Below are 57671 nucleotides of genomic sequence, written 5' to 3'. Positions count from 1 at the left end.
CCCGACGACGCGCCTCCGACAACCGCTCCACCACCACCACACCCACACCCTCCGACCAGGCGGTGCCGGCGGCCGAGTCGGAGTACGAGTGGCAACGGCCGTCGGGGGACAGGCCGCCCTGCCGGGAGAACTCGATGAAGGTCGTCGGCGTGGCCATGACGGTGACGCCGCCGGCGAGGGCCAGCGAGCACTCCCCGGCCTGCAGCGCCTGCCCGGCCAGGTGCAGAGCGACCAGCGACGACGAACACGCGGTGTCCACGGTGATGGCGGGCCCCTGCAGGCCCAGCGCGTAGGAGACCCGTCCGGACACCACGCTGGAGGCGCGTCCGGCGAGGGTGTAGCCCTCGACGCCGGCGGTGGTCTGTTGCAGCATTCCGTAGTCCTGGCCGTTGGTGCCGGCGAAGACCCCGGTGTCGCTGTCGCGCAGGGTGGCCGGGTCGATGCCGGCGTGTTCCAGGGCCTCCCAGGAGACCTCCAGCAGGAGCCGCTGCTGCGGGTCCATCGCGAGGGCCTCGCGGGGCGAGATGCCGAAGAACTCGGCATCGAAGTCACCGGCGTCGGGGAGGAAACCGCCGCCCCGGGCGTGGGTGTGGCCGGGGGCGCCCTGCCGGGGGTCGTAGAGGTCCACCGGCCAGCCGCGGTCGGTCGGGAAGCCGGTGATCGCGTCGCGTTCCTCGATCACGAACCGCCACAGGTCGTCGGCCGACCGGATGCCACCGGGGTAGCGGCAGGCCATCCCCACGATCACCACCGGGTCGTCGGCGACGGCCACGACGGTCGGGGTGGGCTCCGTGCGGTGGCCGCCGGTCAGCATTTCCCGGAGGTGTTCGACGAGGCGTACGGGGGTCGGGTGGTCGAAGGCGACGGTGCTCGGCAACCGCAGGCCGGTCGCCTGGTTGAGCCGGTTGCGCAGCTGCACCGACATCAGGGAGTCGAAGCCGAGGTCGCGGAACGCGTGGTCCGCCGGGACGCGGGACGCGTCGCCGTGGCCGAGGACGAACGCCGCTTCCGCGCCGACCAGGTCCCGCAGGTAGCCGGTCTGTTCGGGGACGGACATGCCGTCGAGCCGGGCGGTGGGCGCGGTGGGTTCCGCCGGCTGCTGCGGGGCCCGCCGGTGCTCGTCGATGTCGGCGATGACCAGGAAGGTCTCGTCCCGGTCGAGGGTTTCCTGGAGGGCGTCGAGGGCGGTTTCGGCCCGCATCGCGACGAGGCCCTGGCTGGCCAGCCTGCGGTTGCGTCGGTCGGCGTCCGGGGTGTCCCAGGCGCCCCAGGCGATGGAGGTGGCCGTGCGGCCCTGTCGGCGTCTGCGGTAGGCGAGGCTGTCGAGGAACGTGTTCGCCGCGGCATAGGCGCCCTGCCCGGCGTTGCCGAGGACACCGGCGACGGAGGAGAACAGGACGAACGCCGAAAGGTCGAGGTCCCGGGTCAGCTCGTGCAGGTTGGTCGCCGCGTCGATCTTCGGCCGCAGGACGGCGTCGAGGCCGGCCGGGGTGATGTCGGCCAGCACGGCGTCGTCGAGCACCATGGCGCAGTGGAACACCGCGGTGAGCGGGAACTGCCCGGGTACCTCGGCGAGCACCCGGGTCAGGGCCGCGCGGTCGGCGGCGTCGCAGGACACGATGGTGACGCGGGTGCCCAGTCCGGTCAGTTCCGCGGTGAGTTCGGCGGCGTTCTCGGCGTCGGGGCCGCGCCGGCTCAGGAGCAGCAGGTGTTCGACGCCGTTGCGGGCCAGCCACCGCGCGACGTGTCGGCCGACGGCTCCGGTTCCCCCGGTCACCAGCGCCGTTCCGGAGGCTCTCCACCGTCGGCGGGCCGGGGCGGTGGTGTGCCGGGCCGCCGGGCTGATCCGCCGGGCGTACGTTCCGCCGGCCCGGACGGCATACCGGTCGGCGCGGCCGTGGCGGGTCAGGATCCGGCACAGGCGGGCGGTGACCTGGTCGTCGCCGGGTGATCCGGGTAGGTCGACGAGGCCGCCCCAGCGGTCCGGCAGTTCGAGGGCGGCCACGGCACCCAGGCCCCAGACCAGGGCGTCGGTGGTGCCCGTCACGGGGTCGGTGGGTTCTGCCGGTACCGCCCCGTCGGTCAGCAGCCACAACGGCGCTGCGCTCCCGGTGTCCTCGATCGCTTGGACGAGGGCCACCGTGGCGGCCAGCCCGGCGGGCACGCCGGGGTGGCCGGGCAGCGGTTCGTCGGCGGCGGCAAGGAAGGACAGCACGCCGCGCAGATCGCTCCCGGTGGAGGTGATCACATCGGCCAGCTCGGTCCGGCCGGTGGCGCCGGCCGGCACGTCGGCGTGGACGACGTCGATGCCGTGGGCGGTGAGCGCCTCGGCCCAGGCGGTCCCCCACGGGTCTCCGGCCGTCAGCACCAGCCATGTTCCGGGCAGTGCGGTGCCGTCGCCGGGGGACGGTGGTGCGGTGTCGACGTCCGTGGGTTGCCAGACGACGTGGTGACGCCAGGCGGCGGAGGTCGGCCGCGCACGGTCCACCGTGGTCAGCCAGAAGTGTTCGTGTTGGAAGGGATACGTCGGCAACACCACCCGACCACCACCCACCAACGCCGCACCCCAATCAACCCCCACACCCCCCACGAACACCTCACCCAACGACAACAAAAACCGCCCCCAACCACCCTCACCACGACGCAACGTCCCCACCACCACACCACCCCCACCCCCCGCCTCCACCACCTCCTCCACCGCACCCGTCAACACCGGATGCGGACTCACCTCAACAAAAACCCGAAACCCCTCACCCACCAACCCCTCCACCGCACCCCCAAAACCCACCACCTCCCGCAAATTACGACACCAATACCCCGCCCCCAACTCACCCCCATCAACCACCCCACCCACCACCGTCGAACAAAACGGAACCCCACCCGACACCGGCACCACCGACCCCAACTCCACACCCAACCGACCCACCACCCCATCCACCTGCGACGAATGCGCCGCATAATCCACATCAACCACCCGCACCCACACCCCCAACTCCCCACACCGCACCACCAACTCCCCCAACGCCCCCACCTCACCCGACACCACCACCGACGACGGACCATTCACCGCCGCCACCACCACCCGACCCCCCAACCCCACCAACAAACCCTCCACCACACCCACCGAAACCCCCAACACCGCCATACCACCCCCACCCGACAACCCCCGCAACAACCGACTCCGCACCGCCACCACCCGCGCCGCATCCCCCAAACTCAACACCCCCGCCACACACGCCGCCGCAATCTCACCCTGCGAATGCCCCACCACCACATCCGGCACCACCCCAAACACCCGCCACACCTCAGCCAACGACACCATCACCGCAAACAACACCGGCTGCACCACATCAACCCGATCCAAACCCACCCCACCCGACACCACCTCCAACAAATCCCACTCCACAAAAGGAGCCAACGCCACCGCACACTCACCCATACGCGCCGCAAAAACCGGCGACGACACCAACAACTCCGCCGCCATACCCACCCACTGCGCACCCTGACCCGGAAACACAAAAACCACACCCCGCCCACCACCACCCACAACACCAGCCACCACATTCGCCGACGCACCGCCGTCCGCCAGGGTCTGCAGGGCCGTGCGGAACCCGGCACGGTCACCAGCGACGACGGCCGCACGATGTTCGAACACCGTCCGGGTCGTCGCCAACGAATACCCGACATCAACCAGATCCAGATCCACACACGACACCAACTGCTCCGCCCGCGCCCGCAGACCACCCGGACTCTTCGCCGAGATCACCCACGGCACGACCGGCAGGGCGGGCGACGCCGACGCGACAGGCGACGCCGACCCGGCCGGTGGCCCCGACTCGGCTGGCCGCTCCGGCTCCCGCGCCTCCTCCAGGATCACATGCGCGTTCGTCCCACTGATCCCAAACGACGACACCCCCGCACGACGAACCCGACCCACCTCCGGCCACACCCGCGCCTCACCCAACACCGCAACCCCACCACCCGACCAATCCACCTGCGACGACGGCACCCCCACATGCAACGACGCCGGCAACACCCCAAACCGCAACGCCTGCACCATCTTGATCACACCCGCCACACCAGCAGCCGCCTGCGTATGACCAACATTCGACTTCACCGACCCCAACCACAACGGCCGCCCCACCACCCGACCCCGCCCATACGTCCCCACCAACGCCCCCACCTCAATCGGATCACCCAACCGCGTCCCCGTCCCATGCCCCTCCACCACATCCACATCACCCACACCCAAACCCGCCACACCCAACGCCCGACGAATCACCCGCTGCTGAGCCAACCCACTCGGCGCCGTCAACCCATTCGACGCACCATCCTGATTAACCGCACTCCCCCGCACCACCGCCAACACCCGATGACCCCGACGACGCGCCTCCGACAACCGCTCCACCACCACCACACCCACACCCTCGGAGAAGCCCGTGCCGTCCGCCGCGTCCGAATAGGGCCGGCACCGCCCGTCGGGGGACAACGCACGTTGGTGACCGAAGTCCACGTAGAGACCGGGGGTGGACATGATGGTGGCGCCACCGGCCAGGGCCAGCGAGCACTCCCCGGCCTGCAGCGCCTGCCCGGCCAGGTGCAGAGCGACCAGCGACGACGAACACGCGGTGTCCACGGTGACCGCCGGGCCTTCCAGACCCATGACGTAGGAGACCCGTCCGGAGGCGACGCCGCCGGTGGTGCCCGAGCTGAGGTAGCCGGCCACGGCGTCGGGCGGCACGTCCACGCGGACGCCGTAGTCGTGATACATCAGGCCGGTGAACACCGCGGTGTCGCTGCCGCGCAGGGTGACCGGGTCGATGCCGGCGTGTTCCAGGGCCTCCCAGGAGACCTCCAGCAGGTGCCGTTGCTGCGGATCCATCGCGAGGGCCTCGCGGTGGGAGATGCCGAAGAAGTCGGCGTCGAACTCGGCCGCGTCGTGCAGGAAGCCGCCGCCCCTGGCGTAGGTGTGTCCGGAGCTGCCCGGCTCCGGGTCGTACAGGTCGTCGGGCCAGCCGCGGTCGGTCGGGAAGCCGGTGATCGCGTCGCCCCCCTCGACGACGAACCGCCACAGGTCGTCGGCCGACCGGATGCCACCGGGGTAGCGGCAGGCCATCCCCACGATCACCACCGGGTCGTCGGCGGTGGCCCGGTTACCGGTGACGGCCTGGCGGCCGGGTGTTGAGGGGGTGTGTCGTCCGCCGGTCAGCTGCTGGCGCAGGTACTCCGCGAGGGTGCCCGGATCGGGATGGTCGAAGACCAGGGTGGCGGGCAGCCGCAGGCCGGTGGCCCTGCCGAGCCGGTTACGGAACTCGACCGCGAGCAGCGAGTCGAAGCCGATCTCCTTGAACGCCCGGTCGGGCCGGATCAGGTCGGGGCTGTCGTGGCCGAGGACGGTGGCGGCGTGCGTGCGGACCAGGTCGAGCACCAGCCGTTGTTGCTCCTCGGCCGGTCTGCGGGCGAGCCGGCCGTCGAGCCGGTGCGGTGGGGAGGCGGGTGTGGTGGTGCGGCCGCGCAGCAGCGGGGAGGTCTCGTCGCCCGGTGTGCGGGTGAGCCGGGCCGCGACGAGTTCGGGCACGGGGGTCCGCAGGGCCGCGTCGAACAGCCGCAGGCCGTCCCCGACGGAGAGGGGGTGTACGCCGGCGCGGGCCAGTCGGGCCCGGTCGGCGTCGGTCATCGCCCCGGTCAGGCCGGTGTTCACCTCCCACAGGCCCCAGGCGATCGACTGTGCCGGCGCCCCGTGGGCGTGCCGACGCCGGGCGAGGCTGCCGAGTGCGGCGTTGGCGGCGGCGTACGCGGCCTGCCCCGCGTTGCCGAGGACGCCGACGACCGAGGAGAACAGCACGAAGAACGCCAGGTCCTGGTCGCGGGTCAGCTCGTCGAGCAGGACGGCCGAGGTGACCTTGGCGGCCATCACGCGGGCCAGTCGCTCCGGGGTGAGTGACGTGAGGGGGGCGTCGTCGAGGATGCCCGCCGCGTGCACGATGCCACCCACGCGTACGCCGCGCAGCGCTTCGCGCAGTGCGGCCCGGTCCGCCACGTCGACGGCCACGATGTCGGCGTCCAACTCCGCTGCCAGGTCGGCTGCCCCGGGGGCGGCCGGTCCGCTGCGGCTGAGCAGCAGCAGGCGGCGTACCCCGTGGTCGGTCTTCAGCCGGCGGGCGATCAGGGCGCCCAGGGTGCCCGTGCCGCCGGTGACGACGACGGTGGCCTGCGGGTCGACGGTGAGCGGGGTGTCGCCGGGGTGCGCGGGGACGAGCCGTGGCACGTGGGCGACGCCGTCGCGGAAGGCGAGTTGTGGTTCGTCCCAGCCGGCGACGTCGGGCGGCAGGGGGCCGCCGTCGGAGTCCACCAGCACGAAGCGGCCCGGGTGTTCGGCCTGCGCCGACCGGACGAGGCCCCACACGGCGGCACCGTCGAGGCCGGGTGGTTCGTCGTCCGCCGTGACGGCGCACGCCTGTCGGGTGGTGAGCACCAGTGGTTCGGGTGGGCCGGTCAGCCGCCGCTGCAGGATGTCCAGTACGGCTGCGGCGTCCTGGCCGGTGACGTCGACGACGTCGCCGGTGCCGGTGCCGGTGTCGGTGTCGGTGTCGGTGGCGGTGGCGGTCGGCGGGTCGAACCGCTGCCACGCGACGGCGAACAGGGCCCCGCCGGGCACACCGTCGCCGGCCGGGGCGCGCAGGGTCAACGCGTCGACGGTCAGCACGGGTGCGCCGGTCTGGTCGACGGCGTCGATCGCCACGGCGTCGGGTGCGACGCGGCGTAGTCGGGCGCGCAGCGCCGATCCGGCTGGTGCGTGCACGCTGACGCCGGTCCAGACGAACGGCAGGCCGTCTGCGGTCCCCCCGTCGAGCAGCGTCGCGGCGTGCAGCACGGCGTCGAGCAGCGCCGGGTGGACGGTGTGCCCGCCGGTGGCCAGGTCGGTGCTCGTCTCGACGGTCACGTCGCCGTCGTGCGACCAGGCCGCGTCCAGGCCCCGGAACGCCGGCCCGTACTGGAATCCGCGTTCGTCGAGTTCCTCGTAGAGGCCGGTCAGGGGGATCTCGGTGCCCTCGGTGGCGGGGCGGTCGTCCGGTGGCCGCCGTGGTTCGCGGCTCAGGGTGCCGGTGGCGTGGCGGGTCCACGCGGGTGAGCCGGTGGCGTCCGTCCGGGCGTTGATCCGCACCGAGCGTTGGTCCGGTTGGTCGGCGGGGTCGATGACGACCTGCACCTCGACGGTTCCAAACGGGGGGAGCACCAGTGGGGTGGACAGGGTCAGCTCGGCGATGCGGGGGTATCCGGCGAGTTCACCGGCGGTCGCCGCGAGGTCGAGGAAACCGGTGCCGGGAAAGAGGACGTCTCCCCGTACCCTGTGGTCGGCCAGCCAGGGGTGGGTCCGGTGCGACATCGCGCCGAGCAGCACCAGACGTTCCGGGTCGGGGGTGCTCACCAGGGCCCGGAGGATGTCGTGCTCGATCCGGTCCAGACCGGTGCCGGTGCCGATGGCCGGCGGGCCGGCGGTGTCGGTGTGCCAGAAGTGTTCGTGTTGGAAGGGATACGTCGGCAACACCACCCGACCACCACCCACCAACGCCGCACCCCAATCAACCCCCACACCCCCCACAAACACCTCACCCAACGACAACAAAAACCGCCCCCAACCACCCTCACCACGACGCAACGTCCCCACCACCACACCACCCCCACCCCCCGCCTCCACCACCTCCTCCACCGCACCCGTCAACACCGGATGCGGACTCACCTCAACAAAAACCCGAAACCCCTCACCCACCAACCCCTCCACCGCACCCCCAAAACCCACCACCTCCCGCAAATTACGACACCAATACCCCGCCCCCAACTCACCCCCATCAACCACCCCACCCACCACCGTCGAACAAAACGGAACCCCACCCGACACCGGCACCACCGACCCCAACTCCACACCCAACCGACCCACCACCCCATCCACCTGCGACGAATGCGCCGCATAATCCACATCAACCACCCGCACCCACACCCCCAACTCCCCACACCGCACCACCAACTCCCCCAACGCCCCCACCTCACCCGACACCACCACCGACGACGGACCATTCACCGCCGCCACCACCACCCGACCCCCCAACCCCACCAACAAACCCTCCACCACACCCACCGAAACCCCCAACACCGCCATACCACCCCCACCCGACAACCCCCGCAACAACCGACTCCGCACCGCCACCACCCGCGCCGCATCCCCCAAACTCAACACCCCCGCCACACACGCCGCCGCAATCTCACCCTGCGAATGCCCCACCACCACATCCGGCACCACCCCAAACACCCGCCACACCTCAGCCAACGACACCATCACCGCAAACAACACCGGCTGCACCACATCAACCCGATCCAAACCCACCCCACCCGACACCACCTCCAACAAATCCCACTCCACAAAAGGAGCCAACGCCACCGCACACTCACCCATACGCGCCGCAAAAACCGGCGACGACACCAACAACTCCGCCGCCATACCCACCCACTGCGCACCCTGACCCGGAAACACAAAAACCACACCCCGCCCACCACCACCCACAACACCAGCCACCACATTCGCGCGGTTCACGTCCACCCCGTTGCCGGCCACCTCGACCAGACCCGAACGCAGCTCGTCGCCCGTGCCCACCACGACCGCCCGGACATCGAACACCGACCGCAACCCCAGCGAGAAGGCGACGTCCACGTCGGTCGAACCGCCGACCGCGTCCGCCAGCCCGCCCGCCACCGCGCGCAGCCCCGCCTCCGATCGGGCGGACAACACCCACGGAACCACCGCGGCGGTGGACACCACCGCGACGTCGGACGGCGTCGGCTCCGCCGGTTCCTCCGCCGGTGCCTCCAGGATCACGTGCGCGTTGGTCCCGCTGATCCCGAACGAGGAGACGGCGAACCGCCGTGGGCGGCCGGTGTCCGGCCAGGGGGTCGGTTCGCGCAGCAGCGCCACGCCACCCGTCGTCCAGTCGATCCGGGGTGAGGGCACGTCGGCGTGCAGGGTCCGGGGCAGTGTGCCCCGTCCCATCGCGCCGATCATCTTGATGACGCCGCCGATGCCGGCGGCGGCCTGGGTGTGGCCGATGTTGGACTTCAGCGAGCCGAGCCACAGCGGCCGGTCGGGCGGCCGGTGCCGACCGTAGGTGGCCAGGAGGGCCTCGGCCTCGATCGGGTCGCCGAGCCGGGTGCCGGTGCCGTGGGCCTCCACGGCGTCGACGTCCTGCGCCGTGAGGCCGGCGACGTTGAGCGTCCGCCGGATGAGGGCTTCCTGGGCGGCACCGTTGGGGGCGGTCAAACCGTTGCTGGCGCCGTCGGAGTTGATCGCCGAACCGCGGAGCACGGCGAGCGGCCGGTGTCCGTTGCGACGGGCGTCGGAGAGTCGCTCCAGCACCAGCATGCCGGCCCCCTCGGCCCAGGCGGTGCCGTCGGCGTCGGCGCCGAACGCCTTGCACCGGCCGTCGGGGGCGAGGCCGCGCTGCCGGCTGAACTCGACGAACATGCCCGGGCCGGCCATCACGGTCACGCCGGCGGCCAGCGCGAGGCTGCATTCCCCCTGCCGCAGGGACTGCGCGGCGAGGTGCATGGCGACCAACGACGACGAGCAGGCCGTGTCGACGGTGACGGCGGGTCCGGCGAGGCCCAGGGCGTAGGCGATCCGGCCGGAGACGACGCTCACCGTGCCGCCGGTCAGCCGGTAGCCGTCCGAGCCCTCACCGGTGGCGTCGAGGCGGGGTCCGTACTCCTGGTCGGTGGCGCCGACGAAGACACCCACGCGGCTGTCGGTGAGGCTGAGGGGGTCGATGCCGGCGCGTTCGATGCCTTCCCAGGACACCTCCAGCAGGAGGCGCTGCTGGGGGTCCATCGCCGCGGCTTCGCGGGGGCTGATGCCGAAGAACTCGGCGTCGAAGGCCGCCGCGTCGTGCAGGAAGCCGCCGTGGCGGGCGTAGGAGGTGCCGGGCCGGTCCGGGTCGGGGTCGAAGAGGCGTTCCAGGTCCCATCCCCGGTCGGTCGGCAGCGGGGTGATGGCGTCGGTGCCCTCGTCGACCAGCCGCCACAGGTCCTCCGGGGACCGGACGCCGCCGGGGTAACGGCAGGCCATACCGACCACCACGACCGGGTCGTCCGTGGTCGGTGCCGTGACCGGTGGCGGTGGTGGCGCAGCGGATTCGCCGGTGGGTTCCGCGCGCAGGAACTCCGCGAGGTCGGCCGGGGTGGGGTACCGGAACGTCAGGCCGGTGGCGAGTTGCCGGCCGGTGGCGGTGCTCAGCCGGGCGGTGAGGCTGGTGACGCCCATCGAGTCGAGCCCGAGGTCCTCGAAGGTGCGGTGCGGGTCGACCGCGTCACCTGTCGCGTGTCCGAGTTCCGCCGCCACGGCGGCACGGACCAGGTCGAGGGTGTCCGGGGCCGGGCCGCCCGGCGCGGTCGGCGCGGCGACCTCCCCCACCCAGTACCGCTCGCGGGTGAACGCGTAGGTGGGCAGGTCGACGTATCCGGCCGGGTCGGGTTGCAGGTCGGACAGCCAGGCGGTGTCGGTGTCGGTGTCGGCGCGACCGGCGGCGATCGCGGCCAGCACGTCCCGGCGTCCGGCGGCCTCCGGTGCGTCGACGACGGCGTGGTGGGCGAACCGTGTCCTGGTCAGGGCGAGGGAGCGGCCGACCGCGTCGGGGTCGGCGTCGGGATGTTCCTGGAGCCAGGTGATCAGGGCTGCGGCCTGGGCCCGGAGGGCCTGCGGCGTCGGGGCCGAGATCAGCCAGGGCACGGGCGGGCCGGGCCGGGCCGGCGGCCGGCGGGAGGTCGACGGGGGCGCGTCGGTGAGGACGAGGTGGCAGTTCACCCCGCCCATGCCGAAGGAACTCACACCGGCGAGCAGCCGTCCGTCGGCCGGCCACGGTTGCAGCGTGGTCGGTACCCGCAGTCGCAGGTCGTCGAGCGGGATCTCGGGGTTCGGCCGGGTGAAGTTGAGGCTCGGCGGTAGTTGGCGGTGCCGCAGGCTCAGCACGAGCTTGAGCAGCCCGACCACGCCGGCGGCGCCTTCGAGGTGTCCGACGTTGGTCTTGGCCGAACCCACCAGCAGCGGCCGGTCGGCCGGGTGGTGGCGGCCGACGGCCGCGCCGAGCGCCCGGGCCTCGACCGGGTCACCGACCCTGGTGCCGGTGCCGTGCAGTTCGACGTACTGCACGTCGGCGGGGTCGACGCCGGCCTGTCGGTGGGCCTGTTCGATGACCTCCCGTTGGGCGTCCGGGCTGGGCACGGTGAACTGGTGGTCGCCGCCGTCGTGGTTGACCGCGCCGCCGAGGATGACGGCGTGGATCCGGTCGCCGTCCGCGGCCGCCCGGGACAGCAGTTTGAGCACCACGACGACGCCGCCTTCGCCACGGACGTAGCCGTTGGCCCGTTCGTCGAAGGTGTAGCAGCGCCCGTCGGGCGACAGGCCGCCGAAGCGGGCCGCGCCGAGGGTGGTCTCGGCTCGGATGGCGATGTTGACGCCGCCGGCGATGGCCGTGGTGGACTCGCCCCGGCGCAGGCCCTCGCACGCCTGGTACACGGCGACGAGGGAGGACGACTGGGCGCTGTCGACCGTCGTGCTGGGGCCACGCAGGCCGAGGAAGTGCGACACGCGGTTGGCGATGATGCCGCGGCCGGTGCCGGCGAGGGCGTGCTGGTCGACGGCCTCCGGGTCGGCCTGCAGCACCAGCGTCGCGTAGTCGTCCCACATCGCTCCGACGTGGACGCTGGTGGCGGTGTCGCGGAGCCGGGCGGGCGGGATCCTGGCGTCCTCCAGGGCCTCCCAGCTCAGTTCGAGCAGCAGCCGCTGCTGCGGGTCCATGGCCGCGGCGGCGCGGGGCGGGATGCCGAAGAAGTCGGCGTCGAAGGTGTCGATCGTGTCGAGGAACGCCCCGAAGCGGTGCGGCAGCGTGGGGCCGGGCCAACGTCCGGGTGGTGCCTCGCCGACCGCGTCGAGCCCGTCGGTCAGCAGACGCCAGAAGTCCCGGGGGGTCGGGGCCTTCGGCAGGCGGCAGGCCACCCCGACGACGGCGACGGGTTCACTCGTCGTACTGCCCGTACCGGCCGTCATCACGGTGCCTGCCGGGTCGCGTCGGCGGTCGCCGGTCGCGCCGGGCGCAGCGGTGGGGGCGCCGACATGTGCACCGTCCGGTGGGCGATGCGCCAGCGTGTCCCCTCGCGGCGGAGCCGATCCACGTAGTTGCCCAGCCGGCGCAGTCCGAACTGCCCGTCGGTGTAGAGGCCGGTCACCGTGACGATCGAGTACACCTCGGCGGTGGTCGGTCCGAGTGCGGTGATCAGGAGGTTGGACGTCACGTGCCGGAACATCACGCCGACCTCGTCGCGGGCGTGGTTCCACTGGTAGCTGAAGCCCATCATGATCTGCTCCGGGGTGGTGAGCACGCTGGGGTAGCCCTCCGGGGGCGGGTCCATCTGGAAGATGGCGTCGGCGGTGTAGAGGGTCCGGAGCGTGTCGAAGTCGCCGGCGTCCAGCAGCAGTCCGGCGGCGACCACCACGTCCTGGATGGCGGCCCGGTCCCGCAGCGCCCGGCCGTCGAGGAGTTCGGTCTCGCCCGGGTCCAGCCAGTCTGATCTGCTCATGACGTCCCTCCCGTGGCGCTGACGCGCCGGATTCCGTCCAGCCATGTCCACATGGCGGCAGCGGTGCTGTCGGCGTGTTCGCCGACCATCGTGCAGTGGTCTCCCGGCACCTCACCGGCCTCGTGGTCGCCCGGCCACCGGGAGCGCCAGTCGCCGGTGACGGGCGGCTCGTCCGGCGATCCGGGTACCGGCTGGAGGGGGCGCAGGAACAGGGTGGGGGTCCGCACCGGTTCGGGTCGCCAGCCGCGGAACATGCGGCGGTAGCTGCCGAACGTGGTGAGGGAGGTGAAGTCCGGGGTGGCGAAGGTCGCCCGGCGGACGACCAGTTCGTAGTTCATGGCGCGCCGCAGGGCCGGGGACATGCCGTCGGGTGGATAGGTGTCCAGCAGGACCAGGGCCAGCGGTGGTGTCCCCGCCTGCTCCAGGGCGTGCGTCACCGCGTGGGCGAGCCATCCTCCCGAGGAGTAGCCGAGCAGGACGGGCGCCTGGTCACCGGGACGTCCGAGGACGTAGCGGGTGAGCACCCCGACCAGGGCCTCGACGGTCGTGGCCAGGGGGTCACCGGTGCGGAACCCGGGTACCGGCAGCACCGATAGGTTCGTGCGGCCCTGGAGGTAGTCGGCCAGCCGGGCGAACTGGATGGCCGCTTCGACGGGCGCGAACGGCGGTACGGCGAACACCGGCGGCCCCTGTCCGCCACGGGCCAGGTCGACGAGGGCCGCGTCGGGGCCGAAGTCGGCGGCGGAGTCGAACGTCTCGCGCAGCGCGGCCGCGCCGACGCACAGCGATTCGATCGCGTTCATGTCGCCCCGCAGGGCGAGCCGCCGGTAGATGTCGTGCAGACCGCCGTCGGCGGGTGCGGTGGCGTTCGCGGCGTCACCGCGCAGCAGTGCCAGCAGGTGGTCGGCCAGGGCCAGCGGGGTTTCGTGGTCGTAGATCAGGCCGGGGGGCAGCGGCAGGTCGGTCACCTTGGTCAGCCGGTCGCGTAGCGCGACGGCGCGTAGCGAGTCGAAGCCGAGTTCCCGCAGCGGGCGGTGCGGCTCGACGGAGTCCGGTGAGGGGTGGCCCAGTTCGGTGGCGATCTCCGCGCGGACGGTCCGCAGCAGCAGGTCGGTCTGCTGTTGACCGGACCGGGCGGCCAGGCGGGTGCGCAGGTCCGTCCGGGCGGGCCGGTCGGTGGTTCCCGACGGTGGTGACGCCAGTTCGCAGATTAGGGGGCGGGGGCGGGCGGCGGTGTAGGTGGCGGCGAAGCGGGGCCAGTCGATGTCGGCGATGACCGGGACCGGGTTCGTGGTCGCGACCGCGCGGGACATCGCGTGGAGGGCGGTGTCGGGCCGCATCGACCGTACGCCCCGGACGGCGTAGTGGTCGCCGGCCCGTTCGGCCATGCCCGGGCCGGCCCATGCTCCCCAGGCGATCGAGGTGGCGGCCTGTCCCCGTGCCCGTCGGCGCTGGGCGATGGCGTCGAGGGCGGCGTTGGCGGCGCTGTACCCGGCCTGGGAGCCGCTGCCCCAGATCCCCGCCGCGGAGGAGAACAGGACGAACGCGTCGAGGTCGTCGTCGCTGGTCAGCGCGTCCAGCACGGCGGCGCCGGCCACTTTGGCGTCGAGTGCCCCGGCGAGGTCGGTCACCGCGGTCTCGGTGACCGTCGCGGGCGGCTGGGGGGTCGCGGCGGTGTGGATGACGGCCCGCGGCGGTCGTCCGGTGGCCCGTAGTCGCGCCAGCAGGGCGGCCATCGCGGCCCGGTCCCGCACGTCGGCCGCCACCACGGTGGTCTCGACGCCGGTCGCGGCGAGGTCGTCGAGCAGGGTCGCCACGCCGGGTGCCCGGGGTCCCCGCCGGGACAGGAGGACCAGGTGTTCGGCGCCGGCGGTGGCGAGCCAGCGGGCGACCTGGCTGCCGAGGCCGCCGGTGCCGCCGGTGACCAGCACCGTTCCGTTCGGCCGCCACGGTGTCGCGGCGGCCGGGGCGGTCGCCCGGATGAGCCGGCGGACGTGACGTCCGCCGGCCCGCAGGGCGATCTGGTCCTCACCCGGGTCGAGCGCCAGCAGGCCGGGCAGCGCGGCGAGGTCGGCGTCCGACGGTGCGGCGGGCAGGTCGATCAGGCCACCCCAGCGATCCGGCTGTTCGAGGCCGATCACCCGGCCCAGGGCGGCGACCGCCGCGCCGGTGACGGTGGTGACGGGTTCACCGGCGACGGACGTCGCACCTGCCGTCACGTACCACACGGGTGCGGGGATGCCGGCGTCGGTGAGGGCCTGGGCGAGGGTCACCGACCTGGTCAGTGCGGCCAGTTCGGTGTCCGCGCCGTCCGGGAGCCACAGGATGCCCGCCGGCTCGGTGGGCAGGGCTGCCAGCCGGGCCGCCAGGGCCTGGCGTGTCGCGCCGTCGTCGGTCAGCCAGGTGACGGTCATCCCGGCCGTGCCGCAGGCGGTCGACACTCGGTCGGCCAGTTCCGGGTCGGCGGCGACGAGCAGCCAGGTGCCGGCGGGACCATGGGTCGGCTGCGGGGCGGTCAGGGGTTCCCAGCTGATCCCGTAGTGCCAGTCGTGCCCGTCGGCGGTGGGGCGCGGAGTCGGTTCGGGCCAGTAGCGGCGTCGTTGGAAGGCGTAGGTGGGCAGTTCGGCCGGGATGCCGGCCGGGTGCGGGGGGACGACGGCCGTCACCGGCCCGCCGTGGACGAACAGCTCCGCCATGGCCCGGTCGACGCTGGCGGCCTGGTCGGTGTCGCGGCGCTGGAGGGGCACGACCGCCCGGCGCGGGGACGGCAGCAGGCACTCGCGGACCAGTGTGGACAGCACCGCGTCCGGGCCGGCCTCGACGTAGGTGGTGACGCCGGCGGCGTCCAGTGATCGCAGGGCGTCGGCGAAGCGGACGGTGCGGCGTACGTTGTCCAGCCAGTACCGGGGGGTGGCGAGTTCCGTGCCGGAGGTGATCCGGCCGGTGGTGGCGGAGACGAAGGCGATGGCGGGCTGGCCGAACGTGACGCCGGACAGCACGTCGGCGTACCGGTCGAGCATGGGGTCGATCGCGGCCGAGTGGAACGCGTGGGTGACCGTCAGCCGGGTGGTCCGCCAGCCGCGGGCGGTGAACACCTGCTCGGCGGCGCTCACGTCGGCGTCGGTGCCGGACACCACCACCGACGACGGGGCGTTGACGGCGGCGACGTCGACGGGTCGGTCGAGGGTGCCCAGTGCGGCGAGCACGTCGACCTCGCCGGCGCGGACCGCGCTCATGACACCGCCGGGTGGTAGCTGCTGCATGAGGGAGCCGCGGGCGGCCACCAGGGTGGCCGCGTCCGGCAGGGAGAGCACTCCGGCGACGTGGGCGGCGGTGATCTCGCCGAGAGAGTGGCCGAGCACGTAGTCGGCGGTGTGGCCGAACGACTCGTACAGCCGGAACAGCGCGACCTCGACGGCGAACAGCGCGGGTTGGGCGTAGCTGCTCGTGTCCAGCTCAGCGGCGTGGGGGGTGGCCGGGGCCGCGAACACGACGTCACGCAGGGGGATCGGCAGCGTGGCGTCGAAGTGCCGGCACACCGCGTCGAACGCCCGGGCGAAGGCGGGGAACCGCTCGTACAGGTCGCGGCCCATGCCGGGTCGTTGCGCGCCCTGCCCGGTGAACAGCACGGCGGCGCGGACGGTGCCGCAACGTCCGACGTGGACGGCGGGTGTGGGTTCCCCTGCGGCCAGGGACCGGAGCGCGGCGAGCCGGTGCTCGCGGTCCTGGCCGGTGACGACGGCCCGGTGGTCGAACAGTGTCCGGTGGGCCGCCAGCGTGTGGGCCACGGCGGGGTCTTCCAGGTGCGGATGGGTGGTGAGGTGGGCGTGCAGCGCCGCGGCCTGGGCGCGCAGTGCGGCGGTGCTCCTGGCGGACAGGATCCACGGGTGGTGGCCTGCCGGTTCGTCGGTGTCGGCGGGCTGGTCGGTCGTCTGTTCGAGGACGACGTGGGCGTTGGTGCCGCCGATGCCGAAGGAGGACACGGCGGCGCGGCGGGGCCGGCCGGTGTCGGGCCAGTCCCGGTGGTCGTGCAGGAGTTCGACCGCGCCCTGCGTCCAGTCGACGTGTGACGACGGTGGTGTCGCGTGCAGCGTCGCCGGAAGCTGGCCGTGCCGCATGGCCTGGACCATCTTGATGACGCCGGCCACGCCGGCGGCGGCCTGGGTGTGGCCGATGTTCGACTTCACCGAGCCCAGGTAGAGCGGCCGGTCGGGGGGTCGGTGCCGGCCGTAGGTGGACAGCAGCGCCCGGACCTCGATCGGGTCGCCGAGGCCGGTTCCGGTGCCGTGCGCCTCGACGACGTCCACGTCGGCCGGGGAGATCCCGGCGTTGGCCAGTGCCTGGACGATGACCGCCCGTTGGGCGGCGCCGTTGGGTGCGGTGATGCCGTTCGACGCACCGTCCTGGTTGGTCGCGCTGCCGCGTACCAGGGCCAGCACGGGGTGACCGAGCCGGCGCGCGTCGGACAGGCGTTCCACCAGCAGCAGGCCGGCGCCTTCCCCCCAGCCGATGCCGTCGGCGTCGTCGGCGAACGCCTTGCAGCGTCCGTCGGCGGCGAGGCCGCCCTGGCGGGCGAACTCCCGCAGCGGGGCGGTGCTGCCCATCACGGTGACGCCGCCGACGAGGGCCAGGTCGCACTCGTGGGCGCGCAGCGCGCGGACGCCGAGGTGCAGTGCCACCAGGGAGGAGGAGCAGGCCGTGTCCACGGTGACCGCCGCTCCGGTCAGGCCGAGGGTGTAGGCGATCCGACCGGACAGCACGGACAACGAACTGCCGGTGACGGCGTCTCCTTCGCGGACGCCGTCGGCGCCGGTGGCGCTGGGGGCGTAGCCGGTGAAGGCGGCTCCGACGATGACGTCGGTGCGGCTGCCGCGCAGCGTGGTCGGGTCGATGCCGGCCCGTTCGACGGCCTCCCACGCCGATTCGAGCAGCAGGCGCTGCTGCGGGTCCATGGCGAGCGCCTCGTTCGGTGAGATGCCGAAGAACTCGGCGTCGAATCCGCTCGCGTCGTGCAGGAATCCGCCCAGGTTGGGTCCGACGTCCGGCGGGGCCCACCCCCGGTCGGTCGGCAGGGTGGTGACGGCGTCCGTGCCGGCGGCGACCAGGTTCCACAGCGCGTCCGGGGAGTCGACGCCGCCGGGGTAGCGGCAGGCCATGCCGACGATCGCCACCGGCTCCAGGGACCGGGCCTCGACCTCGGCGAGCCGCTGGCGGGTGTGCTGGAGCTGGGTGGCGGTCTCGCGGAGGAAGTGGCGGAGTCGCTCGGAGTTGGTCACGGACCCTCCTCGGCTGGTGACGGTCGGCCGGCTCACGAGATCCCGAAGTTCTCCTGGAGGTAGGAGAACATCTCGTCGTCGCTGGCGGTGTCGGACAGCGATCCGCCCGCCGCCGCGCCGGCCGTCCAGTTCGCTGTCAGTTCGGACAGCCGGGCGGTCACCCGGGCCCGGGCCTCGGCGGTGAAGGCGGTGGTGTGCAGGTCGGTCTCCAGCCGGTCGAGGTCGGCGAAGATCGCGTGCGACGGTGGAGGTTCGTTCTCGGGCAGCAGGGTGTGGAGTATCTGTCGTGCCAGCAGCTGCGGGGTCGGGTGGTCGAACACCACGGTGGTCGCCAGTCGCAGGCCGGTGGCGGCGTTGAGCCGGTTGCGCAGTTCGACGGCCAGCAGGGAGTCGAAGCCCAGTTCCCGGAACGGCCTGTCGATGTCGATCGCCTGCGGCCGGGTGTGGCGCAGCACCCCGGCGGCGCGTTCCCGCACCAGCTCGGCCAGCAGGTGTTCCTGGTGCGCCGGTTCGTGGGCCGCGAGCCGTTCCCGTAGTCGGGCCGCGTGGTCCACGCCGCCGTCGCGGTCGTCGTCGGCTTCGACGAAGTTCTCCACGAACGTGCTCGGGCGCAGTGAGGTGTAGGCGGAGATGAACAGCGACCAGTCCAGGTCGGCCACGACCACGGTGGTGTCGCCGCCGGCGACGGCCCGGCCCATCGCGGTGATCGCCGGCTGCGGGGCCATGGCGCGGACCCCGACGAGGTCGAACAGGTCGCGTAGCTCGTCGGGGGTCGCGGTCAGTCCGGTCTCGGTCCAGCCGCCCCAGGCGATGGCCGTCGCGGTCCGGCCGCCGGCACGACGGCGGCAGGCCAGGGCGTCGAGGTGGGCGTTGGCGGCGCTGTAGGCGGCGTGTCCGGCGCCGCCGAGCACGCCGGACAGCGACGTCATCAGCACGAACGCGTCCAGGTCCGCGTCGGCGAGCAGGGAGTCGAGGTGTTCGGCGCCGCGTACCTTGCCGGCGACCACCTCGGCGAACTGGGCCGTGGTGAGGTCGGTGGTGAGGGTGTGGCCGCCGCTGACGCCGGCCGCGTGGACGACGGCGCGCAGCGGGAGGTCGTCCGGGACGCGGCTGAGGGCAGCGGCGAGGGCCGTCCGGTCGGCGGTGTCGCACGCCTCGAAGGCCACGGTGACGCCGCAGGCGCGCAGGTCCCCGGCGAGGCTGTCGGCTCCCGGCGCGGTGGCACCCCGGCGGCTGAGCAGGACGAGGTGCCGGGCACCGTTGCGGGCGGCCCATCGGGCGATCCGGGAGCCCAGGGCGCCGGTGCCGCCGGTCACCAGGACGGTGTCCCTCGGTTGCCACCGGAGACCGTCGGGGCCGGGTGCCGGTGCCCGTACCAGACGGCGGGCCAGCACCCGGGAGTCGTCCACCGCGACCTGGTCCTCGCCGGTGCGACCGGACAGCACGGTGGGGAGGTGGGCCAGGGCGGCTGCCTGCGGCAGTGGGGGCAGGTCGGCCAGGCCGGCCAGCAGGCGCGGGTGTTCCTGGGCCACGGCGAGGCCGAGACCCCACAGTTGGGCCTGTGCGGGGTCGGGTGTGCCGGTGGTCGCCGTGGTCGCGCCCCAGGTGAGGCACCACAGTTTCGCCGCCAGCGTCACCTGGGTGAGCGCCTGGACCAGGGCCAGGGTCAGGGCGACGCCGCCGGGGACGTCGGGCTGGTCCGGGTCGGTGTGCCGGGTCAGGGCCAGCAGCGACACCACGCCGACCACGGCCGGGGCGTCGCGCACCCCGTCGCGCAGCCGTTCGGCCACCCGCCCGCCGCTCGCGTCCTGCGGCGACAGCGTGACCGTGCGCAGGTACGCGCCGCTGTCCCGGAGCCGGGCGAGGACCCCCCGCAGGCGGTCGTCCCGGTCGTGGTCCGCCGGCTGGACCACCACCCAGGTCCCGAGCAGGCCGGCCGGCGGCTGTGGTGGCAGCGGTGTCCACGAGACGTGGTAGCGCCAGGAGTCGGCGAGCGTGGTCTCGGTCGACTGCTGACGCCAGCGGGCGATCGCCGGCAGCGCCGCCCGCAGGGTGGTGTCGTCCGGTACGCCGATGAGGTGGGAGAGCCCGGCCGGGTCGGTGCGTTCCACGGCGTCCCAGAACCGTTGGTCCGCGACGCTGGTGCGGGTGGCCGGGGTGCCGGGTCGGCGGTCGTCGGCGCCGTCGGCCTCGGGGAGCCAGTAGCGGTCGCGCTGGAAGGCGTAGGTCGGCAGGTCGACGACGGTCGCGCCGGTGAACGCCGCCCGCCAGTCGACGTCGACGCCGCGGGTGTACGCGTCGGCGACGGTGGCCAGGAACTGGCGTCGGTCGCCGCGGCCGCGCCGCAGGGTGCCGATGACCGTGGCGTCGGTGCCTGACTCGTCGATCAGGTCCTGGACGCCCATGGTGAGCACGGGTTGGGGGCTGACCTCCACGAAGAGGCTGTGCCCGGCGTCGAGCAGGGCCCGTACCGTGGCGTCGAGGGCCACCGGCTCGCGCAGGTTGCGGTACCAGTAGGTGGCGTCGAGGCCGCGGGTGTCGAGGTGGGTGCCGGTGACGGTGGAGTAGAAGGGGACGTCCGACGGTCGCGGGGTGAGGCCCGTCAGTTCCGACTCGATCTCGTCGCGGATCTGCTCCACCTGGCCGGAGTGTGCCGCGAAGTCGACGCCTTCGATGCGCCAGCGCAGCATGCCACGGGCCGACAGTTCGCGTTCCAGGGCGGTGAGGGCGGCGTCGTCACCGGAGACGGTGACGGCGGCCGGTCCGTTGACGGCGGCGATCCACAGCCGGTCCTGCCAGGGTGTCAGGAGTTCCCTGACGTCGGCGACCGGGGCGAGCGTCGAGAGCATCGCGCCGGCGCCGCGTAGCCGTCGCAGGGCCCTGCTGCGCAGGGCGACGATCTTCGCGGCGTCGGCGAGGGAGAGTGCGCCGGCGACGTACGCGGCGGCGATCTCGCCCTGGGAGTGTCCGGCCACCGCGGCGGGGCGGACGCCGTAGGACGCCCACAGTTCGGCCAGCGCCACCATCGTGGCGAACAGGACCGGCTGGACGACGTCGACCCGGTCCAGGGTCGGCGCGCCGGGCACTCCCCGGACGACGTCGAGCACCAGCCAGTCGAGCCAGGTGGCGAGGGCCTGCGCGCACTCGGTCATGGTGCGGGCGAAGACGGGTTCGGTGTCCAGCAGGTCGCGTGCCATGCCGTCCCAGTGGGTGCCCTGGCCGGAGAAGAGCAGCACCGGTTGCCGGGCGGTGTCGGTGCGGCGTCCGGTGACGGTGGCCGGGTCGGGCCGGTCCGCGGCGAGTGCTTCGAGGTTGTCGAGGAGGGTGGTGCGGTCGGTTCCGGTCACGACGGCGGTGTGTTCCAGGGTGCTGCGGGTCGTGGCCAGCGAGTAGCCGACGTCGGCGGCGTCGAGGTCGTGTTCGTCGACATGGGCGCGCAGGCGTCGGGCCTGGGCGCGCAGCGCCTCCGGGGTGCGGGCGGACAGCACCCACGGCAGCAGCACGGCCGGTGCGGGTCGGGGGTCGGTGGTGGTGGCGGGTGCCTGTTCGAGGACGACGTGGGCGTTGGTGCCGCTCATGCCGAAGGACGACACGGCGGCGCGGCGGGGGCGGTCGACGGTCGGCCAGGGTCGCTGTCGGGTGGTCAGGCGTACGGTGCCGGTGGACCAGTCGACCCGGGTGCTGGGCTGTCGGGCGTGCAGGGTGGCCGGGAGGACGCCGTGCCGCAGCGCCAGTACCATTTTGATCACTCCGGCGATGCCGGCCGCGGCCTGGGCGTGGCCCAGGTTGGACTTGACGGAGCCGAGCCACAGCGGTTGTCCGGCCGGGCGGTTGCGGCCGTAGGTGGCCAGCAGCGCCTGCGCCTCGATCGTGTCACCGAGCCGGGTGCCGGAGCCGTGTCCCTCGACCGCGTCCACGTCGCCGCCGGTCAGCCCGGCGGCGGTCAGCGCGGCCTCGATCACCTGCTGCTGTGCGGTGCCGTTGGGCGCGGTCAGGCCGTTGGAGGCACCGTCGGAGTTGACGGATGAGCCGCGCAGCACGGCCAGGACGGGGTGGCCGTGCCGGTGCGCGTCGGACAGCCGTTCCACCAGCAGCACACCGATCCCCTCGCCCCAGCCGGTGCCGTCGGCGGCGTCGGCGTACGACTTGCACCGGCCGTCCGGGGCGAGTCCGCCGTGTTGGGCGAAGGCGACGAAGCTGGCCGGGGTGGCCATGACGGCCGCGCCCGCGACCAAGGCGAGGTCGCACTCGCCGCTGCGCAGGCAGTGGGCGGCCAGGTGCAGGGCGACCAGTGAGGACGAGCAGGCGGTGTCGACCGTCAGGGAGGGCCCGCGCAGGCCGTAGGTGTAGGAGAGCCGGCCGGAGCCGACGCTGCCGGACACTCCGGTGAGCAGGTGCCCTTCGAGCCCGGCCGGGGGTGGGACGGCGGTGAAGGCGTAGTCGGTGTTGCCCATGCCGACGACGACGCCGGTGCGGCTGCCGCGCAGGGACCGGGGGTCGAGGCCGGCCCGTTCGAAGGCTTCCCAGCTGGTTTCCAGCAGCAGCCGGTGCTGCGGGTCCATCGCCAGGGCTTCGCGTGGGGCGATGCCGAAGAAGCCGGCGTCGAAGTCGGCGGCGTCGGTGAGGAAGCCGCCGTTGCGTACGGGCGGGGGGCCGGCGGCTTCGGTGCCGTCGTGGGCGACGGTGGACGGTGGTGGCCAGCCACGGTCGTCGGGGAAGCCGGTGATGGCGTCCGTGCCGGCGGTCAGCAGCTCCCAGAGGTCCTCGGGTGAGCGCACGCCTCCGGGGAAGCGGCAACTCATCCCGATGATGGCGATCGGCTCCCGCTGGCGTTCCTCCTCCGCGCGGAGCCGATGGGTGGTCCTGTCCAGCTCAGCGGTAACTCGTTTGAGGTAATCCAGCAGTTCGTCGTCGCTCACCAAGATCGAGGCTCCTCAATTGTCAGAACGCCTGATCTATGTACCCGAGTCGGACCACGTGGATCTTCCGTAATCTGACTCGCGTGACGCAGGCCACAGGACACGACGCCGGCCTCCGTTCGACCACTCCCTGTTCAACCCACCTTCGCGCGGGACACGGGTCGTACAGGAGGTCGAGCGGATTCCATTTCCGGGATTTCCCGGCAATCGCGCGAGACACGATTTCCGCCACCCACTAAATGGACGGATGAGTCATCTGACCTATGTCCGGAGATTTGTCGGATGCTAGCCTCGCTCGCGGTGGAGCCGGACGACGGAAACCGGTAGGCCGGGTCCCGGAGTCCGCCACGTCGGCAGCGGACCCGCATCGGGGCTGCGCGCCGCCGGACGTCCGCTCGGGGCGAGGATCGTCGAGGGTCGGGGGCACACGCATGGGAGTCGGGTCCGACAGCCGGCCGGTCGCCGTGGTGGGCGCCGGGGTGATGGGAACGGGCATCGCCACGACCGTGCTCGGCAGTGGACGACCGGTGGTGCTGGTCGACAACGACCCGGCGGCGCTCGACCGGGCCACCCACACGATTCCCCTCCAGCTGCGCCACGCCCGGCTGATGAACGCGGCACCGGCCGACGGGCGACCCGGCCGGCTGGTGACGGCCACCTCCGTACGGGAGCTGGGTGGGGTCTCGGCCGTGATCGAGGCGGTCAGCGAACACCTCACCGTCAAGACCGCGATCCTCGTCGAGGTGGCCGGGGCCGTCGGCACGGACGTCCCGCTCGTCACCAACACCTCGGGCATCCCGATCGACGAGTTGGCCGGGGCCCTGCCCCGACCGCACCAACTGGTCGGCACGCACTTCATGAACCCCGCGTACCTGATCGACCTGGTCGAGGTGATCCGAGGGCCGCGTACCGGCGAGGCGACCGTGGCCGCGCTCATGGCCCTGCTGGCGGGCCTGCGCCGACGCGCCGTGCAGGTGCGCGACTCGCCGGGTTTCGTCACCAGCCGGCTGCTGCACCCGATGCTCAACGACGCGGCCCGCCTCGTGGGGGACGGCATCGCCACGGCCGACGAGGTCGACGCCCTCATGCAGGGCTGCCTCGGGCACCGGACCGGCCCGCTGCGCACCGCCGACCTCATCGGTCTGGACAACCTGGTGGACTCGCTGGCGGCGCTGTACGAACGCACGGGCGAGCAGCGGTACCGGCCCTGCGAACAGTTGACGGCGAAGGTGCGCGACGGCCATCTCGGCCGCAAGTCGGGCCGCGGTTTCTACGACTACACGGAGGTACTGTCGTGACGGTGGAGCAGAGCGCGGAGATCCTCGACCCCGAGGAGACGTTGCGGTCGTACCTCACCGACCGGCTCAAGACCTCCGTCGAGGTCGGCCAGGACCTGTTCGACAGCGGGCTGGTCAACTCGCTGTTCGCGATGGAGCTGGTGGTCCACCTCGAACAGACCTTCCAGATCGCCGTGCTGGGTGCGGACCTGCGGTTGGACAACTTCCGCTCGGTGCGGTCGATGGCGGCCCTGGTGCGGCGGCTGCGTGACGACCATGGCCGGTGAACGCCGTACCACCGCCACCGCCCGCGACCTGACCAGCACGCTCATCGGCGACCGGGCCGGCGGCTGGGACCTCGCCGGTGAACTGCCCGTCGCGGTGTTACGGGAGCTGGGCCGGCAGGGTGTGCTGTGCGCCCAGGTGCCGGCGGAGTTCGGCGGGCTCGGTCTGAGCAGCGCGGACAACGGTGAGCTGACCGCACACACCGGCGGCCTGTGCAGCTCGGTGCGTAGCGTGCAGACCTCCCAGGGCATGGCGGCCTGGAGCATCGGCCGGTTCGGGGACGCCGACCAGCGGCGGCACTACCTGCCCCGGCTCACCGGCGGGCAGCTCGCTGCGGTGGCGTTCAGCGAAGCCGACGCCGGCAGCGATCTGGGCGCGATGACCACCCGCATCGAGGTCGTCGACGGTGAGGCAGTGGTCACCGGGGAGAAGGTGTGGACCACGGCGGCCACCTACGCCGACCTCATCCTCGTCGTCGGCCGGTTCGGGTCGGGGGCGGCCGTCGCGGTCGTCCCCCGCGACCGTCCGGGGGTCCGGCTGACCCGGGTCCCGCATCCGTCGGGGTGCCGCGCGGCGGGTCACGCCGACGTCCGTCTCGACGCCGTCCGCCTTCCCGCCTCCGCGATCCTCGGCGGCGGTGGGCACGACCTGTCCATGCTGGTGACCGCGATGCTGCTCTACGGGCGGATGTCCGTCGCCTGGGGGTGCGTGGGCATCCTGCGCGAGTGTCTGCGGGTGTCGGCCACCCACGTGCGTGCCCGCGCCCAGTTCGGCACCGAGCTGGCCCGCCACCAGCTCGTGTCCCGGCACCTCGCCGAACTCCTCGTCGCCGAGCAGGTGGCCAGCCGTGCCTGCGAGCACGCCAGCAGGTGCTGGGACGACGGTGATCCGGGGCTGGTCGCCGCCGTGGTGCTGGCCAAGCAGGTCAGTTCGCGCAACGCGGCGCGGGGCGCGGCGACGGCCGTGCAGTTGCTGGCCTCCCGGGCCGCCCACGACGGGAGCCCGGTGGCCCGGGCCTACCGGGACGCCAAGCTGATGGAGATCATCGAGGGCACCACCGAGATCTGTCAGCTCATCCTCGCCGACCACGCGCTGGCCACGGCGGGGAGGGCCGATGCCTGACCAGCCGGTGAAGTGTCTCGTCTGGGACCTGGACAACACGCTCTGGCGGGGCACCCTGCTGGAGGGCGACGACCTCCGGCTGCCCGACGAGGTACGTGAGGTGATCACCATCCTGGACGCGCGGGGCATCCTGCAGTCGGTCGCCAGCAAGAACGACCACGCCCTCGCGTGGCGGCAACTGGAACGGTGGGACGTCGCGGAGTACTTCCTCCTGCCGGAGATCGGGTGGGGTCCCAAGTCCGAGTCGGTGCGCCGGATCGCCGACGGTCTGCGGTTCGCGTACTCCGCTGTGGCCTTCGTCGACGACCAGCCCACCGAACGCGCCGAGGTCGCGTTCCACCTGCCCGACGTGCGCTGCTACACCCACGAGGAGGTGCCCGGACTGCCGCGCCGGCCGGAGTTCACCCCGGCGGTGGTCACCGAGGACGCCCGGCAGCGACGCCGCATGTACCAGGCGAACGTCCGACGTACCGCCGTGCAACGCGACTTCGCGGGGCCGGACCAGGAGTTCCTCCGCTCGCTGGACCTCCAGATGTGGATCGACCGGGCGACCGACCGGGATCTCGCCCGGGTCGAGGAGCTGACCCGGCGGACCAGCCAGATGAACGCGACGGGCGTGCACTACTCCGATGCGGCGCTGCGGCGGCTGCTCGACGATGCCGGCCACGAGGTCCTGGTGACCACCATGGCCGACCGGTTCGGTCCGCACGGGGCCGTCGGGGTCGTGCTGCTGGCGCGTCAGGAGGGTGTCTGGCAGGTGAAGCTGCTGGCCACGTCGTGTCGGGTGGTGCAGTTCGGGGCGGGGGCGGTGATCCTGAACTGGCTCGTGGACCGGGCCTTCGCGGCCGGCGTCCACCTGGTGGCCGACTTCCGCCCGACGGAGCGCAACCGGATGATGGAGATCGCCTACCGGTTCGCCGGTTTCACCTCCGATCCCTGTGCCTGCACGGCCGGGTGTGACCGTCCGGACGAGCCCGACACCCAGCATCTGCATCTCGTGCCGACCCCCCGGGACGCCCCCGGCACGATCCGGGTCACCGCCACCGACCTGTTCCCGGCGCGCTGAACCCGCCGGGGTGTGGACCGCCGCCCGGGGCCGGGCCGACAGATCCGATCGACTGTGAACACTGGAGGCCGTAGGTGACACCGACAGCAGACGACAACGCCACCCGGGTCGCGGAGATGTACGACGGTTTCGTCGGGGCGCAGATGCCGGCGAACCTGCACTTCGGCTACTGGTCGGACGACGAGGACCAGGTCGACCTGATCGCCGCGTCCGAACGGCTCACCGCCCGGCTGATCGAGCGGCTGACGCCCGCCTCGGGTCAGCGCATCCTCGATCTGGGGTGCGGGGTGGGTGGTCCGGCGCTCGACCTGGCCCGCTCGTACGACGTGGAGGTCGTCGGCATCACGGTCAGCGACGGTCAGGTGGCGGAGGCCACGGCGCGGGCGCAGCGGGGTGGGTTGGCCGACCGGGTGCGTTTCGAGCTCGCCGATGCGATGGAGCTGCCGTTTGACGACGCGTCGTTCGACGGTGCGTGGTTCTTCGAGTCGCTGTTGCACATGCCGGACAAGCAGCGGGCGTTGTCCGAGGCGGCCCGGGTGCTCAGGCCGGGCTCGCGGCTGGCCCTGGCCGACTGCTTCCGCCGGCCCGGTTACGACGAGCCGTCGGAGGTCGTCAACCTCATCGACATCGACGACTACGCACCGCTGCTGCGGGAGGCGGGGTTCACGGTGCTCGACCTCCGGGACGTCACGGAGCACGCGGTCTTCCCTCCCCCGGCGCAGGAGCAGCTTCGGGAGTACATCCGTCTGCATCCTGACATCGCGCGGCTGTACGGCACGAGCATCACCAACTGGCTGTTCCGGGACGAGGAGGGTGCGCACGAGCGTGGCCCGGGTGGCTTTCCGGGGTACGTCCTGATCACGGCACAGCGTCGGTGACGTTCCGCAGTAGCGGTGACCGTAGATAATGTAACGATGACCCGTCGTAACAGGAGGATCGCCGGGTGGACGGCCGGGGTGGTCTGCTCGCTGGGCCTGGTCGGCCTCGGCGTGGCGTTCGCCCGCATGGGCGTGACGGAGGCCGACAAGTGGGCCAGCACGCTCGGGATCTTCGCCACCGTGCTGGGGCTGGCGCTGACCGCCTACACCGCGGCAGCGACCCGCAGGTCCGCGTCGCACGGCGGGCCGGTCGACCGGGTCGACAACACGATCCGGGGCGGCCAGTTCGCCCAGTCGGTCGTCCAGGCCCGTGACCTGACCGTCGGCGGCCCGTCCTCCCCCGCACCCCCGGAGGCCGTCGCCGGTGCGGTGACCAACACGATCACGACCGGCACGTTCCACGGTCCGGTCGTCCAGGCCCGTGACATCGTCCGGCAGCCGCACGATCCGCCGGTCCGCGACGACGGGACCGACCCGTCCCGGGGCTTGTGACGTGAAGGGCGACGGCTTCGGGCGACGGCTCTTCGGCCGGCGGACGGAGGGGACGACCTCGAACACGATCACCGGCGGAGTGTTCCTCAACGCGGTGATCCAGGGGCACGCCATCACCGTGACCCTGCCTCCGCAGGTCACTCCCGCCGGGTTACCCCGGGCCTCGACGTCCTTCACCGGCCGGGAGACCGAGGTCGAGTCGCTGCTCAAGGAGTTGGCACCCGGTGGGGGCACCGGGGCGGGACCGGTGTCGGCGGTGGCCGGACTGGCCGGGGTCGGCAAGACCGAACTGGTCGTGCAGGCCGCCACCCGGGCACGACGACGGCCGGGCTGGTTCCCCGGTGGAGTGCTGTTCGTGGACATGTTCGGCTACGACCCGCTGCGGCGGCTGTCGCCCGACGCGGCACTGCTCGGCCTGTTGCAGGCGCTGGGCCTGCCCGGTGAGTACATCCCCGCAGGCGAGCAGGACCGCAGCGCGCTGTTCCGTAGCGTGCTGGCCGCCTACGCCGCACAGGACCGGCGGCTGCTCCTGGTGATCGACAATGCGGCCAGCGCCGCCCAGGTGACGCCGCTGCTGCCGAGCGACGACAGCACCGCCACATTGATCACCTCCCGCCACACCCTGGCGGTCGGGGCCCGGCTGCACGACTTGGGGGTGCTGGACGTCGAGACGTCCGTGCGGCTCCTGGCCGACCAGTTGGAACAGCTGCGCGGCCCGGCCGACAGCAGAGGGCACGACGAGCCGCAGGCCGCCGCCGAGATCGCCGGACTGTGCGCGGGCCTGCCGCTTGCGCTGCACATCGCCGCCGGTCTGCTGGCCGACCCCGGCACCCGTACGCTGGCCTCCCTCGCGGAGGCGTTGCGTGCCGCGCACACCCGGCTGGACCGGCTGAGCCGGGAGGACCGTGCGGTGCGTGCCGCGTTCGACCTGTCCTACCGGCAGCTGAGCCCCCTCCAGGCCCGCCTGTTCCGGCTGCTGCCGGTCAATCCCGGCCCGGAGGTCGGCACGGAGGCCGCCGCCTGTCTGGTCGACACCGATGCGCACCGGGCCGAAACGCTCCTGACGGATCTGGCCCGCGCCCACCTCGTCGAGGCCGGCCCCCGTTGGGGACGATGGCGGATGCACGACCTGGTCCGGCTCTACGCGCAGGAGCAGGCGGCCGACGTCGATGCTCCGGACGCCGCCCGTGCCAGGCTGTTCACCTACTACGTTGCGGCCACCGCCGCCGCCAGTGCCCATCTGCAGCCTCCGTCGATCGCCGCCGCGCTCACCGCGAGTTCCGTCCCACGGGAGGCGCTGGCCCGGATCGAGACCACCTACGGGGCGGCCGGGCAGATGCAACCGCCCCCGGTCGTGGCCACCTTCTCCACCCGGGAGCAGGCGCTGGCCTGGTTGGAGACCGAACGGCCCAACCTGGTCGCCGTCTGTACGACCGCGGGCGTGCACGGGCACCGCACGGCCAGCATCGGGCTGGCCTCCCTCCTGCACATATTCCTGTCGTTCCGTCGGTACCTGTCCGAGCTGATCACCGTCACCGACAGCTTCCGGGCCATCTGCCGGCAGGCCGGGGACCGGCACGGCGAGGGCATGGCACTGAACAACCTCGGCATGGCCCTCAACGAGGCGGGCCGGTCCGACGAGGCCGTCACCGCCCACACCCGGGCGGTCGAGCTCATCATCGGGCAGACCGGTGAACGGCACGACGAAGGCATGGTGCTGAACAACCTCGGCCTGGCCCTGCGGGCGGTGGGGCGGTTCGACGAGGCGATAGACGCCCACACCCGGGCGTTGGACATCTACCGTGAGATCGACGCCCGGCACAGCGAGGGCCTGGCGCTGAACAACCTCGGCCAGGTGCTGCGGGCGGTGGGGCGCTTCGACGAGGCGATAAGCGCCCACACCCGGGCCGCCGAGATCTGCCGCGAGACCGGGGACCGGCAGGGTGCGGGCATCACCTGGAACAACCTCGGCGCGGACCTGCAGGAGGTGGGCCAGCACGAGCGGGCCGTCACCGTGCACACCTGGGCCATCGACGTCTTCAGCGAGCTCGACGACCGGTACCACGAGGCCGAGGCCCAGCACTATCTGGGCTCGGCGCTGCAGATGGTCCAGCGGTTCGACGAGGCCGTGGCCGCCCACACCCGGGCCGTCGAACTCTTCGGGGAGACCGGTGACCGGCGCAACGAGGGCTTGGCGTTGACCGGCCTCGGCCTGACCCTGCGCCGTGCTGGACGGTGTGCCGAGGCGGCAACCGCCCACACGCGGGCGGCGCAGGCATACCGCGACACCGGCGACCGCGGCGGTGAGGGCGCGGCGCTGAGCAACCTCGGTGTGACCCTGCAGGACGCGGAACGGTTCGCCGACGCCACCGCCGCCTACGAACAGGCGGTGCAGGCGTACCGGGAGGCCGGTGACCGGCAGGGCGAGGGCGTCGCCACGAACAACCTCGGCAACAACCTGCGGGCAGCGCAGCGGTCGGCGGACGCCGTCGTCGCCCATCGACGGGCCGCCGACATCTTCCGGGCGGTCGACGACCGGCACCGCGAGGGCAAGGCTCTGCTCGCCCTCTGCCTGGCCCTGCTCGACACGGGGCAGGTCGAGGAGGTGCGACGCCACTACGAACGGGCGATCGAAGCGTTCGCCGGTGTCGACGAACACGAGAGCGCCGCGTTGGTGCAGCGGTGGCTCGTCAGTCTTCACCCGGGGGCGATCCCGCCCGGGAGCATTCCGCCGGAGTTCCACCAGGCGGCGTTCGTCGTGCTGATGAGGCTCGCGTTCGCCGAGGCCAGATCCGGTAGGCAGTCGTTGTGGGGCGGTTCCGGAGCTGTCCGGGACCCGTCGGACGGCAGCTCGGCGCCGTAGCTCCGCCGGGTCGGTGATGCCCTACCGGGACCGATCGACCACTCGCCGCCACCTGATCCGCGCCGCGCGACGACCGGAAGGGCTCGTCGTTCACCGTCCGAGGGGGCGGTAGCGCAGGTGTACGACGCCGTTTCCGAATCGGCGCTCCTCGAGAAGCTCAAGCTCGGCACGCATGCCGGGCGGCAGCCCTGGTTTACCCCCGCCGACGACGATGGGCAGGATGAACAGCTCGCACTCGTCGAGCAGTCCGGCCTTGAACGCCTGTGCCGCGAGGTTGGCACCTCCGACCATCAGGTCGCTGCTGGCGGTGGCCTTCAGTTCGCGGACGGCAGCGGGCTCGAAACGGCGTTCGATCCGGGTGTCGGCAGTGGAGACTCCGGTGAGGGTGGTGGAGTAGACGATCTTGCTCGCTCCCTGCCAGACGCTGGCGAAGTCGGCCATGAGGTCCGACTTCTCCGCCAGAGCGGGGTCGGTCTCCCAGACGGCCATCGCCTCGTACAGGCACCGCCCGTAGAGGAACGTGCCCACAGGCCGCAGGCATTCGGTGTGGAACGCGAACACCTCGTCGTCGATGGGCAACCAGGCGAAGGTGCCGCGTTCGTCCTCGATGTAACCGTCGAGCGAAACGTTGTTCATGTAGATCAGCTTTGCCATACCCCTACCTCTCGGTGGTCAGCTGCACATGCACCAGGTTGGCGTCCAGCTTGGTGAACGCCTGACGCCAGCCCTCCCCGCTCGGCCGCGCCAGCTGTTCGGGGAGCCACTGGCGGATCTCCAGTCGCGTCCGTCCGTCCGGGTCGTCGTGGAACTCGATGCGCAGTCTCGTCTCGAACGGCTCGATGCCCTCCCGCAGCCGCCCACTGACGCGCATGACACCGTCGATCAACTCGCCGTCGACGACGTCGGTGAGGTCGATGTGGACGTGCACGCGAATGCCGGGGTCAGCGGCGTTGACCTCGGTCCACCGTTGGAATCCGCCGGGGCGCACGTCGAACTCGATCTCGTCGCGCGGCAGCGAGTTCCCGAGCGGGCCCCACCATGCCGCCAGGTGTTCGGGATCGGTGAAGGCCCGGTAGACGAGTTTCCGCGGCGCGTCGAACAGACGCGAGATCGCCAGCTGCGGCGTCGTCGGTCTCATTCCCTCTCCTGATGGTCGTCCGCCGCCGGCTCAGCGGCCTGCATCGCGGCGAGATGGACGTCGAGGCGGGTGAGGGACGAGTCCCACGAACGCCGGTAGCGCTCGATCCAGTCGGCCGCCTCGCGCAGCGGGCCAGCCTCAAGGTGGCTCGCGCGCCACTTGCCCGACCGCGACCGCGAGATGAGCGCGGCGCGCTCAAGCACCTTCAGGTGCCGGGACACCGCCGGCATCGAGATCGACAGCGGAGCGGTGAGCTCGGTGACCGTCGCGTCGCGTGCGGCCAACGTGGCGATGATCGCCCGTCGGGTGGGATCGGCGAGCGCCGAGAACACCACGCTGAGCTGATCGGCGGCTACCATCGAGAACCCTCTCACTTAACCAACTTGTTAAACGTATAGTGCTGCAATCGGCACTGTCAACGAAGGGGTCGACCACCGCCATGCGCCGACTGTCCGATGTCGCCCAGCAGACCGGGGGCAGCGAGGCCACGGTGCGCGGGTGCTCGACGACCGTCCCGACGTGGTGACGAAGACCCGCCAGGCCGCTCTCACCGCTCTCGAATCGCCGGTGTCGCACACAGCCCGGATGGCACCAGGTGCCATCCGGGCTGTTCAGCGCCAGAGGGGGTCGACGTGCGGGGGCGGTGCCGCATCGGGGACGTCGAGGAGAGCGCGGGGGCTGAATACCAGATCCTCCGCCTGCGCGGAGGTTCCCGAATCGAACGGAATAGCAGGAAGCACCCGCATGGCCTCGACGGTCACAGCTTACCCGGGGATCAACTCGTTGAGTCGGCCCAGGGTGAACGCCTCCGATCCGTCCGGCAGGTTCTCCGGTGCCTCGATGCCGACGAAGGTGACCGGCTCGTCCGGCAGCCGACCGTCCCACGTCGTCACCTCGGCCCGCGTGCGCCACCGGTCGACGAGGTAGGACACGGTGAGGTACCGCCGCTCCATCAGTGCCCGTACCCGGTCGGCCGTGGTGAAGGTGTTCTCCTCCACCCGGTTGAACGACGGCCGTCCCGGCAGGTACAGGTGCAGCCACACCGCCTGCCAGCCGCCCTCGTTCCTGGCGAACACCAACGGCAGCGCCACCCGGCCCTGACCACGCAGCTCCGACCGGGCCCGCACCGTCCGGGCGTCGAACGGCGCGCCACCCTGGTCCCGCGCCCGGGTCTGGTACCCGAACATCGACTCGGCGACCTCGTCGAACGACTCGCCCGCATAGATGTTGACCTGCGGAACGACGTACCGTCCGCCGACGGTCAGCGGGACGTCGATGAACTCGGTCGCGCCGTTGCGCGCGTCGGTGAGGTCGCCGGAGTGCACCACGCCGTCGTGCCGGTAGTTCGTCCAGGACACCTGACCGGAACTGTGGAAGTCGTCGTCGAGCAGCAGCAGCGACAGGTCGTAGTCGGTGCGACGGCTGGTCTGCCGCCAGTACGTGAACAAGCGCAGCAGCTCACCGGAGACCGACGCCCGTGAGCCCCTGGGCAGGACCGCGAAGCCGCCCTCGGCCGCCTTGCCGGACAGCGGCAGGGCGACGTCGAGCACCTGCGGATCCACCAGCAGCGGCCGGTGCCACTGCGGCAGCCGGGCGGTGATCTCGGCGTCGAGCAGCGCGGACAGCTCGGCCACCAGCCCGGCCGGCAGCGGCGGCCGCTCGTCGGGGCCGACCCAGGCGGTGCGGGAGCGGCTCGCATACATCCGGGCCGAGGCGGGGGTCAGCCGGTTGTCGACGTGCTCCCGCAGCGAGAGCAGCACCCGGCCCGATGCCGAACCGAGCGCGCCGGTGACCGCGTCGACGACCGTGCCCCGCTCCGATGCCGAAGCCAGCCGCAGCAGCCGGTCGGCAGAGCGCAGGAGCAGGCCCGGCGCAGCCGACAGCACCGATGCGGCCGGACCGACGGCACCGGCGCGGATCGCCGTCTCGGCCCGGCCGGCGAGGTTGGGCACCCGCCGCTCGCCACGCGCGACAGTGAACACCGCCTGCGCGTGCGGCCACTGGTCGTACTCGTGCGGGTGCAGCCGTTCCCCGAGCCGCTTCCAGCGCTCCGCGTAGCGTGCGACGTCACCCAGCTTGTCCGGGTGTGCGGCGACGACCTCGTTCAGCGCGGCCAGCAGCATCCGCCGCTCCGGGCGGCGGAAGGCACGGAACCGCGTGGGTGCCGCCAGCGAGACGTCCCCGCCGGAGACCTGGCAGGCCAGACGCAGCACGTCGGTCGTCGTGTCCACGCCGACCAGCGGCCGACCGAGGACGAGCCGGATCCCGTTGAGGACGGCCCGGTTCTCCCGTACCGGGATCTCGGCCGGCTGCGCGCCGTCGGCGCAGGCCACCGCCAGCTCGCCGAGGATCGCGAGGTCGGCCTCACCGTGCGGCGTCGGGCTGCCGGCCAGGGCCAGGTAGAGCCGTGCCGTCTCCACCTCGACGGTGTCACCGAGATGCAGCAGGGTCACCCGGTCACCGGCCGTGGTGACCAGCGTGTCGTGCGCGGCCAGCAGCTCCGCGTAGGTGTGCTGGTAGGTGCCGTAGGCCGGCAGGTCGAGCAGGTTCACCGCGCCCGAGAGGGCGGCGTCCCGCAGCTGCGCGTCGGTCGCCGTGCCGCCGCCGGTGAGCACGGCCGCCCGCAGCCGGTCGACCCAGAACTCGATGGTGTCCGGCACGTCGTGCGGGAAACCGATGAAGTAGGCGTTGTGCTGGACGTGGTCGCCGGCCAGCTCGCGTACCGCCGAGACGACCGTGGCGGCGAGATCCATCGCCGGCCCGGGGGCCAGGCCGCCGAGGTGCTCCAGCAGGGCCCGCGAGGCCGAGAACCCGACGCCGAGCAGCGCCGCGTCCAGCTGCCGGGCCACCGACGTGCCGTCACCGGGCCCGGCCGTGCTCGCCGGTACGCGCAGGGTCTTCTGGATGATCAGCTTCTCGATCACGTGCTCCTCCGTTCCGGTCGGCTCTGGCGGGTGGTGACGCCCGGTGGCGCAGTGGGTCGCCGGGGACTCGAACCCCGAACCTTCCGATCCAACAAGGAGAAGGAAGCGCACCCATCGCCGCACGAGCGGAGGGCGGACGCGCTACTCAGTCGGATGCTCTAGCCAGTTGAGCTAACGACCCAGATGTCGATCATGCATGAGTCGGGTCGACACGGCCACCGGGATTCGGGTGACCGCCCCGGGGCCGGCCGGCACGTGCCGCGTCCACCCCGGCTACAGACCGGCGCGACGCAGGGTGGGGCGGGACAGGAACGCGGCGGTGGCGGTGACCGCGATCGCCGCGTGGACCAGCAGGGCCGTGGCGAGGCCGAGATGCGCGAACAGGACGCCGATCAGCAGGTTACCCAGGGGAATCGCGGCGAACGCCACCAGCGCCAGCACCGCCAGCACCCTGCCCCGGTACTCCGGTTCACACCAGGTCTGCAGCAGCGACGTCCCCAGGCTCGCGGTCACGCCGAGCAGGGCGCCGAGCGCGACGAAGATCGCCACCACCGGGCCGAGGGAGGCCGCCGCCGCCAGTGCCGCGAGCAGCGCGGCCTGGGCCACGAGCGCCACCCCGAACACCGTGCCGGCGCTGCGGCGGGCGGGTACCGCGATCAGGGTGAGGGCTCCGGCCGCGGAGCCGACGGCGAATCCGGTGAGGAGCAGTCCGGCGCCGCCCTCGTCGAGGCCGCGCGCACGGGCGAACAGGGCCAGTCCGACGTTGAGCACTCCGGCGCAGCTCAGCTCGTTGAGAAAGAGCACCAGCAGCAGCCAGCGCAGCTGGGCGTGGCGCCAGGCGTACCGTAGGCCCGCCCGGACGCCGGCCGTGCCCGGACCGCGCGGGCGGTCGCCGGTGGCGGGCTGCTCCCGAGGCGTCGCGTACGGGCGGGTGACGGCGACGGCGACCATCGAGCAGACGTACGACACGGCGTTGAGGAGCGCGACCAGCAGTCCTCCGCCGAGCGCGAGTGCGTACGCGCCGACCGGTCCTCCCGCGGCCTGCCCGCCCCGCAGCGCCAGGGAGTAGAGGGCGTTGCCGCGGACGAGGTCGTCCCTGGCCAGGAGTTGGGGTCTCAGTGCGGCCGAGGCGGGGACGAAGAACGCGCCGGTGACCGACATCGCCCCGGCCGCCAGCAGCAGCACCCACCAGGGGCCCCCGACGAGCAGGGTGACGGCGGCGGCGATCATGACCACGGCGGAGGCACCGTCACTGAGAATGATCACCTTCCGGCGGCTGTGTCGGTCGGCGACCGCGCCTCCGTAGAGCAGCACCGCCAGCCGGGGCAGGGTGGCCAGTGCCAACAGCAGCCCGGCCAGCCCCGGACTGACGGTGGTGGCCAACGTCCAGGACAGTGCGATGTACCAGGCGGCGTTGCCCAGCGAGGACAGGCCGGTCCCGGTGACGAAGGCGAGATAGTTGCCACCGAAGACACGGCCGGAATGTGGTGGTACCGGACCGTCAGGTCCAGCGGACACCGCGCTTGTCGATTCCATCGGCTCCCCCGTCGGCACGCTGTGCGAGCCACCTCCGTGTGTCGTCCTGATGCCCTGGTTCCCGGACGGCGAACCGTGTTCCCGCCCGGCTTTCCGGGTCCCCCTGCGACAGCGCGGCGCGGGCGCTGCTAGCAGGCCGTGTCGCGCTCCGGCAGGTGCCCGTGCACCAGGTATGCGGTGACCGGGCCCGTCAGGCAGGTGTCGGCCGGGCCGTTGAGCAGCGGCGCGTGGGTCCGCCTGTCCACGGTGACCAGCCGGGAGCCGGTGATGGCCCGGGCGGTCGCGATCGAGTTGGCGGGTGGCACCGAGGCGTCGCGGAGTGCGGCGACGACGAGCGCCGCCGGTGCCCGGTTGCCGGCGAGCGGCGGCGTGTTGTCCCGGCTGACCGGCCAGAAGGCGCAGGGGTTGAGGTTGGCGATCGACGGGCCGAAGACGGGATAGCGGGTGCCGAGGCGGGCCAGGTCGTGGCGGTAGGTCGCCGGGTCGCGCGGCCACGCGTCGTCGCCGCAGCGGAACGCCGTGTTGACCGCGGTGTGGTTGTCCGCCGGCACACCCGGGGTGCCGGGCAGCGGAGCCGGTCGCGGGTCGAGCGGGATCGGCGGTGGGCGGTGGGCGAGGATGGCGGCGAGGTCGGTCGCGACCACCGGCCACAGGTGCTCGAAGTACGTCGCGATGACGGTCAGGGAGCCCAGTTCGCCGGCGGTCCAGGCGTGGTCTCCGGCCACGATCGGCTCGGTCGCCGCCCCGGCGAAGGCCCGGCTGAGGGTTGCCGCGACCTCGGTCGGCGTCGCGCCGAGTCCGAACGTCGCGCTGTTGTCGGCGAGGTATCCGGTGAAGGCGGCGTAGTTGTCCTCGAAGGCCGGGATCCGGGCCAGCTCGTAGGGACGCCAGGCGAGGTCGTAGTTGACCGGGCTGTCCAGCACGAACCGGTCCGCCCGGTGCGGGAACAGGGTGCCGTACGCGACGCCGAGCAGCGCCGCGTACGAACCCCCGAGGAAGGACAGTTTCCGCTCGCCGAGGGCGGTACGGATGGTGTCCATGTCGCGGGCGGCCTGTGCGGTCGTGGCGAACGGCAGCGCCCATCCGGCGTGCCGGGCACAGGCGCGGGCGTACGCGCGGGCCTGCGCGGCGGTGTCCGCCAGGGACTGGTACGTCGCGGTGCGCACCCAGTAGCCGCCCGGTTCCTCCTCCGGCTGGCCGCAGGTGATCGGGGTGCTGCGTTCGACGAAGCGCATGTCGAACCCGACGATGTCGTAGCGGGCGAGCACCGCGGGATCGACGACGGCGGCGAGGTTCAGCGGCTCGGGGACGCCGGCACCGCCCGGCCCGCCACCGGTGGTGACCAGTACGCCGCGGCGCAGCGCCGGGTCGGTCGCGGGGAGCCGGGAGATCGTGATGTCGATCGTCGGGCCGGCCGGCCGCGCGTGGTCGAGCGGCACCTGGACGGTGGCGCAGCGCAGGCGGCTGTCGTCGACACCGGGGCAGGAACGCCAGGCGAGGGTCGCCCCGCTGGCCGGTGCGGCCGGGGCGACGGCCACGGTGAGGAAGGCGACCACGACAGCGGCCATCGCGCGCATACACGTCCCCCGACAGTAGATCTGCACATGTCTATGTCGGACACGTTAGGGCGGGTGGTCCCCGCGTCGCAACGTGGCTTTCCGACACCGCGCAGATCCTCGGCACGGCCGCCCTCCCCTGCACCGGGTCGGCCGGTCCTGCGGGCAGGTGTTCAGGAGGAGCAGGTGTCGAGCATGTTCTGCAGGGCGGATTTCTCCGACGACTGCAGTCGCAGGCCCCAGGTGTACTTCACGGTGATCCACATCTTGCCGTAGGTGCACCGGTAGGCCGACAGGGGCGGCTGCCATGTCGACGGGTCCTGGTCGCTCTTGGCCTGGTTGACGTTGTCGGTCACCGCGATCAGTTGCGGGCCGGACAGGTCGTTGGCGAAGCTCTGCCGGCGGCTGGTCGTCCAGGAACTCGCCCCGGAGCGCCACGCCTCGGCCAGGGGGACCACGTGGTCGATGTCGACGTCCGACGCGGCGGTCCAGGTCGCCCCGTCGTACGGGCTGTACCAGCGCCCCGACGTGGCCTGGCAGGAGGAGTTGACCACGACCGAGGTGCCGTCACGCTTGAGGACCTGCTCACGGGTGTCGCAGCTACCGCTGACGGTGATCCAGTGCGGGAACAGGTCCCGGGAATAGCCACTGGTGGAACCCTCGGCGGCGACGGTGAGGGCGTTGAGCTGCGACTGCGCCGTCGCCTTCGACGGGATGCCCGGCGGCGTCGCCGCCGCCGTCCCCGCGATGCCGGCCGAGAGGGCCGCGCCGACGAACGTGGCGAGCGCCAGCGTCACGGCGCGCACCCGGGGCCGCGCGAGTCCGGGCGTCTTCGTGGTCGGTCGTGCCATGCCGTGCCTCCTGGTCGCCATCGAGAGCAGATGCAGTCACCATCTTCGATGAAAGTGACGGCTGGATGGCATCATCGTGAAGAGCCGCAGAGATCGGGAGCAACGCCTACTCACCGCTGCGCCGATCTGATTACGGAGCCGGCTGGCCCACGATCGGAAGCCCGTTCCCTGCCGCGTTCACCACCGGCGGAAGCTCCTGGACCGCCGGTTGCTCCGAGCGCGCCGCCGGGCTCGGTGGCCGACGGCAGCCGTGACCATCGGCCTGCTGCCGGCCACCGAACCCGGCGCGTTGCCGCCACGGACCAGATCGCGTCCGTCGCGATGAGCGGTGTCGGATGGCGTGGGCCGGGTTCGCGGGCGGGGCGTTGGCCCGTCGCCCGCCGTTCGCCGTCGACCGGGTGATCGCCGCGCGGCTCGCGGTCACCCTCAGCGTCCCGATGACGGTCGGCATGGTGACGGTCGCCGTCATGCGTGCCGGGCCCGTAGGCGTCCGCACCGTCGGCGGTCTCGGCGTGGCCCTGACGTCGTGGCGGCCATGCTGCTCGTCCGGGCCCACCGCAGAGCACTCTCGCCCGCCGGCACGAGCCCCGACGCCAGGATGGTTGAGCGGTCCGCCCCACGGCTCGACGATCCATCGGCCGCGACGGCGCGTACGGCCGAGGCCGGGTGCGGGCGGTCAGCCCGCGCCGACGGACGCCGGGCCGACCAGGTCGGGTGCGGTCAGGTGGAACGTCGAGGGAGCGGGTTGTCGGCGGGCCAGCAGGTGTAGTCGCTGGACGGCGCGGTCGGCGTCGACGGCGATGCGGTCCCGGCACGCGCAGCGCTCCTCGTCGAAGCCGGCGAACCGGTAGGCGACCTCCATCATCCGGTTGCGGTCGTTGGGCCGGAAGTCGGCGATCAGGTGCACCCCGGCGCGGGCGGCCTGGTCCACCAGCCAGGTCAGCAGGACCGTGCCGGTGCCGAAGGACACCACCCGGCAGGAGGTGGCGAGCAGCCGCAGGTGCCACACCCCGGGGTGCTTCTCCAAAACCAGCACGCCGACCGCGCCATGCGGCCCGAACCGGTCGGTCAGCGTCGTGACCAGCACCTCGTAGCGGGGGTCGGCCATCAGGGTCCGCAGCGTCCGGTCCGGGTAGTGCACGCCTGTCGCGTTCATCTGGCTGGTTCGCAGGGTCAGCTCCTCGACCCGGGACAGGGTCGCGGCGTCGGCCCGCCGGATGTGCATCGCCAGGTCAAGTGAGCGGAGGAAGTCCTCTGCGGGCCCGGTGAACCGGGCCTGCTCGTCCGCCCGCCGCTGACCGGCCTGGTACATCTGCCGGCGACGGCGGGCGTCCACGGTCACCGACGTCGGGGTGAACTCGGGGCGGTCGAGCAGGGTGGTGGCCATGCCGGCGTCGTAGCAACGCACCTGCGGAAGGTGGTAGGCGACCTCGGCGCGTTCGGCGGGCTGGTCGTCGATGAAGGCGATGGTGCCGAGTGCGAAGCCGAGCTGGTCGGCGATGCGTCGGACGGCGTCGGACTTGCGTCCCCAGCCGATCTGCGGTGCCACGAAGTACTCGGCGACGCCGAGCGCGCGCAGCCGGGCCCAGGCCGGCTCGTGGTCGTTGCGGCTGCACACCGACTGGAGGATGCCCCGGGCGTCGAGGCCGGTGATCACCGCCCGGATCGGGTCGGGGAGCACGACCTGCTCGTCTTCGAGCAGGACGCCCTGCCAGAGGGTGTCGTCGAGGTCCCAGACCAGGCACTTCACGGTCACGGGTGGCGCGGGCCGGGCCTCACTGGTCACGGCGGCTCCTTCGCGGGTTGTCGCTCGTGGGCCGTCCGGGCGGGTGACGGGCGTGGCGGCCCGGGCGGGCACGTCGGTGGTGGGGTCAGGCACCGTGGTCTCCGGATTCGCCGGTGCGGAGCCGGTCGACCAGGGCGGCCATCTGGCGTACGGTCCGGAAGTTGTCCAGCCGCAGGTCGGCGCCGCGCACGGAGACCCCGTACGTCTGCTCCAGGTGCACCACCAGCTCCATCGCGAACAGGGACGACAGCCCGCCGGTGGCGAACAGGTCCGTGTCCGGTGGCCAGGACCGCCCGGTACGCGCCGTCAGGAAGCGCGCCAACTCCGGTGCGAGGGTGTCGGCACGATCGCCGGTGTCCGACACGTCCTGGTCGGATGGCACAGTCATCACAGGTCTCCCTCGTAGTGGTAGAACCCCTGCCCGCTCTTGCGGCCGAGGTGTCCGGCCCGGACCTTGGTCAGCAGCAGCTCGCAGGGGCGGCAACTCTCGTCGCCGGTACGCTCGTGCAGCACCCACAGGGAGTCGACCAGGTTGTCCAGGCCGATGAGGTCGGCGGTGCGCAGTGGACCGGTCGGATGTCCCAGACATCCCTGCAGGAGGGTGTCGACGGATTCGACGCTGGCCGTGCCGGCGGCCACCACCCGGACCGCCGTGTTGATCATGGGGTGCAGGATACGGCTGGTGACGAAGCCGGGGGCGTCCTCGACCACCACCGGCTCACGGCCCAGGGCGGCGAGCAGCCGGCGTACCGCGTCCAGGGTGTGTGGGCCGGTGCGGGGGCCCCGGATCACTTCGACGGTCCGGATCAGGTAGGGCGGGTTCATGAAGTGGCTGCCGATCAGGTCCTCCGGCCGCGCCACCGACCGGGCCAGTTCGTCGATGGGGATGGAGGAGGTGTTGGACACCACCGGGGTGCCGGGTGCCACCAGGGCGGAGACGTCCGTCAGCACCTTGGCCTTGGCGTAGGGGTCCTCGGTGACCGCCTCGACCACGGCGGTCAGGGTGCCGGTCCGCCCCGTCGGGACGTCCGTGAGGGACGGCCCGACGTCCAGTGGGCCGGGCCGGACGTCAGGTGGCAGGCATCCCATCAGCCGGGCGGTGCGGACCTGCCGGTCGACCCGGACGGTGGCCTCGGCCAGCCGTCCGCGGTCCACGTCGATCATCGACACGGCGATGCCGTGTCCGATCGCCAGCGCGGCGATGCCCGTTCCCATCACCCCCGCGCCGAGCACCACCAGCCGTCGCGCCGCATCCGGTGTCGCGTTCTGCCCCGTCACCAGGGTCTCCCTTCGTTGCCCGGCCCGGTTCGCGGGCCACGCCGGTCACGGTCACACCTCGGAGTGGTCCGCCTTCCGCCCCTCGACGGACGATCCGTTGACCGACCGGGCTCCGTTGCCGGCCGGTGATCCGTTGCCGGACCGGGCTCCGTTGTCGGCCGGTGATCCGTCGGCGACTGGTGATGCGTTGGCGGTGGACGCGTCGGTGGCGGTGCCGTCGGTGGGGACGCCGGGGTCGGTGTAGAACTGCCGGGCCCACTGCCGGTACCGACCGATGGGGCCGTCTCCCCGGGCGAGCTTCGGCTGTTCGACGTGCTCCTGGTGGTGCCACATCAGCAGGTCCGCGCCGGTGTCGACCGAGGCCACCCGTTGGGCGATGACGCTGAGCAGCCGGGCGACGGGCATCGCCGTGGCCCGGGCGGCCCGCTCGGGCAGGAACGGTAGGCCGGCCAGTTCCAGTTTGGTGCCCATCCGCAGGTGGATCCGACCCGGGGTGGTGGGGGTGGCGTGCAGCATGACGTGCAGGTCGCCGGCACCGTTGGGCAGCCGGGTGCGGGCCGCGATGGTGGCCAGTCCGATCACGGTGAGGGTGTAGGACTGGCGGATCCGGCGCATGACGGTGCCCCGGGCGGTGGCGGTGACGGTGCTGACCGGCTCCCCCATCACCGGTGTCCCCTCGATGACCAGGTCCCGCAGTCCGTGAAGCGCCGGGAGGTGACCCCAGTCGAAGGCGTTCTCGATGACGTCCTGCGGGTGCCCGGCGATGTCGAAGGTGTTGTGGCTGAACGGTTGCCGATCGTCCATGCCGAAGGTCGGCACCTGCCACTGCGGGGCGAGGCCGAGGGCGTGCCACCACACGTAGATCGATCCGTTGGCCTCGCAGACCGGGAACTGGCTCAGGGTCGCCTTGGGTGGCGGCAGGTCGTAGCCGGTGCGGACGCAGGCCCCGGAGGGGTCGAAGGCGAACCGGTGGAACGGGCAGACGATCTCCTCGCCCTCGAGGGTGCTGCCGACGCCCAGGTGTGCCCCGAGGTGGGGGCAGCGGGGGCGGACCGCACGCAGCAGTCCACGGGGGGTCCGGTAGAGGACCACCTCGCCACCCATGATCGGGCGGGTGGTGATGGTCCCGGGGCGGACCTCGTCGGAGAAGGCCACACAGAACCACCCGTTCGGGTCGGGGCGGGTGGGCCGGTGGAGCCGGTCGGCCGGCGCGGCGGTGTGCCGACGGATCTCGTGGTCGCGGAGCAGTTGTTTGACCAGTGGTTTCATGGTTGTTCTCCTAGTGGGCGACCGGGCAGGTGCCGGGGCCCGATCCGACGGTCGGCGGCACGGGCTGCGACGTGGTGACCGGTGGCGCGTGGGTTGCGGTGGTCTCCGTCCGGCGCTGCCGCAGCCGCAGGCGCAGCCCGCGCGAGCTGAGGCTGGTTTCCACCTTGGGCCGGAAGGGTTCGTCGCTGACCGGGGTCAGCTCCCAGCGGGCCGTCACGGCGGTGAGGGCGAGGATCGCCTCGGTCAGGGCGAACTGGTCTCCGATGCACTTGCGTGCGCCGGCGCCGAACGGGACGTAGCTGGCCCGGTCGGGTGAGGTGTCGAGCCAGCGGTCCGGGTCGAAGCGGGTCGGTTCGGCGTACAGGTCGGGTCGGCGGTGGATCAGGTAGGGGCTGAGCACGAGGGTGTCGCCACGGCGTAGCCGCACCCCGTCGAGTTCGGCTTCGCCGGTGACGGTCCGGGTCATCATCCAGGCGGGCGGGTAGAGCCGGAGGGTTTCGGTGACCACCCGGGCCGCCAGGTCGAGTCGGGGCAGGTGTTCGGGGCCGGGTAGCGCGCCGGCCAGGACGGTGTCGGTCTCGGCGTGGAGTCGGCGTTGGAGGTCCGGGTGGGTGGCTATCAGGTACAGGGCCCAGGCCAGGGTGATGGCGGTGGTTTCCATGCCGCCGAGGAAGAAGGTGAGGGCCTGGTCGGCCAGTTCGGAGTCGCTGAGTTGCTGCTCGTGGTCGCTGCTTTCCACGTCGACCGCGGCGACGAGTGCGGAGAGCAGGTCGGCGTGGTCGGTGGGGTCGGCGCGGCGGGCGGCGACGATGTCGGTGATGGTGGCGAACAGCCGGGCGCGGGCCTGGTCGTAGCGTCGTTTGGCGGGGGTCGGCAACCGGCGGAGCAGGGCCGGGGTCATCATGCGGCGGAAGAAGGCGCTCACCACGGTGTTGGTGTCGGCCAGGGCCCGGCGGAGGATCTCTGCGGGGAGGGACCCGCTGAACATCGTCTCCATGGTGGCCTGGGTGGTGAGGGTCATCATCTCCCGGGTGACGTCGAGTACCTGGCCGTCGTGCCAGGAACCAGCGGTGGCGTCGGAGGCCCGGCCGAACACGGCCGCGTAGCCGTGCAGGCGTCGGGGGTGGAACGACGGTTGACACAGCCGCCGTTGCCGCCGGTGCAGCGGGTACGGGCAGGTGGACAAGCCGTCGCCGATGACCTCCCGGATCCGGTCGTAGATCGGGCCGCCCTTGTCGAAGGTGCGGTCGTTGACGAAGACGTGCCGGGTCAGGGCCGGGTCGCAGATGAGCAGTGCGGTGGTCGGGCCCAGCCGGACCCGCACCATCGTCGGGTATCCGGCCAGGGAGCGGATGAACGCCAGCGGGTCCCGCAGCAGGGGCAACGCGTGCCCGAGCAGGGGTAGCGCGCCGGGTGCCAGGGGTACCGACGCGGTGGTCGTCGTGTGCGTCGCGGTCATGGGTCACCTCGTTTTCCGGTCTGCCGTCGTCGCGCCGGGCGGCGGGCGGGTGATCTCGAGCAGGGCGGTGGTCCAGCGGAAGCCGAGGCCGAAGCTGACGACGAGGACGCGTTCCCCGACCCGTAGCGCGCCGGTGCGGAACATCCGGTCGAGGGCGAGCAGGACGTCGCACGGGCCGGCGTGGCCCAGGTGGCGGCCGAAGGTCCAGTTGGTGTCGGTGGCGCGGCGGTGCAGCGGGGGTCCGGAGAGCAGCAGGTCGAGCACGGCCGAGCCGATGGCGATGGCCACCACGTGGGAGATGTCGGCGGCGGTCAGGCCGGTCTCGTCCAGGACGGTGTCGACGCAGTGGCGGGTGCGGCGTTGCAGGGTGTCGATGTGGGGCAGGAGCCCGGTCTGTTCGGCGAGGAAGCGTCGTCCGGGGCCGGCGGCGTCGTCGTGTTCACCGGCGCGGGTCAGCACCTCCAGTTGCGGTTCGGTGGCCTGCGCGGTGGCCAGCAGCCGGGCGAAGCCGGTGCCGCGGGTGAGCACGGCGGCCGCTCCGGCGTCGCCGGCGACGTAGCCGATGTCGCGGACGTGGGCCCACCGCTGGTGGGGGAAGCGGGCGGCGGCGGTGACCAGGGCCGCCCGGGCGGTGGGTTGGGCGGTCAGGTGTTCGGCGGCGGTCACCAGGGCGGCCGCGCCGCCGTCGCTGGCCGCGCCGACCTCGATACCGGTGCTGCGGGTGGCTCCGAGGACCCGCAGCAGGTAGGGCGCGGGAGTGTAGTGGTCCTCGTCCTGGAAGGTGGCGTGGGCCAGCAGGCTCACGTCGGTGCTGGGGACGTTCGCGTGGCGCAGTGCCAGCAGGGCGGCCCGGGCGGCCATCTGGGTCGCGGTCTGCCCGGTCGAGACCGCTGCGGAGGTGAATCCGTTGGCGGCGGCCATGGACGGTCGGCCGGTCCGGGTGCCGTCCCACGGGTCGTGTTCGGGTCGGATCGGGGGGATCCAGGAGCCGGTTCCGGCGATCGTGATGTCGTGCCACAGCACCGTTGTCTCCTCGGCGGTCAGGGAAGGGCCGGTTGCGGGGTGTCGGCGTGCGGCCGGATCAGCCTTCCGCTGTGGTCGGTGGCGTGCGCGCTGACCCCGGTGACGCGGGCCAGGACGTGGCCGTCGGGGGTGGATGCGGTCAGCGTGCCGTCGGCGAAGCGGCAGTGCAGCCGGATCGTCGGGTGGGCGGCGCTGAGCTGGCAGTCGTTGCCGGGCCCGCCGAGGTCCACCGTCTCGATGCCGGCCATCGGGCCGACGAGGGGTGGCCGGTCGCCGTGGGGTGGCAGGAGCAGCAGGTGCACCATGGCGTCCAGCAGGATCGCCGGTACGGTCATCCCGGCCAGGGCCGGGCTCCATGCCTGGTGGTCGAGGCGGAAGGTGGCGCTCGTGCCGTGGGGTCCGCGGGCGTACTCGCCGGTTCCGGCGAACGGGCCGCTGAGGGTGATCGGCAGGTCGGCGGAGTAGACCGGCATCGTGAAGTCCGGTTCGGGGCGGTGCGCCGTCTGGTCGGTCGGCGCGGGCAGTGCGGGGTGCCGGTCGGCGAGCACGACGGTCGTCTCGCAGAGCAGGTCGTTGAAGCGCAGGACCTTGCCGTTGCGGCCGATCCGGTTGGTGGTGATCCGGACCGCCACCACGGCCCGGTCCGGGGACCGGTCGGTGAGTCGGGCCTCCACCGTGATGGTGCGGGGTGGGCCGGCGGACCTGACGGTCACCGACGTGTGGCAGGCCAGGTCACGGAATCCGGTGACGGTGAGGTCGGGGCAGAGGTGGGCGGCGGCCCCGGCGGCGGCTTCGAGGGCGAAGGTGCCGGGTAGGACGTACTCCCCGTTGACGCGGTGGTGGCGCATCCACCGGCCGTCCTGCTCGGCGAGGGTGTGTGGTTCCCAGGTCTTGGTGAACACCGCCCAGCGGTGGCCGCGCAGCAGGACACCGTCGAGCAGCGGCGTGGCCAGAGTCGGGTCGGGCGGGATGGGTGGCGGCGCGTCCGGTACGGGCAGCGGCAGCGGGCCGCCGGTGGTGTCGGTGTTGATCCCCCGCTGTCCCAGCAGGACGCGTTCCTCGTCGCGGATGAAGAAGACCGCCGCCCCGGTGCCGGGTCGGGTCACCGCGTCGAGGAACTGGGCGGCGCCCTGTCTGCTGCTGATGTAGGCGTCCATCCGGTTGCGGCGCAGGGTCTCCTGCATGGCGGTGCTGCTGGCGACGCCGACCTCCCGCCAGCCGCTCCAGAGGATGGCGAGTTCGCGGTGTCCGTCGGGTGCGGTGCGGTCCGCCCACGCGCTCGCGTACGCCAGGTATTCGTTGACGGCGCAGTAGTCGACGTCTCCGGGGGCGGGGGCGAGGGTGGCCAGGGTGCTGAAGTTGCACCAGATGCGGGGTGGCCGGCCGGTCAGGGCCCGTTTGAGGTTGCGGTAGCCGGTGGCCTTGGTGGCCCGTACCGCCCGGAAGTCGGTCAGGGTCTTCGCGTGCAGGGCCCGGGAGCGTAGGTCGAGGACGGTGTTGACGAGCAGGTCGATGCGTCCGTGCCGGTCCATGATCTCGTCGAGGACGGCGGTGGTCCGGTCCGCGTCGAGGACGTCGCCGACGCGGTGGTGGACCCGGTCGGGTCCGCACAGTTCGGTGAGCCGGTGCACGGTCCGGCGTACCTCCAGGCGGGCCTGGGCTCGTTCGTAGGCGTTCCTGAGGTCCCGCAGCGACGCGTCGGGGTGTTCGCGGCGTCCGGCGGCGATGTACGCGGCCTGGGGCGGCAGTTCGTCGTCGGTGTCCGGTAGCGGGGTGCGGCCAATGAGGTACAGGTGGGGTCGGTCGGTGGTGCGGGCCACGGCGTCGAGGAGTTCGGGGGTGATGCCCCGGGCCCCGCCGAAGGCGACCACGACCGCGCCGGGGGGCAGGGCGGGTTGCGGCGTCCGGTGCGGGGACTCGTCGTCGGCGACGGTGAGTTCGTACCAGTTCTGTCCGCGGCAGGCGAGGGTGTGCGTCGGTACGCGGGCGGTCGCGGCCCGGGCCAGTTGGGCCAGTGCGGTCGGGGCGTGCGACGTGTCGGTGATCAGGGAGTTTCCGCTGCACTGCGGGACTTCGGCCCGTACGGAGCGGACGAGTCCGGTGAACAGCCCGGCGAGGGGGTGGGTCGTTTCCTGCGGTAGTGCGGTGAGCAGCACGGCGGCCAGTGATCCGCCGGCCCGCAGGGCGGGCAGCGCGGCCCGGATGGTGGTGAACGCCAGGTCCTGGAGGTCCTCCAGGCGGGTGGCTTCGGTGTCGTCGGTGTCGTCGGCGGGGGTTTCGAGTCGGGTGAGGATCCGGATGTGGCGTGGCACGAACGGTAGGCCGGCCAGGGCGTCGGCGGTAGCGTCGGGCGGTACGTGGCTGGTGGCGTCGACTCCCGGCCTCGGTGACCAGATGGCGATGTCGGGGCCGGTGACGGCGGCGGCGAGGTCCGGGATGTCGGTGACCACGATGCTCCCGGCCGGGATCGCGGGCCCGTCGGGGTCCGGTGGGGTCAGCGGCCGCAGGTGGAGGGTCTGTCGGCGGCCGACGGGCTGCTCGGCGGGTTCCGGGACGGCCCCGTCGGGGTAGGGGCCGGTCGGTCCGGTGAACCGGATCGTGGGTGATCCGGGGGCGGCCGGTGGCACGACGGTGCCGGTGCCGGTGACGACGGCCCGGAGCACCGCCAGCAGGGCGTCGAGGGCCAGGTAGGTGCGGTCGGTGCCGGCGGCGGCGGGCAGGGTGTGGGGCGGGTCGTCGGTGGTGCGCCCGGGTGTCGTGGTGAGGGTGCCCAGGATGGGCAGGCCGTGTTCCCGGGCGGTGTGGCGGCGGGCGACGGCGACGACGGCGGCGCCTTCGGCGACGGTGCGCCCCGCCGGTACGAGGGTGTCCAGGTGCGCGTCCCATCCGCTGATCGGTCGCAGGCTCACCGCGCCGACGAGGGCCAGGTCGCAGGCCCGGTGGCGGAGCTGGCGCAGGGCCAGGTCGAGTGCGCAGTGGGTGGAGTCGCGGTGGGCGTAGACGCTGGTGCCGAAGCCCCGGAAGTCGTAGTAGTTGGCGGCCCGGCCGGACAGGATGCAGGAGACGGCGCCGGTGAAGTCGTCCTCGTTGAGTTCGTCGGGAACGACGTCGCCGGCGTCGGCGAGGGCCTTGGCGAGGTACTCCCGCAGTGTCTGGGCCTGCCCGGCGTCGGGGAGCAGGTCGAAGGTCGCGGCGCACTCCTGCGCGTGGACCCGCAGTGCGGCGCGGGCGTTGTGCGTCGTCGGCAGGCTCGCCCCGACCAGGATCGCGGTGCTGGGCCGCAGCGTGTTTCCCGGTTCACCGAGCTCGGTCAGGAGCGGTCCGAGGGCTTGGAGCATCATCAGGTGGGCGGGGTCCATGTGCCGCATCGTGCGGGGTGGGATCCGCACGTCGAGGGGGGACGGCAGCGGGTAGGGGCTGCCGAAGCTGGGCTGCGGGGTGGGGCCGTCGCCGACGAGCCAGGCGGGCACCCGGTCGCGGTCCAGGCCGGGCAGGTGGGTGTTCCAGCCGACGACGACGAGGTCTTCGGCGTCGGCGGTGCGGTCGATCACCGACGGTCGGTGGGCGGGTCGGGCCGTCGGTATCCGGTCGGCGAGCACCACGTGGGCGTCGGCTCCGCCGAGCCCGAACGAGGACACCCCGACCATCCGTGGGCGGGCCTCGTCGACCGGCCAGGGTGCGTCGGTGACCGGCACCGTGAGTCGGGTGCCGTCGCCCAGCAGCGGGTGGGGGTCGGTGACGACGGTGTGGCCGGGGATCGTGCGGTGGGCGAGGGCGACCAGCGCATGCGCCACCGACACGAGTCCGGCCAGGACACCGGTGTGGCCGAAGACCTGTTTGTTCGACGTCAGCAGGCACGGTCGGTCCCGTTCGCCGAGTCGTGACAGCAGGGAGCGTAGTTCGACCTCGTCGCCGACGGGGGTGCCGGTGCCGTGGGCCACCACCCAGTCGACGTCTGCGGCGTCGACGCCGGCGTCGGCCCAGGCCCGGCTGATCGCCAGTTCCTGCCCCCGGGTGGCGGGCGCGTGGATGCCCTTGCCCCGGCCGTCGGCGGCGAGTCCGGTGCCGAGGACGACGCCGTGGACGTGGTCGCCGTCGGCTACCGCGCGGGCGTACGGTTTCAGGGCGAGCATGACGGCGCCCTCACCGATCAGTGTCCCGTCGGCCGCCTGGTCGAAGGGGCGGATCCGGCCGCTGGCGGTGATGCCCTGGGCCCGGCAGAAGAGGGTGAAGCCGATCGGTTCGATCACCGAGGTGCCGCCGACGAGCGCGACGTCGCAGCTTCCCTCGCGGAGGGCTTTGACGGCGGCGTCGAGGCAGAACAGTCCGGTGGCGCAGGCCGCGTCGAGGGTCAGGTGTTGGGCGTCGGGCGGGATCAGGCCGCGCAGCGCGTTACGGGACACCGAGGCGGGTAGGTAGGCCAGGGGGTTGCCGCCGTCGCCGCCGTAGTGGGCGCTGATGGCGTGGTCGGCGAGTTCGGCCAGCCAGTCGTCGTCGCCGCTGCGCTGGATGGCGTCGCGGATGAGGCGTCGGTACTCGTCGCCGAGGACGATGCCCTGCGTGCCGAGTCCGGTCTGGTCGTGGATGCCGGTGGTCGCGGCGAGCCACCGGTCGCCGGGCCGGCGGTGTACTCCGGTCAGGGCCTGGACGGTGCAGTGGCGCAGCCACCGGGTGGTGCGTGGCCAGCCGGGGTGTCCCAGGAACCCGTCGGGTTCGGCGACGGAGGCGGGGTCGGGGACGAACCCCTGCACGTAGCCGGCTTCCCGGATGTAGAAGCTGTCGGTGTCCGTCGCGCTGGCCGACCAGAAGTGCCGTAGGTCGAAGGCGGACGGTTCGCTGGCCAGCAGGGCGCCTTCGCGGAGCCGGTCGTAGAGGTCGGCGGGGTTGTTGGTGCCGGGCAGGACCACCCCGAGGCCGACCACCGCGATGGCGTCCGGGTCGTGTTCGGGGCCGGTCTGTGGGCTGTGCGGCTGCGGGTGGTGGACCGGGCGTGGTGTCGCGGCGGCGAGGGCCGGTGGCGGTGCGGCGACGGCTTCGGTGGTCGCCGGGTCCGGTTGCGGTCCGGTGCGGGTCGCGGTGGTGGACGGTTGCGGTTCGGTGACGGTCGCCGGGGCCGGTTCGGGGGCGGCCCCGATGACGGCCGGGGCCGGTTCGACAGCGCTGGTTGCCGTCGTGGGCGGCGGCAGGGTCCGGGGAGGTACGCCGACCTGCGCGGCGAGTTTGCTGTGCAGTCGTAGGCCCTGCATGCCGCCGATGCTGATGCCGCCGTCGGCCACGAGCGTCTGCCCGGTGATGAATCCGGTGTCCGGGTGCAGGAGGTGGACGAGCAGCCGGGCCGCTTCGGGAGTGGAGATGGTGCGGCGGGTCAGGTCGCTGGCGCGTGGCGAGTCGCCGAGGGCGGCGGCCGGGTCGTCGAGGTTGACGACGATCTCGCTGGCCACGGAGCCCAGCAGGACGGTGTTGACCCGGATGCCCTGGTCGGCCAGTTCCAGCGCCAGGTACCGCACGAGGGACTCCAGGGCGGCTTTGGTGACGCCGCCGGGGCCGTAGCCGGGGACCGGCTGGTGGGCGCCGACGCTGGACAGGCAGAGAATGGCTGCTCCCGGGCGGCCGGCCATCAGCTCGGCGGCCCGCCGGGAGCAGTGGTAGGCGCCCATGACGTTGGTGGACCAGGCCCGCTGCCAGTAGGTGTCGTCGACGTCGAACAGGGGCAGGAACGCGCCGCCGGCCGCGTTGTTGACGAGGAGGTCGAGGCCGCCGTGCCGCTGCCGGATCAGGTCGAACATCCGGTCGATCTCGCCGCGTTTGGCCACCGAGGCCCGGATGAACTCCGCGCTGAGGCCGGCTTCGGCCAGTTCGGTGCGCAGCAGCTCGGCCTGGTCGACGGAGTGGAAGTAGTTGACGACGACGTGTGCGCCGCAGGCGGCCAGCCGACGGACGATGTCCGCGCCGAGGCTCTTGGCCGCGCCGGTCACCAACGCGATCCGGCCGTGCAGGTCTGACGTGTCGGTCATCGGGCGGTCGCCTCCGCCTGGACGACGGCCTGCGCGATCCGCCGCAGGGTGCCGACGGTCAGCAGGGAGGTGTTGGCGCGCAGGTCCGGCAGGCCGTACCGGTCGGCGACCCGGCCGAGCAGGGCGACCTGCTTGAGTGACTCCACGCCCAGGTCGGATTCCAGGGCGTCGTCGTCGCCGAGCAGCTCCGGCGGGTAGCCCAGGTAGTCGCCGTACAGGGCGCGGATCTCGGCCAGGACCGTCACGTACCGCCGGTCGGCGTCCGGTGCGGGCTGGGGTGGGTCGACCGTGACCGGGGAGGCCGGTGTCACCGGCGTCGGCGGCGTCAGGACTGACGGCGCAGCCGGGACGACCGCCGCCGGGGGTGGCGGCGTCGGGACGGCGGGCGTCGGGACGGGTGGTGGTGGAGGGGCCGCGACGGGTGGCGCAGGCGCCACGGGTGGCGGGGCCGCCGGGACACGCAGGGGTGCCGGCGTCCGCACCGGGGGTGGGGCGGTGTCGGTACGGCTGGCGACCAGCGCCCGGACGGCCGCCACCGGGTCGTGCTCGCTCAGCGGTACGACCGTCTGGACGCCCGGGACCGACGCCTCGACGAACCGGGTGACGACCGGCCACTCCCCGCATTCGATGAACGTGTCCGCGCCGGCGGCGTGCAGGGCGCGGACCGTGTGCAGCATCCGGACCTGGGCGGTGAGTGCGCCGGCCACCAGGTCGACCGGGTCCTCGTCGCCGATGTCCCGGCCGAGCCACGGTGAGGTCACCCGCCACCGTCCGCCGCCGTAGGAGACGCGGGGTGCGGTGGCCCGCAGGTCCCGGGCGGCCTGCGCGACCGCCGGGGTGTGGGTGGGGTGCGGGACGTCGAGGCGGACACTGGGCCAGCCGAGCGCCTCGGCCACCCGTTCGGCCTCGTCGATCTGCCGCCTCGGTCCGCTGAGGACACTCTGTCGGGGGGTGTTCTCGCAGGCCAACACCAGGTGCGGGTGGCCGATCAGCCCGGCGAGTGACTCCGCCCGGCGGCCGTCGACCCCGACGGCGAGCATCGTGCCCGGCCATGCCTGCCGGGTCAGTGCCTCAGACCGGGCCACCGCCAGGCGGGCGGCGTCGCCCACCGAGACGTGTCCGGCGACGGCCAGGGCCCACAGTTCACCGATGCTCTGCCCCACGATCGCCACCGGTTCGACGCCCTCGGCGACGAGCAGGTGGTACGTGGCGAGGCTGACCGCGAAGATCTCCAGGTAGTGCACCTCGGGGCTGTAGGGGCGTTCGCCGGCGGCGTCCTCGATCAGGCGGGTGCTGATGTCGGGCAACCCCAACTCGCGGGCCGCCTTGTCGATCAGGGTCAGCGCCTCACGGACCGTTTCGTAGCGGTTGTGCAGGTCGCGCAGGGTGCCCGTACGGGGGGCAGCCACCGTGCCGGGCATGACGAAGACAGAATCCACCATGTGCGTCACCCTCGTTTCCATCCCGGTGGTCGGGCTGTGGTGCGCCGTGCCGGCGCGGGACAATCGACGACGTGCGATGCGGGTCCGGGGACGGTCTCCCCCGGGCCGGGCCGTCCGGCCGGGGCAGGTTCCCCGCCGGCTACTCGGCGATGCGGGACCGGTACGCCCAGCGGAAGACGAGCGGCTCGGTGTCGCTGTCGTCGGGGCGTTCGAAGTGCTCGTAGCCACCGTTGTGCGGGATCTTCACCTTCGGCGCGTCCGGTGGGACCCACTGGCTGCGCAGCTCGGGCGGCAGGCTCGCCGGACCGCCTTCGAGTGCGATCTGGATGGTGGCGTGGGGGGCTGTGGTGTCGTCCGGCTGGGCGGGGACGGTCATGCGGATAGCTTCCCCGGGCCGGACGAATGAGACATGCGTCAGCTGACGCAGAAAACCGCCGCACGGTCGGCGAGTCATCCGTCATCGGGCGCCGGCGTTGCGCAGCACCTCCCGGGCGATCTGGTTGCGGCTCTGCAGCCCGAGCTTGTGCAGGGCGCGGGAGATGTGCGTCTGGACCGTGCGGCGGGTCAGGAGCATCGTGGCGGCGATCTCCGGCGTGGAGCGGCCCTCGGCGACGAGCACGGCGACGCGCCGTTCGGTGGCGGTGAGTGCCGCCCAGCCCGACACCGGCCGGGACGCGCGGGGGCCGCTGACTCCTCGACGTACTCCCCTGCCCCGTAGCCGCGCCTCGGTGCGACGGACGTCCCAGGTCGCGCCCATGCGGCTGTACAGGCCGATCGCCTCGGTGGCGGCCGCCCGGCACTCGTCGGTCGCGCCGTGGCCGGCCAGCACCACCGCGAGGTCCTCGAGGGTCGCCGCCAACTCGGTCCTGGGGCCGGCCGACCGGTAGTGCTGCACGGCTGTGCGCAGCGGCCCGGGGTCCTCGGTGGCCAGGCCCATGCAGCGTTGCCGCATGGTCGCGGCCCGCCCCGGTGTCTTCTCGGCCTCGGTCCACAGGCGCGTCAGGTCGAGGGTGGCCGTCACGGTCGAGGTGTCCGTGCAGGCCGACGCCATCCGGATGAGGTCCGCGAACCACGGATGGTGGGGGCCCGTTCCGGTGTCGGGGCGGTGCTGCAGCATGGTGGCGAGCAGCGCGGCACCCCGTTCCGGTTCGCCCTGCTGTTCGGCGTGTACGGCCCGGGCGGCGAGGAGGAACCCCTCGCTGTCCTCGTCGGTGCTGCGGTCGGCGGGCATGTCCGGGTGGGAGTGCAGGTGGGTTTCGGCGAGCGCGCGGTCGTCGCGCCGGACGGCGATCAACGCGGTGACGCCCCGCCGTAGCAGTGCGGGTCCGCCCCGGTGCAGGCCCGGATAGAACGGGCCGCAGGGGTCGTCCGCGACCGGGGTCAGCGCCGTCAGTGCCTCGTCCCAGCGGCCGACCCAGTAGTGCAGCATCGCCTCGGTGACGCCGATGGACCCGGCCGCGACGTCGTGGGCCCGGCGGCGGATTTCCCGGGACAGTCGCAGCACCCTGTCGGCTTCGCGCCACCGGGCCATGTTCTGCAGGCTCACGACGCGGCAGTGCAGGGCGAACATCTCCAGTTCCGGGTGGCCGGGGTGACCGACGAGGGCGGTGAGCGCCTGTTCGGCGTACCGGAGTGCCGCCGGGTGGTCACGCCGGTCGGAACGGGTGAGGGAGAGCACGACGCTGGCGCCGGCGATCGCGCAGTCGTCGCCGCAGCGGCGGCCGGCGTCGAGGGCCTCGCCGGCGAGGGTCTCGGCTTCGCCCGGCCCGCCGGTGCCGGCCCGGCTGATCAGGGCCAGGGTGCCCAGGAGGCGTCCGCGCCACGGTTCGGGTATCGCCGTCCGTCGGGTGAGCGCCTGTCGCAGGATCAGTTCGGCCTCGTCGGTCTTCCCGCTGTTGTTGAGCGCGCGGATCAGCAGCCAGTGCAGCTCGCCGTGCGCGTCCAGTCCGGTGGACGACGCGAGGGCCTCGCGGGCCCGGTCGGCGGCCTCCTCCCACCGGCCGAGCAGCTGCAGCGCTCGGGCCAGTGCGACGCTCAGCGCGGCCCGGTGCGGGTCGTCTGCGGGGAGTTGTCCGAGCTGGGTGCGCAGCAGCCGGACCGTGAGTGCCGGGTCGGCGTCCGCCAAAGCGGGAGCGGAGCTCTGGAGCCAGTCGGGCACCCACCGGTTCTCGACGCCGCCCGCCGCTTCCAGTTGGCGCGCCACGGTGAGCGGTTCGGCGGCTGCGGCGGCCAACTCCCGGGCCAGGTCGAGGTGCAGCGCCCGGCGTAGCGGCAGCGCGACGGCGTCGTGCAGGGCTTGGCGGATCAACGGGTGGCAGAACGTCATTCGCTGTCCGGAGCCGGCGAGGATGCGGGCGGCGACGGCTCTCTGCACCACGTCGGCGAGGGCCCGCACCGGGCGGCCCAGCACGACGCTGAGATCGGTGACGGTGAACTCGGTGCCGAGCAGCGCGGCGGTCCGCAACACGTCCCCCGCGTCCGGCACCAGACCGAGTCGGCTGGTCAAAGCGGCGGTGAGGGCCGGGGGTATCCGGTCGTCGTCGTCACGCAGGTCCGCGTGCCCCGCCACGACCTGCACCAGGTCCTCCCGGGCCAGGGCGGCGGCCAGCTCGTGCAGATAGCGCGGGTTGCCGACCGCCGCGCCCGACCACCGGCTGAGGGTCGGGCCGGGTGGCGCTCCGAGCAGCCCGGTCAGGAGCTGGGAGACCTCCGTGTCGTCCAGCGGCGTGAGGCTCAGCAGGTGTTCGTGGCCCCGGCCGCCGCCGGCCGGCGTGTGGGTCGGACGGGACGGGTCCTGCCGGTGGGCGGCGACCAGCAGCAGGGGCAGGTGTTCGGCGTTGGCCGCCAGGCGTCGCCAGACCACGGTCGACGGCTCGTCCATCCAGTGTGCGTCGTCGACGATCAGGACGGTGGGGCCCGCCGCGCACAGATCGTCGACGAGGGAGACCAGCATGTCGGCCACGGCGGCCAGGGTCGACCCGGTGACGGGGAAGGTCGGCGCCCGGCCGAGCAGGGTCTGGGTGATCTCCGCCCGGGACGGATCGTCCGGCCGTTGGCGGACGCCGAGACAGGCGAGCAGGACGCTCAGTGGCGACTGGTGGGAGAGTTGGTCGGCGACGGCGTGGAACACCTGGTAGCCACGATCGGCCGCAGCCTGGGCGATGACGGTGAGCAGCGAGGTCTTGCCGATGCCCGGCTCACCGACCAGCCGGAGCACCGAGCCGCTCCCCCGTGCCAGCCGGGTCAACGCTGTCTGTGTGAGGCTCAGCTCACGCTCTCGCCCGACCCGTACCTCGGACCCGGACTCCGGGCCTATTCTCAGCATTCCCATCGAAGGTGAATTGCCGCCGAAGGTCTCTCCGGCGACGGACATCCTTTTCCCGGCCGAGCCCGAACCCATCACGTCGTATCGGCCGGAAATCAGCTCTGTGGTAGCCGCTGGACCGCGCCACAATGCACCGGCAGGCGAGCTGGACCGCCCTCCGCCAGATCAAATAAATGCCTGATATTGCGACTGCAAAACCGTATGATGAGCCATCCTCATGGGAAATGGTCGAAAAATCAAGGGAGGTTCGCCGGCTTCGCCGCAGGCCACTGCACAGGGGCACCACCAGGAAGAGCACCGGATCGCACAATACGTTTCGGTCAGGTTAATTTATGTTGGTCGGTGGGCACCTCGACGGCGGACAGACACGGCCGCGCCGCCGGGGCAGGCCGCCACCGCGCCCGAAGGACGCGAGGCCGACAGGGTGAATTCACATCGTCATCGCGAGGGAATTGCCGAATTCCTGCCCGCCTTCGTATCGAGTCCGGCGAGGTCGCCGAGTCAGCACGCCGATCACCACCTCGAAAGAGACGTGATCTCCCAAGGTCGAGTTCGATGCTACAACGCCGCCCGCCGAATCCGATAGCCCTGAGTGAATCATCACGTACCTTCGGTAACGGAGCTGGTGGTCGATGTGCCGCCCTCACCGCGCGGCGGGGAACGTGGCCGGACGCTTCACCTCGACTGCCGTCCAGGTGGTCGCCATGGTGCTGGCTGTCGTGATCGCCGTGCCCGCCCTACCGCTCGCCGTACGCGTCGGTGACGATCTCACGCCGGTGCCGGGAACGACGCCCGTCGCGCCGGGGCACCGGGTGGAATGCAGCGGGGTGACAACCGCTGTCCGGGCGGCTGACGGGAGCGGTTACGTCGGACCGTCATGCCATGATGCCGCTCACCTCAACGGCACGGAACACGGCGGGATGGTCACGGTGACGGTTCGGGACGACACAGCGACGGGCGGGGCTGCCGGCCAGTGGCCCCCGGTCAGCCCGCCTGGGCCCACCGTGCGGCGGTCCACCCCATGACCGGCTGGGCGCGACTGCACGTCAGCTACTGCCAGTACGAGGTGGTCACCGCGCCCGGCGGGGCCGGCATGCCCATCTACACCGTCGGCGACGACCTCCTGCACGTGGGCGGGCCGAATCACGTCACCGGTTTCTGCGGTATCCACACGGGTGAGATCGAGGCACGCCTGCGGGTGCTGGCCGGCCCGCCGACGGAGGTCGACGCGGGTTGGGACGCGATCAGTGAGGCGGCCCTCTGGAGTCCCA

The 57671-nt window shown here is 72.6% G+C and carries 27 protein-coding genes, 1 tRNA gene and 2 pseudogenes (2 of these 30 running past the window's edge); 8 read left to right on the top strand and 22 right to left on the bottom strand.

The genetic code is table 11. From position 1 onward, the window contains the following. From ACN268_RS02125 to ACN268_RS02110, 4 genes and pseudogenes are all read right to left on the bottom strand, one after another. On the bottom strand, positions 1–12091 hold the 5' portion of the coding sequence (locus tag ACN268_RS02125; protein WP_421481449.1) for an SDR family NAD(P)-dependent oxidoreductase. It extends 4355 nt beyond the left edge of the window; 12091 of the gene's 16446 nt are visible here — the first part of the coding sequence; it begins with the start codon at positions 12089–12091; its stop codon lies off the left edge, out of view. Then, complete coding sequence (locus tag ACN268_RS02120; RefSeq protein ID WP_421481448.1) at positions 12091–12621, bottom strand: nuclear transport factor 2 family protein; 531 nt, start codon at positions 12619–12621, stop codon at positions 12091–12093. Before ACN268_RS02120 ends, ACN268_RS02125 begins: the two co-directional genes overlap by 1 nt. Then, positions 12618–17798 (bottom strand): annotated as a pseudogene (locus tag ACN268_RS02115) (SDR family NAD(P)-dependent oxidoreductase); the annotation flags it as partial. The pseudogene ACN268_RS02115 and the gene ACN268_RS02120, both read right to left, overlap by 4 nt. A gap of 131 nt (positions 17799–17929) precedes the next feature. Further along, positions 17930–22804: pseudogene (locus ACN268_RS02110) on the bottom strand (type I polyketide synthase); the annotation flags it as partial. 443 nt (positions 22805–23247) lie between these two features. Here ACN268_RS02110 and ACN268_RS02105 point away from each other — a divergent pair. The 7 genes from ACN268_RS02105 to ACN268_RS02075 all read left to right on the top strand — a co-directional run bounded on the left by ACN268_RS02105 (position 23248) and on the right by ACN268_RS02075 (position 30799). After that, entirely contained in the window at positions 23248–24114 is an 867-nt protein-coding gene (locus ACN268_RS02105; protein ID WP_421481447.1) for a 3-hydroxyacyl-CoA dehydrogenase family protein, read from the top strand. Further along, entirely contained in the window at positions 24111–24380 is a 270-nt protein-coding gene (locus ACN268_RS02100; RefSeq protein ID WP_421481446.1) for an acyl carrier protein, read from the top strand. The genes ACN268_RS02105 and ACN268_RS02100 overlap by 4 nt, the downstream gene beginning before the upstream one ends. Continuing rightward, on the top strand, positions 24370–25500 hold the full coding sequence (locus ACN268_RS02095; RefSeq protein ID WP_421481445.1) for an acyl-CoA dehydrogenase family protein: 1131 nt from the start codon (positions 24370–24372) through the stop codon (positions 25498–25500). The genes ACN268_RS02100 and ACN268_RS02095 overlap by 11 nt, the downstream gene beginning before the upstream one ends. After that, entirely contained in the window at positions 25493–26566 is a 1074-nt protein-coding gene (locus ACN268_RS02090; RefSeq protein ID WP_421481444.1) for an HAD-IIIC family phosphatase, read from the top strand. Before ACN268_RS02095 ends, ACN268_RS02090 begins: the two co-directional genes overlap by 8 nt. Positions 26567–26640: 74 nt before the next feature. Further along, complete coding sequence (locus ACN268_RS02085; RefSeq protein WP_421481443.1) at positions 26641–27444, top strand: SAM-dependent methyltransferase; 804 nt, start codon at positions 26641–26643, stop codon at positions 27442–27444. Between the two features lie 36 nt (positions 27445–27480). Then, positions 27481–27936: a hypothetical protein gene (locus tag ACN268_RS02080; RefSeq protein WP_421481442.1), complete on the top strand. Its 456-nt coding sequence runs from the start codon at positions 27481–27483 to the stop codon at positions 27934–27936. A 1-nt stretch (position 27937) separates the two neighbouring features. After that, positions 27938–30799 carry a tetratricopeptide repeat protein gene (locus ACN268_RS02075; protein ID WP_421481441.1) on the top strand — a complete coding sequence of 954 codons (2862 nt, stop codon included), beginning with the start codon at positions 27938–27940 and terminating at the stop codon, positions 30797–30799. Between the two features lie 90 nt (positions 30800–30889). On the opposite strand, the gene ACN268_RS02070 is transcribed toward ACN268_RS02075, so the two are convergent. The 18 genes from ACN268_RS02070 to ACN268_RS01985 all read right to left on the bottom strand — a co-directional run bounded on the left by ACN268_RS02070 (position 30890) and on the right by ACN268_RS01985 (position 56400). Beyond that, positions 30890–31453, bottom strand: a complete 564-nt coding sequence (locus tag ACN268_RS02070; RefSeq protein ID WP_421481440.1) for a dihydrofolate reductase family protein — start codon at positions 31451–31453, stop codon at positions 30890–30892. 4 nt (positions 31454–31457) lie between these two features. Further along, entirely contained in the window at positions 31458–31937 is a 480-nt protein-coding gene (locus ACN268_RS02065; protein WP_421481439.1) for an SRPBCC family protein, read from the bottom strand. After that, positions 31934–32296 (bottom strand): ArsR/SmtB family transcription factor, encoded by a 363-nt coding sequence (locus ACN268_RS02060; RefSeq protein ID WP_421481438.1) that lies wholly within the window; start codon positions 32294–32296, stop codon positions 31934–31936. The genes ACN268_RS02065 and ACN268_RS02060 overlap by 4 nt, the downstream gene beginning before the upstream one ends. 405 nt (positions 32297–32701) lie before the next feature. After that, complete coding sequence (locus ACN268_RS02055) at positions 32702–34861, bottom strand: hypothetical protein (protein ID WP_421481437.1); 2160 nt, start codon at positions 34859–34861, stop codon at positions 32702–32704. 52 nt (positions 34862–34913) lie between these two features. Further along, positions 34914–35042: transfer RNA gene (locus tag ACN268_RS02050), tRNA-OTHER, on the bottom strand. Positions 35043–35134: 92 nt separating this feature from the next. After that, entirely contained in the window at positions 35135–36379 is a 1245-nt protein-coding gene (locus ACN268_RS02045; RefSeq protein WP_421481436.1) for an MFS transporter, read from the bottom strand. Between the two features lie 146 nt (positions 36380–36525). Then, complete coding sequence (locus ACN268_RS02040; protein WP_421481435.1) at positions 36526–37965, bottom strand: alpha/beta fold hydrolase; 1440 nt, start codon at positions 37963–37965, stop codon at positions 36526–36528. A gap of 161 nt (positions 37966–38126) precedes the next feature. Then, positions 38127–38804, bottom strand: a complete 678-nt coding sequence (locus ACN268_RS02035) for an HNH endonuclease family protein (RefSeq protein WP_421481434.1) — start codon at positions 38802–38804, stop codon at positions 38127–38129. A gap of 676 nt (positions 38805–39480) precedes the next feature. Continuing rightward, the gene (locus ACN268_RS02030) at positions 39481–40590 is read right to left on the bottom strand and encodes an HAD-IIIC family phosphatase (RefSeq protein ID WP_421481433.1); all 1110 of its coding nucleotides are present in this window, start codon (positions 40588–40590) and stop codon (positions 39481–39483) included. Between the two features lie 85 nt (positions 40591–40675). Further along, positions 40676–40978 carry an acyl carrier protein gene (locus ACN268_RS02025; protein ID WP_421481432.1) on the bottom strand — a complete coding sequence of 101 codons (303 nt, stop codon included), beginning with the start codon at positions 40976–40978 and terminating at the stop codon, positions 40676–40678. After that, the gene (locus ACN268_RS02020) at positions 40978–41868 is read right to left on the bottom strand and encodes a 3-hydroxyacyl-CoA dehydrogenase family protein (protein ID WP_421481431.1); all 891 of its coding nucleotides are present in this window, start codon (positions 41866–41868) and stop codon (positions 40978–40980) included. Before ACN268_RS02020 ends, ACN268_RS02025 begins: the two co-directional genes overlap by 1 nt. 51 nt (positions 41869–41919) lie before the next feature. Beyond that, positions 41920–43137 carry a Rieske 2Fe-2S domain-containing protein gene (locus ACN268_RS02015; RefSeq protein WP_421481430.1) on the bottom strand — a complete coding sequence of 406 codons (1218 nt, stop codon included), beginning with the start codon at positions 43135–43137 and terminating at the stop codon, positions 41920–41922. Between the two features lie 10 nt (positions 43138–43147). Continuing rightward, the gene (locus tag ACN268_RS02010; RefSeq protein WP_421481429.1) at positions 43148–44596 is read right to left on the bottom strand and encodes a cytochrome P450; all 1449 of its coding nucleotides are present in this window, start codon (positions 44594–44596) and stop codon (positions 43148–43150) included. 3 nt (positions 44597–44599) lie between these two features. After that, positions 44600–45619, bottom strand: coding sequence for a 3-oxoacyl-[acyl-carrier-protein] synthase III C-terminal domain-containing protein (locus ACN268_RS02005; RefSeq protein ID WP_421481428.1), 1020 nt, complete (start codon positions 45617–45619; stop codon positions 44600–44602). A 17-nt stretch (positions 45620–45636) separates the two neighbouring features. Then, a complete protein-coding gene (locus ACN268_RS02000; protein ID WP_421481427.1) occupies positions 45637–51633 on the bottom strand; it encodes an SDR family oxidoreductase in 5997 nt (1998 codons plus the stop codon). After that, entirely contained in the window at positions 51630–53075 is a 1446-nt protein-coding gene (locus tag ACN268_RS01995; RefSeq protein WP_421481426.1) for an acyltransferase domain-containing protein, read from the bottom strand. Before ACN268_RS01995 ends, ACN268_RS02000 begins: the two co-directional genes overlap by 4 nt. A gap of 139 nt (positions 53076–53214) precedes the next feature. Next, on the bottom strand, positions 53215–53451 hold the full coding sequence (locus ACN268_RS01990) for a DUF5988 family protein (RefSeq protein ID WP_421481425.1): 237 nt from the start codon (positions 53449–53451) through the stop codon (positions 53215–53217). Between the two features lie 81 nt (positions 53452–53532). Beyond that, positions 53533–56400, bottom strand: a complete 2868-nt coding sequence (locus tag ACN268_RS01985) for a helix-turn-helix transcriptional regulator (protein WP_421481424.1) — start codon at positions 56398–56400, stop codon at positions 53533–53535. 1021 nt (positions 56401–57421) lie between these two features. Here ACN268_RS01985 and ACN268_RS01980 point away from each other — a divergent pair. Continuing rightward, positions 57422–57671, top strand: partial view of a hypothetical protein gene (locus tag ACN268_RS01980; protein ID WP_421481423.1) — the 5' portion only. The gene runs 1253 nt beyond the window's last position; 250 of the gene's 1503 nt are visible here — the first part of the coding sequence; it begins with the start codon at positions 57422–57424; the stop codon falls past the right edge of the window.

Source organism: Micromonospora sp. WMMD735 (assembly GCF_049178995.1).
GTDB lineage: Bacteria > Actinomycetota > Actinomycetes > Mycobacteriales > Micromonosporaceae > Micromonospora > Micromonospora wenchangensis.
This window is presented reverse-complemented; position numbering and strand designations above follow the sequence as displayed.

Coding starts and splice junctions, on each gene's coding strand:
- ACN268_RS02120 (WP_421481448.1), bottom strand. CDS start 12,621: ATGAGCAGATCAGACTGGCTGGACCCGGGCGAGACCGAACTCCTCGAC.
- ACN268_RS02105 (WP_421481447.1), top strand. CDS start 23,248: ATGGGAGTCGGGTCCGACAGCCGGCCGGTCGCCGTGGTGGGCGCCGGG.
- ACN268_RS02095 (WP_421481445.1), top strand. CDS start 24,370: ATGGCCGGTGAACGCCGTACCACCGCCACCGCCCGCGACCTGACCAGC.
- ACN268_RS02090 (WP_421481444.1), top strand. CDS start 25,493: ATGCCTGACCAGCCGGTGAAGTGTCTCGTCTGGGACCTGGACAACACG.
- ACN268_RS02080 (WP_421481442.1), top strand. CDS start 27,481: ATGACCCGTCGTAACAGGAGGATCGCCGGGTGGACGGCCGGGGTGGTC.
- ACN268_RS02070 (WP_421481440.1), bottom strand. CDS start 31,453: ATGGCAAAGCTGATCTACATGAACAACGTTTCGCTCGACGGTTACATC.
- ACN268_RS02065 (WP_421481439.1), bottom strand. CDS start 31,937: ATGAGACCGACGACGCCGCAGCTGGCGATCTCGCGTCTGTTCGACGCG.
- ACN268_RS02060 (WP_421481438.1), bottom strand. CDS start 32,296: ATGGTAGCCGCCGATCAGCTCAGCGTGGTGTTCTCGGCGCTCGCCGAT.
- ACN268_RS02040 (WP_421481435.1), bottom strand. CDS start 37,965: ATGGCCGCTGTCGTGGTCGCCTTCCTCACCGTGGCCGTCGCCCCGGCC.
- ACN268_RS02035 (WP_421481434.1), bottom strand. CDS start 38,804: ATGGCACGACCGACCACGAAGACGCCCGGACTCGCGCGGCCCCGGGTG.
- ACN268_RS02025 (WP_421481432.1), bottom strand. CDS start 40,978: ATGACTGTGCCATCCGACCAGGACGTGTCGGACACCGGCGATCGTGCC.
- ACN268_RS02015 (WP_421481430.1), bottom strand. CDS start 43,137: ATGAAACCACTGGTCAAACAACTGCTCCGCGACCACGAGATCCGTCGG.
- ACN268_RS02010 (WP_421481429.1), bottom strand. CDS start 44,596: ATGACCGCGACGCACACGACGACCACCGCGTCGGTACCCCTGGCACCC.
- ACN268_RS02000 (WP_421481427.1), bottom strand. CDS start 51,633: ATGACCGACACGTCAGACCTGCACGGCCGGATCGCGTTGGTGACCGGC.
- ACN268_RS01995 (WP_421481426.1), bottom strand. CDS start 53,075: ATGGTGGATTCTGTCTTCGTCATGCCCGGCACGGTGGCTGCCCCCCGT.
- ACN268_RS01990 (WP_421481425.1), bottom strand. CDS start 53,451: ATGACCGTCCCCGCCCAGCCGGACGACACCACAGCCCCCCACGCCACC.
- ACN268_RS01985 (WP_421481424.1), bottom strand. CDS start 56,400: ATGCTGAGAATAGGCCCGGAGTCCGGGTCCGAGGTACGGGTCGGGCGA.